Source organism: Luteibacter sp. HAY1-4A (assembly GCF_056755355.1).
Genome location: NZ_JBNDHZ010000005.1, coordinates 1 through 57671, shown reverse-complemented (window position 1 = coordinate 57671; position 57671 = coordinate 1). Strand labels below are relative to the sequence as shown.

Below are 57671 nucleotides of genomic sequence, written 5' to 3'. Positions count from 1 at the left end.
CACCGTCGAACACACCCTGATCCAGCCCACCTTCATCACCGATCATCCGGTGGAAGTCTCGCCGCTGGCGCGCGAGAGCGACACCGACAAGGGCATCACCGATCGCTTCGAGCTCTTCATCAACGGCAAGGAAATCGCCAACGGCTTCTCGGAGCTCAACGATTCCGAAGACCAGGCGGCCCGCTTCCAGGCCCAGGTGGACGCGAAGGATGCCGGCGACGACGAGGCCATGCACTACGACGCGGACTACATCCGTGCGCTCGAAGTCGGCCTGCCGCCCACTGGCGGTCTCGGGGTGGGCATCGACCGCCTCGTGATGCTGCTCACCGGCTCGTCGTCCATTCGCGACGTGCTGCTGTTCCCGACCATGCGTCCCGAGGCCTGAGCCTCGTCATTCCGGAGTCCGTCCCATGTGGTATGCCATCGTCGCCCTCGATCATCCGAACTCGCTCGAAAAGCGCATGGCTGCGCGCCCGGCGCACGTAGCCCGCCTGAAGGCGCTGCTCGAAGAAGGCCGGCTGAAGCTGGCCGGGCCGTTTCCGGCCATCGACTCGGAAGACCCGGGCGAGGCGGGCTTCGACGGCAGCATGATCGTCGCCCAGTTCGCCGATCTCGCCACGGCCAAGGCCTGGGCCGATGCCGATCCTTATGTGGAAGCCGGGGTGTACCGCGAGGTGTCGGTCCGTCCGTTCCGGGTGACCCTGCCGTGACCGTCGAGAAGGTCGAGCGCATCCGGTACCTGCTGACGCAGGCGCTGGCTCCGCTCGAACTCGACGTGATCGACGAAGGGCACAAGCACGTGGGCCATACGGGGCAGGGCAAGGGCCATTTCTTCGCCCGGATCGTGAGCCCCGCCTTTGCCGGCAAGAACCCCATCCAGCGCCATCGCATGGTGTACGAGGCCTTGGCTGAGATGATGCCGGACGGCATCCACGCCCTGTCGATCGAGGCGAAGGCGCCCGGCGAGTAGGAACGCGCCTTGCGCGTTCATGCCCGTGTCGGGCGCGGCATCTTTTGAGGTTCTTTGATTTGGCTTGCCCTGTGGGAGCCGCTTCAGCGGCGATACGTGGTCGCGAGAGCGCCCGCTGCCGCGGGATCGCCGGCGTAGCCGGCTCCCATAAAGGTCTAATTCGTGATTTCAATAGGTTACAGTAGGTTTCTCGTGTAACCTCGCGTATTGCGCACCCCGCCCCCCTTTGGCAAAGTGGTCGATCAGCCGAGGGGAGGCTCCCGAACGGGGCCCACGGCCGCGTCCCAACGGAAAACATAATGCGTCTGACCACGATCAAGCTGGCGGGATTCAAGTCCTTCGTCGATCCCACCACGCTGCACCTGCCCACCAACATGACCGGCGTCGTCGGCCCGAATGGCTGCGGCAAGTCGAACATCATCGACGCCATCCGCTGGGTCATGGGTGAGTCCGCCGCCAGCCGTCTGCGCGGCGACTCCCTCACCGACGTCATCTTCTCCGGCTCCAGCGCGCGCAAGCCCGTGGGCCAGGCGGCGGTTGAACTCATCTTCGACAACAGCGACGGCACCATCCAGGGCGAATACGCCAGCTTCGCCGAGATCTCCGTGAAGCGCGTGGTCAGCCGCGACGGCCAGTCGGCTTATTTTCTCAATGGCGGGCGCTGCCGCCGCCGCGACATCACGGACCTGTTCCTCGGCACGGGCCTGGGCCCGCGCTCCTACTCGATCATCGAGCAGGGCATGATCAGCCAGATCATCGAGGCGGCGCCGGAAGAATTGCGCATGCACCTGGAGGAGGCCGCCGGCATCTCCAAGTACAAGGAGCGGCGCAAGGAAACCGAGAGCCGCATCAAGTCCACGCGCGAAAACCTCGACCGCGTGCGCGACGTGCGCGACGAGGTGGAAAAACAGCTCGACCACCTGAATCGCCAGGCCCGCGCGGCCGAGCGCTGGAAGGCCTTCAAGGAAGAGCACACGCGGCGCGAGGCGGAACTGCGCGCGCTCGAATACAGGAGCCTGCATCGCCAGCATGAAGGCGAGGGTTCCGGCCTGCGCGAAGCGGAACTCGAGATCGAAAAACACCTCGCGGCCCAGCGGCAGGTCGAGGCGCAGCTGGAAAGCGTGCGCGAGCGTCACCACGGCGCCAGCGAACACCTCAACCAGGTACAGGCCGACGTATACAAGGTCGGTGCCGAGATCGCGCGCGTGGAGCAGCAGGTGCGGCACAACCGCGACCTGAGCGAACGCCTGACCCGTTCGCGTGCCGACGCCGAGCGCGAGCACGAGGAATTGCAGGGCCACATCGCGGCCGACCGCGAACAGATCGAAACGCTGCGCATGGCGCTTGCCGAAGGCGAGCCGAAGCTCGAAGCCTTGCAGCAGATCCAGGAAGAAACCGGCGAGGCACAGCGTGCCACCGAAGCCCGGCTGGCCGACTGGCAGCAGCGCTGGGATGCGCACACCCGCGGCGCTTCCGAGTCCAGCCGTGCCGCTGAAGTGGAGCGCACGAAGCTTGCCTATCTCGACCGCCAGGCCGTCGACCTGTCGCGCCGCCGTGAGGCCCTCGAAGCCGAGCAGCGTGCCACCGACGTCGCTGCGCTCGATGCCGCCGCGGAGCAGCTCGACACCGAGCACGAAACCCAGCGCGAACGCGTGGAGCAGCTGGGCGGCGTACTCGACCAACACAAGGCGGCTTACGAGGGTGCCCTCGAGGAAGAACGCCAGGTCCAGTCGGCGCTGAACGACGCGCGCCAGCAATTGCAGACCGCTCGTGGACGCCAGGCCTCCTTGGAGGCGCTGCAAACGGCGGCGCTGGGCCAGGAAGAGTCCGCCGCCACCGGCTGGCTCGCACGCCTCGGCCTGGATCGGTCGCGCCGCCTCGGCGAATCGCTGCAGGTGGATGCCGGTTACGAATCGGCCGTGGAAACAGTGCTCGCCGGCGTGCTCGACGGCGTACTGGTCGAGTCGCCGGATGCGCTCGCCGGGGAATTCGCCTCGCTGGGCGAAGCCGATGTGGCCTTGTTCGCGGGAGCCCAGGGCGGTCCCGGCAGCGCCGGCACATTGGCCGCGCACGTTCGCGGGCCGCTCGCGGCCGTGAACATGCTCGGCAACATCTTCGTGGTGGACACGGTGGAGGACGCCGCGGCCCGCGTGGGGTCGCTGGCGGCACACCAGTCGGTGATTACGCGTGACGGCGCCTGGATGGGGCCGGGCTGGGTGCGCATACGTCGCGCCTCGGGCAACCAGGTGGGCGTGCTGGCGCGTGAGCGCGACCTCCGCCAGCTCAACGAGCAGATCGAAACCCTCGAAGCCACCATCGAGGAGCGCACCGAACAACTGGAAGGGCTGCGCACGCGCAAGTTCGAAACCGAGCGCCAGCGCGACGACGCGCAACGCGACCTTTACGCCGCGCACCGTCGCCTGTCGGAGCTCGCGGGGCAGTTGCAGAGCCACCGCGGCAAGATGGAAACGGCGCGTGCGCGCGCCGAAAAGGTCGGCGGCGAAATCTCCACGATCGTCGACCAGCTCGACGAACTGGAAGGCCAGACCCGTGAAGCGCGCGCGCGGCTCGACGAGGCCGTGGGCCACATGGGCGACCGCGAGGACGAGCGCCGCGGGCTCGAGAACGAGCGTCGCGAGTTGCTCGAAGCCCGCGAGGAAGCCCGCATCAACGCGCGCGAAGCCGCCGACCAGGCGCACCAGCTCGCCCTGGGCATGGAATCCAAGCGCTCCGCGCTGACCTCGCTGGAGCAGGCGCTGGCACGCCTGGACACGCAGTTGCGCCAGGTGGTGGCGCGCCGCGACGAGATCGACCAGCAACTCGCGGCGGGCTCCGACCCGATCGCGGAACTGGAAGCCGAACGACAGACCTACCTCGACCAGCGCCTGCTGGTCGACCGCCAGCTCGTGGAGGCGCGCCGTGCGCTCGAAGACTGCGACGCGGAATTCCGCAAGCTGGAGCAGGACCGCCAGCGCACCGAGCACCTGCTGAACCAGGTGCGCGAAAGCGTCTCCGAGAAGCGCCTCGCCGCGCAGGCGCTGCAATTGCGCGCGGAGCAGCTTGCGCAGGCCATCGTCGCTTCGGGCCTGGAGCTCGAAGCTCTGTTGTCCGAACTGGCCGAAGATGCCGAGCCGCAACACTGGCAGCAGCAGCTGGTGGACCTCTCGCAGAAGATCGCCCGCCTGGAACCGGTGAACCTCGCCGCCATCCAGGAGCACGCCGAGCAGTCGCAGCGCAAGGAATACCTCGACGCGCAGCTCACCGACCTCGCCGGTGCGCTGGAAACCCTGGAAGGCGCAATCAAGAAGATCGACCGCGAGACCCGGCAGCGTTTCAAGGAAACCTTCGACCGCGTGAACGCCGGCGTGCAGGAACTGTTCCCGCGCCTGTTCGGCGGCGGTCACGCCTACCTGGAACTCACCGGCGAAGACCTGCTCGACACGGGCGTGGCGATCATGGCCCGTCCACCCGGCAAGCGCGTATCCAACATCACGCTGCTGTCCGGCGGTGAGAAGGCGCTCACGGCCGTGTCGCTCGTGTTCGCCATCTTCGGCCTCAATCCGGCGCCGTTCTGCCTGCTCGACGAGGTGGACGCCCCGCTGGACGAGGCCAACGTCGGCCGCTTCTCGGCGATGGTGCGCGAGATGAGCGAGAAGGTGCAGTTCATCTTCGTGAGCCACAACAAGGCCACGATGGAAGCCGCACACCAGCTCTGCGGCGTTACCATGCGTGAGCCGGGCGTCTCGCGTCTCGTCCAGGTCGATCTGGCCGAGGCGTCCAAGCTCGTCGGCGTCGCCTGAGCACTACCTGAGGAATCGAACCCATGAATCCCGCCATCGGCCTCGCCTGGAATCCCGCGGTAGGCATCCCGATGCTGTTCGTCGGCATCGTCGTGCTCGTGCTGCTCTGGCTGTTCGGGCAGCCGCGCAAGGAGCAGGGCCGGCGCAAGCCCGTGCAGGAACAGCCGGAGCGCGCCCGCGAGCGCCGTGAGCCGGTGTTCGGCGACGAAGCCGAGCAGGATGCCGACGAGGACGGACTCACGTCGTTCCGGGCGCGCGAGGACGACGACGCCAACGACCCGCTGTTCAATCCCAAGCCCGCGCAGGGCGAACTCGACGTCGACCTCCGCGCCGAACTCGAGCGCCTGGGCGCCTCGCTGGCCGGCGAACGCACCGCCTCGGCGGCACCCGTGCTGCCGGACGAGCCCGCGCGCGCGGGTCGCGTCGATCCCCGCCTGGACCTCCCGTTCGAGGTCGACGAGCCGGTGGCCGCCGCGCCGATTCCCGCTCCGGCTCCCGCCCCAGCGCCTGCACCGCCGCCGAGGACGCCGCCCCGGTCCGACCTCGGCCGCCGCCCGACCAACGCGCCCGTCGAGCGCATCGTCAGCCTCTATGTCGTCGCCCGCGAGGGCAGCAAATTCAACGGCGCCGACCTCGTCGTCGCGGCCGAGAAGGCTGGCCTCGAATTCGGCGACATGGGCATCTACCACCGGCTGGTGGACGGCCATCCGGAGCAGGGACCGATCTTCAGCGTGGCCAACCTGGTGAAGCCGGGCAATTTCGACATGGCCCGCATCGCCACCTTGCAGACGCCGGGACTGTCTTTCTTCATGGCGTTGCCGGGGCCGGCCCCCGCGCTCGACGCCTGGGACGCCATGCTGCCGACCGCGCAGCGCCTGGCCGAACTGCTGGATGGCCTCGTCCTTGACGAAGAGCGCAATGCGCTCGGCCGCCAGCGCATCGCGCATATTCGCGACGAGCTTCGCGGCTGGGACCGCGGGCACGAAGGCGAAGAGATCAAGTTCGGGCAATAAGGCATGTATACGCCGAGGGATTTCGTCGAGGCACGCGTCCCCGTCCTGCACGAGGCCATCCGCGCGAACGCCTTCGGCACGCTGGTGACCGCGGGCGCCGGCGGCATCGAGGCCACGCACCTTCCGTTCGTGCTCGCTCGCGACGAAGGCCCCCTGGGCACCCTGTACGCGCATGTGGCCCGCGGCAACGACCACATCGCGCGCCATTCCGGCGAAGTCCTTTCGATCTTCACCGGACCGCACGCATACATCTCGCCGAACGGCTATCCCGGCAAGGCCACGCACCATCGCGAAGTGCCCACCTGGAATTACATCGCGGTGCATGCGTACGGCGTGCCGGAAACATTCACCGACCCGGATCGCCTCCTCGACCTCCTGTCGCGCCTGACCGACCAGTCCGAGCACGACAGCGGCCAGGCCCAACCGTGGAAGCTGAGCGACGCGCCGGCGGACTACGTGGCACCGATGCTGCGAGGCATCGTCGGCATTCGCCTGCCCATCGCCCGCATCGAAGGCAAATGGAAGCTCGGCCAGAACCGCCCGGCCGAAGACCGCGAGGGCGCGGCACAACTGCTGAGCCAAAACCCCGGCGACAACGCACAGGCCATCGCCAAGGTCATGCGCTCGATCTAGGGCACGTCAGGACCGGATGCCCTCGACTCCAGACATCGCGGCGAGTGTGGGAAGCGCGCTGGCGCGCGAACAATCTCGCCACACCGTCGCGAGCACCCGTTCGCGCGCTAGCGCGCTTCCCACACTTGCCACAGGGTCCTGTCTATCTTGCAAGGTTCTCGCGAGCTTTCCTCGCCGCCATGGCGGCTCCCCCCGCCCGGACGCCCGGGTCCGCCGGGGCGCAAGCCATAAGACACTGCCGCGCAGCGGCCTCCTTTCCCAAGGAACGACGTAAGTCTTCGCGGCGAGGGGGCGGCTGCCGGTTTCCAGGCCACGGCACAGGCGCCGATGCGAGGCCGCCAGGCGAGCCCACCCTACGAAGCGAAACACGCGCAACAAGAAAGCGGCGGCGAAGCCATACAAGCCGCGAGCCGCACGAGTAGCCGACCCTACGCAGCGGCCAGCGGCGTCGGATCGAGAGAAAACACCATGGCACGTTCACACTACCGCAACGCCCGGATGCGTCACTGTCGCAGCCTTCGCGTGCCCGGGTCATTGGCACGATGCATACATCCGGCCCGGCATGCTTGTGTCCATTCCCCAGGAACGCGAGTCACATGCAGGCCAGCCATAGTGCGCCCTTTCGAATCTATTACCTGCATCCCCTCCTTGCGGGGCCGTTGACCGCGTGGAACGCGTGGATCGAGCACGCGGCCGGACTCGGATTCCGCCAGCTGCTGGTCGCGCCCCCTTTTGAAACCTCACCTTGCGGCGACGTCTTCGTCACGAGGGATTTCGATCGCATGAATCCGGCGCTTGGCGACGGCGACGCGACCACGCGGCTGGCGCAGATCGCGAAGGCGTGCCGGGCGCACGATCTTGAATTGTGGCTGGACCTGCCGCTCGACGAACTGTCGTCCGATGCGCCGTTGCGCGCTCAGCACCCGGAATGGTTCCGCGCGGTGGCGGCCCAGCATGGCACGCCCGATCCGCGCTGGACGCCGAGCGAGAGCGACAGCGCGCGTTGGCGCCTCAACGATCCCGACGTGGCCCGGGCAGCTGGTGCGTGGTGGGTGGAGCGTCTGCGCACGTGGATTGCGGCGGGCGTGACCGGCTTCCGTGTGATTCATCCGCAGCGTCTTCGTTCGAACGTGTGGAAGACGCTGACCGACGCCGCCCGCGCCAACGCACCGCGCGTGTCGTTCCTGGCGTGGACTCCGGGCCTCACGCCCGACGAACTGGCTGCGCTCGAGGGCGCCGGTTTCGACGCGGTGGTGTCTTCCGCCAACTGGTGGGATTTCCGCGCCCCTTGGTTCGCCCAGGAAGCGGAACGGCTTGCCACGGTGGCGCCCGCGCTGGCGTGCACGGAAGAGCCGTTCGCCAGGCGGCTTGGCGACGAACTCGGCGAAGAGAACCAGCTCGAGCACGCCTATGGCCGTGCGATCGCGTTCAGCGCGACGTCTTCAGCCGGCTGGATGATGCCGATGGGGTTCGAATTCGCGGTACATGATGCGCTCGATCCGCGGCGCGGCAACGCGCTCACGCCGTCCGCGCTCGCGAAGGACGGTGTCCTCGATCTTTCCGGGGTCGTGAGGGCAGCCAATGCCGGGGTGGGTGACCATGTGGCCACTCGTCCGCAGGTGGTGGTCGGCCACGGTGTCGCGGCCTTCCTCACCCTGGACTCGGCGGATCCACGCACGTCGACGGGCGCGACGCTGACTCTGGTGAATGCGTCGCTGGACCGCGAGGTCGCGGTGCAGGCGGCGGACGCCTTGATCGGTGCCGCATCGCACTTTGCGCCGTGGACGACCGCCGATGGGCGAAAGATTTTCGAGCAGGGCGAGGCGATCACCCTCGCGCCCGGCGATGTGCTCACTCTGCGCGGCACCCCGTCCGCGCCCATCAAGCGCAAGCTCGGCACCAGTGCGCAGAAGGAGTTCCTGCAAGCCGCGACACGCGCTCCCAGGGTCATGATCGAAGCGGTGCAGCCGACCGTCGACGACGGCCGTTTTCCCGCCAAGCGCATCGTAGGCCAACCGGTGACGGTTACGGCCGACGTGTTCATGGACGGCCACGATGTGCTCGCCGCCCGCCTGCGTTATCGGTCTGCCGACGAGAAGGCATGGCGAGAGACGCCGATGGTGCTCGTGAACAACGATATCCATACGGCGACGTTCACGCCGATGCGTATCGGTCGTTACGAATTCCAGGTCGAGGCGTGGCGGGATCCGTTCGCCACGTACCGGCACGAGATCGAATTGAAGCACGCCGCGAACGTGCCCCTCTCGCTGGAACTGGAAGAGGGCAGGTTGCTGGTCGAGAAACGAGCCGCCGGTGTATCCGGTCCGAAAGCCAAGGCCTTGCGCAGCCTGGCCGCGGCCGTGGCGAAGAGCGAAGGGGATGAGAGGCTCGAGCTATTGCTGGCCGAAAGTACGCTCGCCCTGATGACGGCGACCGATCCCCGCGAGCAATCCAGCATCACCGATGCATTTCCCCTGGAAGTGGATCGTCGCGAAGCCAGCTTCGCCAGCTGGTACGAACTGTTCCCTCGGTCCATGACGGCATCGAAGGCCGAACACGGCACGTTCCGGAACACGATCGCTCGCCTGCCGGCCATCCGCGACATGGGCTTCGACGTGCTGTATTTCCCGCCGATCCATCCGATCGGCAAGGCCTTCCGGAAGGGCCCGAACAATTCGCTCACGCCCGGTCCGGACGACCCCGGCAGCCCTTACGCCATCGGTTCGCCGGACGGCGGGCACACGGCCATCCATCCGCAGCTCGGTACGCTGGAGGACTTCCGCGCGCTGCGCGACGCCGCGCACGAGCAGGGACTGGAACTGGCCCTCGATTTCGCCATCCAGTGCTCGCCCGACCATCCGTGGCTCAAGGAGCATCCGGAATGGTTCGACTGGCGCCCCGACGGCAGCATCAAGTACGCCGAGAATCCACCGAAGAAGTACCAGGACATCGTCAACGTCGACTTCTACGCCGACGGTGCCGTGCCGTCGCTCTGGCAGGCGCTGTGCGACGTGGTGCTCTTCTGGGCGGCCGAGGGCGTGCGCACCTTCCGCGTCGACAATCCGCACACCAAGCCGTTCCCGTTCTGGGAATGGATGATCGCGCGGGTGCGCGCCAAGTACCCGGACGCGCTTTTCCTCTCGGAGGCGTTCACCCGGCCGAAGCCGATGTACCGCCTCGCGAAGGTAGGTTTCAGCCAGTCGTATACCTATTTCACCTGGCGCAATTCGAAGCAGGAGTTCATCGACTACCTCACGGAGTTGACCACGACGGCGCCGAAGGACTTCTTCCGGCCGAACTTCTTCGTCAACACGCCCGACATCAATCCGTACTTCCTGCAGACCTCCGGCCGGCCGGGCTTCCTCATCCGGGCCGCGCTGGCCACCACCCTCTCCGGATTGTGGGGCATGTACTCCGGTTTCGAGATCTGCGAATCCGCACCCGTACCCGGGAAGGAGGAATACCTGGATTCGGAGAAGTACGAGATCCGCATCCGCGACTTCGACGCGCCGGGAAATATCGTGGCCGAGATTACCCGGCTGAACCACATCCGCAGGGCGCATCCCGCCTTGCAGACGCACCTCGGCGTGCGGTTCCTGCCGGCAAACAACGACCAGGTCCTGTTCTTCGAGAAACGCGCGGGTGACGACCTCGTCCTCGTGGCGATCAGCATGGACCCGCACAACGCGCAAGCGGCCGACCTGTCGCTGCCTCTCGGCGACTGGGGACTTTCGGCCGATGCGGCCCTCGACGTCCAGGATCTCCTGCACGACCAATCCTTAAGCTGGCGCGGCACGACGCAGCACGTATGGCTTGGCCTCGGCCAACCGTATGCGGTGTGGCAGGTGCGGCTTCCCGGAGCCTGATCCATGGCAACCCATACCAAAAGAAAGAAGAAAGCGGTCGCCCCCGACTTCTCGAACGATCCCCTCTGGTACAAGGACGCGATCATCTACCAGGTGCACGTGAAGTCGTACTTCGACGCGAACGACGACGGCGTCGGCGACTTCCAGGGATTGATCGACAAGCTCGACTACATCGCGGAACTCGGCGTCAACACACTGTGGCTGTTGCCGTTCTATCCCAGCCCCCGCCGCGACGACGGCTACGACATCGCCGAGTACAAGGCGGTGCACCCGGATTACGGCAAGCTGTCCGATGCGCGGCGTTTCATCGCCGAGGCGCATGCGCGCGGATTGCGCGTGATCACCGAGCTGGTCATCAACCACACGTCGGACCAGCACCCGTGGTTCCAGCGTGCGCGGCACGCGAAGAAGGGGTCCGCGGCCCGCAACTTCTACGTCTGGTCCGATACCGACCAGGCCTACGACGGCACGCGCATCATCTTCCTGGATACCGAGAAGTCCAACTGGACGTGGGACCCTGTGGCCGGCCAGTACTTCTGGCATCGGTTCTTCTCGCACCAGCCCGACCTCAACTTCGACAACCCGGCGGTGCTGAAAGCGGTACTGGACGTGATGCGCTTCTGGCTCGACATGGGCGTGGACGGCCTGCGCCTGGATGCCGTGCCTTACCTCATCGAGCGCGAAGGCACCAACAACGAGAACCTGCCGGAGACGCACGCGATCCTGAAGCTCATACGCGCGGAGATCGACCAGCATTATCCCGACCGCATGCTGCTGGCCGAGGCCAACCAATGGCCGGAAGACACGCAGGACTACTTCGGCAACGGCGACGAATGTCACATGGCGTTCCACTTTCCGCTGATGCCGCGCATGTACATGGCGATCGCGCGCGAAGACCGTTTCCCCATCACCGACATCATGCGGCAGACCCCGGCCATTCCGGAGAACTGCCAGTGGGCGATTTTCCTGCGCAACCATGACGAGTTGACGCTGGAAATGGTGACCGACAACGAGCGCGATTACCTGTGGCAGACCTATGCGGCCGATCGCCGCGCCCGCATCAACCTGGGCATTCGCCGCCGCCTCGCGCCGCTGCTCGAGCGCGACCGTCGCCGCATCGAGCTGATGAACGCGCTGTTGCTGTCGATGCCGGGCACGCCGGTGCTGTACTACGGCGATGAAATCGGCATGGGCGACAATATCCACCTGGGCGACCGCGACGGCGTGCGTACCCCCATGCAGTGGTCGGTGGACCGCAACGGCGGTTTCTCGCGCGCCGATCCGGCCAGCCTGGTGCTGCCGCCGATCATGGATCCGCTCTACGGGTTCCAGGCGATCAACGTGGAAGCGCAGTCGCGCGATCCGCACTCGTTGTTGAACTGGACGCGGCGCATGCTCGCCGTGCGCAAGCGCTACAAGGCGTTTGGCCGCGGCACGCTGAAGTTCCTCTATCCGGGTAATCGCAAGGTACTTGCCTACCTGCGCGAGTACGAAGGCGAACATGTGCTGTGCGTGGCGAACATGTCGCGTGCGCTGCAGGCGGTGGAACTCGACCTGGGGGCTTTCGACGGCCAGGTGCCCATCGAGATCATGGGTGGCTCGTCGTTCCCGCCGATCGGCCAGTTGCCGTATCTACTGACGGTGCCGCCGTACGGCTTCTATGCCTTCCAGATCTGTCCGAACGCGCAGATGCCGTCGTGGCACGAGGTGCCTGCCGAGCCCATGCCGGACTACGAAACGCTGGTGCTGCGCGGCGCCCTGGTGGAAGGCCCGGTGATGGCGCACCACCGCGAGGTCATCGAGAAGCAGGTATTGCCCGGCTACCTCGGCGTGCGCCGCTGGTTCGCGGCGAAGGACCGGGGTATCGAATCGGTGCGCATCGTCTACGCGGTGCCCTGGCCGGACCGTGGCGACGACCTGATCCTCACGGAAGTGGAAGCCACGCTCTCCGATGGCGGGAAGGAGCGCTACAGCTTGCCGGTGGGCATCGTCTGGGAAGACGAGAGCCCTGCCGCACGCGCACAGCAACTGGCCCTGGCCCGGGTACGCCGCGGCCGGCGCGTCGGGTTGCTCACCGATGGCTTCGCCCTCGACGCCTTCGCGAGCGGGCTGCTGATCGGCCTGCGCCAGAACGCGGAACTGCCCATGCATGGCGGCGCCGTTCGCTTCGAAACGACGGCGGCTTTCTCCGGCGTGGTGTTCGATCACGACATCGAGAATCGCTGGCTCACCGGCGAACAGTCGAACAGTTCCATGATCCTGCACGACGCGGGCGTGCTGAAGCTGTTCCGCCGCACGTCGGCCGGCGTGAATCCCGAAGTGGAGATGGGCCGGTTCCTCACCGAGAACGGCTATGCGAACACGGCACCGCTGCTCGGCGAAGTGGTGCGCGTAGGCGAACACGGCGAGCGCACCACGCTCGCCGTGCTGCAGGGCTTCCTGCGCAACCAGGGCGATGCGTGGGGCTGGACGCTCGATTTCCTGCGCCGTAGCTACGACGAGTACAGCCATTCCGGAGACGAAGACCGGAAGGCGGAACTGGAGGGCGGTTACGACGCGTTCGCCGCCGCCGTCGGCAGGCGCCTGGGTGAACTGCATGCCTTGCTCGCGAAGCCGAGCGACCTGCCGGCGTTCTCGCCGGAGACCGCCGACGCCGGCACGGCGGACGCATGGCGCGACGCCATTCGAGAGCAGGTCGGCAGGGCACTGATGTCCGTGGACTCGACGACGGACATGCCGGAAGCGCTTGCCGCCCCTGCGGACGAGTTGCGCCGGCTGGCCGGTACGCTCGACGAGCGCATCGCACGGTTGGCCACGGCGGGCCGCGGAGCGCTCATCACGCGTACGCACGGCGACTTCCACCTGGGCCAGGTGCTGGTGGTGCAGGACGATGCGTACATCATCGATTTCGAAGGCGAGCCCGCCAGGTCGCTGGAGGAGCGCCGCAGCAAGACGTCGCCCTTGCGTGACGTGGCCGGTTTCCTGCGTTCGCTCGATTACGCCGCCGCCATGGCGCGCCGTGGCGAGGACGGCCTGGCACCCGTGGAGGACGAGGGCTTCGGTGTCTTCCTCACTCGCTTCCGCGTCCGTTCGTCACGGGTGTTCCTCGACGCGTACCGGGCAGTGCTTGCCCAGGCCCGGGTGCCCTGGATCGGCGCCGATGCCCTGGACGCGGTGCTCGAGCTTTTCGTGATCGAGAAGGCAGCCTACGAAATCGTCTACGAGGCTGCCAATCGTCCCGGCTGGCTCGACGTTCCCGTGCGCGGCCTGCTGCGGATCGCGCGCGGTGAGTCGCCGACGGAAGGGGAGGAGGCCTCGTGATCGATCCACGCACCTACGGACTGCACGACGAGGCCGCGGTCGATGCCCTGGTCGAGGGACGCCACGGCGATCCGTTCGCGCTGCTTGGCCCGCATACCGTCGAAGGTCGCCGCGTCGTGCGCACGTTGCAGCCCGGCGCCCGCGGCGTCGAACTCATCGACGCGCAAGGGCGCGTCATCGGCGAACTGCAGCGCGTGCACACTGGCGGCCTGTTCGCCGGCTTCCTCGATGGCGACGCGGGATACCGTCTGCGCGTGCACTGGCCCATGGCAGCGCACGACACGCACGACGCCTACGCGTTCGGCACGTTGCTTGGGGACGACGATCTGCGGCTGCTTTCGGAAGGAACGCATATCGAACTCTTCCGCTGCCTCGGCGCGCACCCCGTCACGGTCGACGGCGTGCACGGCGTGCGCTTCGCTGTGTGGGCTCCGAATGCCAAGCGGGTGAGTGTTGTCGGCGACTTCGACAGCTGGGACGGCCGCCGTCATCCCATGCGCAAGCGGGTGCCCGCCGGCGTATGGGAGCTGTTCGTTCCCGGCCTGTTACCTGGCGCACGGTACAAGTACGAAATCTGGGGTGCCGATGGTTCGCTCACGCAGAGGGCGGACCCGGTGGCACTGGCCGCGGAGTTGCCGCCGGCCACGGCGTCGATCGTCGCGGACCCCGCGGCATTCCACTGGACGGACGACGAATGGCTGCGCCGCCGCGGCGCGCTGCATCATGCGGGCTCGCCGATCTCCATCTACGAACTGCATGCCGGCTCGTGGCTGCGTGGAAAGGACGGGGGCGAACTGCACTGGGACGAACTGGGCGAGCGCCTGATCCCTTATGTCGCCGGCATGGGCTTCAGTCACATCGAGTTGCTGCCCATCTCGGAACACCCGTTCGGTGGCTCGTGGGGCTACCAGCCACTGGGCCAGTTCGCACCGACGTCGCGGTTCGGCACGCCCGATGCGTTCGCACGTTTCGTCGACCGCTGCCACGAGGCGGGTATCGGCGTAATCGTGGACTGGGTGCCGGCCCATTTCCCTACCGATATCCATGGCCTCGCGCACTTCGACGGCACCCCGCTTTACGAGCACGCCGACCCCCGCGAAGGGTTCCACCAGGACTGGAACACGCTGATCTTCAACCTCGGCCGCAACGAGGTGTCGGCGTACCTTATCGCCAGCGCACTGGCGTGGCTGGAACGCTTCCATGTGGACGGGCTGCGTGTCGACGCCGTGGCGTCCATGCTGTACCGCGACTACTCGCGCAAGCATGGTGAGTGGGTGCCGAACAAATACGGCGGCCGTGAGAACCTCGAATCCATCGCCTTCCTGCGCCGCGTGAACCAGCTGGTGGCCGAGCGCCACCCGGACTGCATGACCATCGCCGAGGAATCCACGGCATGGCCCGGCGTGACCCAGCCGGTGGAGCAGGGCGGCCTGGGCTTCACCTTCAAGTGGAACATGGGCTGGATGCACGACTCGCTGGAATACATGTCGCGCGATCCCATCCATCGCCGCTGGCACCATGGCGAAATGACCTTCAGCATGGTCTATGCGTACTCGGAGAAGTTCGTGCTGCCCCTATCGCACGACGAGGTGGTGCACGGCAAGCGTTCCCTCCTGGGCCGCATGCCCGGCGATGAGTGGCAACGCTTCGCGAACCTCCGCGCGTATTACGGTTTCATGTGGGGGCACCCGGGCAAGAAGCTGCTGTTCACGGGCGGCGAGATCGCGCAACCGCACGAGTGGAACCACGACGCACAGATCGCGTGGGACCTGCTCGATCATCCATGGCACCTGGGTGTGCAGAAGCTGGTGCGCGACCTCAACAAGGTCTATGCCGCCGCGCCGGCCCTGCACGCCTGGGACGCCGACCCGCGGGGTTTCCGTTGGGTCATCGGTGACGACGCCGCGCAGAGCGTGTTCGCCTGGCTGCGCTTCGCCGACGGCCACCGCCCGGTGCTGGTGGTCAGCAACATGACGCCGGCCGTGCGCCACGGCTTCCGCATCGGCGTGCCCGAAGGGGGGCGCTGGCGCGAGGCGATCAACTCCGACGCCACGGAATACGGCGGCTCCGGCGTCGGCAACGAGGGCGAGCGGCACGCGCAGGACGTTCCATCCCATGGCTTCGAGCGGTCGCTGGTCGTCAGCCTGCCGCCGCTCGCCACCCTCATCTTCGTTGCCGATTGACCAGGAGTACGAATGCCCGCCTTACCCGAACGCATGCAGCCCGGCTCGCCGTATCCGCTAGGCGCAACCTGCGACGGCATGGGAACCAACTTCGCCGTGTTCTCCGCCCATGCGGAGCGCATGGAACTCTGCCTGTTCGACCCCTCCGGCAAACGGGAGATCGCGCGTTACGACCTTCCCGAGTGCACGGACGAGGTCTGGCACGGCTACCTGCCACGGGTACGCGGCGGCGCGCTGTACGGGTTCCGCGCGCACGGCCCGTATGCACCGGAGGAAGGCCACCGGTTCAATCCGAACAAGCTGCTTCTGGACCCTTATGCGCGGCTGTTGCACGGTCAGGTCCGCTGGTCCGACGCCCTGCACGGTTATCGCGTTTCGTCGCCCCGCGCCGATCTTTCGTTCGATCGCCGCGACAGCGCCGCCGCCATGCCGAAGGCGGTGGTGGTGGACGAGCCCATGCACTGGACGCACGGCAACCGTCCGCACACGCCATGGAGCGAGACGGTCATCTACGAGACGCACGTGAAGGGTTTCACGCGCACCTTGAAGCGCATCCGCCAGCACGAGCGCGGCACCTTCATCGCGCTGGCCGACCCTTATGTCATCGACCACCTGGTGAAGCTCGGCGTGACGGCGGTGGAACTGCTGCCCGTGCACGCCTTCGTGCAGGACCGGCGGCTCACCGAGATGAAGCTGCGCAACTATTGGGGCTACAACACGCTGGCGTTCTTCGCGCCCGAGCCGGCCTACCTCGCCGAAGGGGCACTCAACGAGATCCGCGCGGCTGTGCAGGCACTGCATGCGGCCGGCATCGAAGTGATCCTGGACGTGGTGTACAACCATACGTGCGAGGGCAGCGAACTCGGCACCACCATGTCGTTCCGCGGCCTGGACAACAAGAGCTACTACCGGCTGTTGCCGGACAATCCGCGCTACTGCATCAACGATACCGGCACGGGCAACACGGTGAACACCGCGCATCCGCGCGTGCTGCAACTGGTAATGGATTCGCTGCGCTACTGGGTGCAGACCTTCCACGTGGACGGCTTCCGCTTCGACCTCGGCGTAAGCCTGGGCCGCGAGGAGCAGGGCTTCGACCCGAATTGCGGACTGTTCGACGCGATGCGCCAGGACCCGGTGCTGGCCAACGTGAAGCTGATTTCCGAACCGTGGGACATCGGTCCGGGTGGGTATCAGCTCGGCAACCACCCGCCGGGCTTCGGCGAGTGGAACGGCAAGTTTCGCGACGACGTGCGGAAATTCTGGAAGGGTGAGTCCGGCATGCGGGGTGCCCTTGCCGGCCGCCTTCAGGCGTCGGGCGAGCTGTTCGACCATCATCGACGCCGGCCATGGGCCTCGGTGAACTTCATCACGGCGCACGACGGCTTCACGCTCGAGGATCTCGTCAGCTACAACGACAAGCACAACGAGGCCAACGGCGAGGACAACAAGGACGGCGGCAACGACAACGAAAGCTACAACCACGGCGTCGAAGGCCCTACCGATGACGAGGCCATCCGCACGGCCCGAGATCGCGCCAAGCGGTCGATGCTGGCCACGATGTACTTCTCCCACGGTACGCCCATGCTGCTCGGCGGCGACGAGTTCGGGCGTACGCAGCAGGGCAACAACAACGCCTACTGCCAGGACAACGAGATTTCCTGGTACGACTGGAAGCTGGCGACGTCCGACCGCGGAAGGGAACTCACCGAGTTCGTGGCGCGCCTGGCCCAGCTCAGGGAGCAACACCCGACCCTGCGTGCCGCGCATTTCCTTCGCGGCGACACCGAGGTGGTGCCGGGCATGCGCGAGGTGATGTGGTTCGACGAGAGCGGTACGGAGATGACCCAGGAAACCTGGGACTACACCGAAGGCCGCCTGCTCACGTTGCGACGCGCGCAAGCCCAGGGCGAAAAGCGTGCCGACGTCACGCTCTTGATGATCAACGGCACACCGGAAACGCACGTGTTCCACCTGCCGCAACCGGCGGCAAGCTGGCGGCTTCGCTGCAACACGGCGGCGCCGGCGGCGCCGGAGGTTGCCTGGAGCGAGCCCACGATCGAAGTGGAAGGCCGCAGCGTGGTGCTGTTCGCCGCGACAGTGAGGACCGAACCGGCATGAGTGGCTATGTCCACCCGATGCCCTACGGGTTCAAGGTGCTGGGCGACGGTCGCACGCGGTTCCGCCTGTGGGCTCCCGACCGCGAGTCCGTTTCCATCGAATGCGACGACGGGCACGTCGCTCCCATGCGGGCGCTCGACGATGGGTGGTTCGAATGCGTGTGTCCGGTGGACGTGGACACGGGATACCGGTTCCGCCTGGACGAGGATCTGACGGTTCCCGATCCGGCCTCCCGCCGTCAAGTGGACGGCGACGTGCACGGCTACAGCATGGTCACCGATCCGTTGGCGTACCGGTGGCGACATCCCGACTGGAAAGGACGTCCGTGGCACGAGGCGGTCATCTACGAACTGCATGTGGGTGCGCTCGGCGGCTTCCATGGCGTGGAAATGGTTCTGCCGCACCTCGCATCGCTGGGGATCACGGCCGTGGAACTCATGCCCATCGCCGAGTTCCCGGGCGAGCGCAACTGGGGCTATGACGGTGTGCTCCCGTTTGCGCCCGCGGCTGCTTACGGCTCGCCGGACGACCTGAAATCGCTGGTGGATACCGCCCACGAGCTTGGCCTGATGATTTTCCTCGACGTGGTCTACAACCACTTCGGGCCGGACGGCAATTATCTGGGCGCCTACGCTTCGCCGTTCTTCGACGAGAGCGCGCATACGCCTTGGGGTGCCGCGATCGGTGTCGCCACGCCGCAGGTGGGCGACTACTTCGTGCACAACGCGCTTTACTGGCTGGACGAGTTTCGCTTCGACGGCCTGCGCTTCGATGCCGTGCACGCCATCGGCAACCCCGGTTGGCTGGCGGCCCTGGCCGGCCGGGTTCGCGCCGCCGCGGGCCCCGATCGTCAGGTACACCTCGTGCTCGAGAACGAAGCGAACCAGGCCCACCTGTTGGGAAACGGTCGATTCGATGCGCAGTGGAACGACGACTTCCACAACGCGCTGCATGTGTTGCTCACGGGCGAGGACGAGGGTTACTACGCGCACTATCACCCGCCGATGGAGAAACTGCTTCGCAGCCTTGGCGAAGGTTTCGCGTTCCAGGGCGAGCCGATGGGAGGGCGCCGCCGCGGTGAACCGAGCGGCCACCTGCCACCCTCGCGCTTCGTCAACTTCCTGCAGAACCACGACCAGGTCGGCAACCGGGCGTTCGGCGACCGGTTGAGCACGCTGGTGGCGCCGGAAACGATGGAGGCCGCGCTGGCGCTGCTGTTGCTGGCACCCTTCGTGCCCATGCTGTTCATGGGCGAAGAGTGGGCGAGCCGCACACCGTTCCTCTTCTTCACCGATTTTCCCGACGAGGATCTGCGCAAGGCCGTTCGCGATGGCCGGCGAAAGGAATTCGAGGCGTTTGCGGGCTTCGCGGGCGAAGAAATTCCCGATCCCAATGAGTACGACACATTCACCGCGTCCATTCCCGTCCGCGACGAGGCCTTGGGCCAGAAGCGCCGTGCCCTGATACGCGAGCTGATCGCATTGCGGCGCAAGCATGTAGCGCCGTACATCGAGGACGCACGAGGCCTCGGCACGCGCGCCCTGGGTGCACAGGCCTTCTTTGCCTCGTGGTCGCTGGGCGGTGCCTCGCTCACCCTGTTCGTCAATCTGGGCGACACCGACGTCGTCGTGGACCGACCGCCGTCTCCATCGGCGGCCTGGCTTCACGGCGATGCCGCCGACGTCGCTTCCGTTTCACGCGGCCTGCTTCCGGCACGCCGTACCGTTGCCTGCCTGGAGTCCTGACGCTGTGAACGCACCCCTCGACGATCGCCTCGCACTGCTGGCCGAACGCGCCGGCGTCGATGTGCACTGGCGTGACGCGCTCGATCGGCCGCAGACGACGCCTGCGGATACCTTGCGCGCGGTGCTTCGCGCGCTGGGCTTGCCGGCCGATCATGCGGACGAGGTGGAGGACAGCCTGCGGCGGCTGGACGAAGAAGGGCGCGGCGCGCGTCTTCCGCGCATGCTCACCGCCGACGCGGGCGCGCGAATCGACGTGGCGCCGGGTGCCGGCTCTCGTTCGTGGAAGATCGTGGCCGGCGATGACACCCAGGTGAGCGAGGGCACCCTCCCGGCGGGCGATGGCGGCATCGACGCACCTTCGCTCCCCGGCTACTACACGCTGTGGCTCGGCGACGAGCAAACCACGCTGGCCGTGGCACCGCATCGCAGCTTCGGCATAGGCGACGTAGCCACGGCGTGCCGGCGTCCCTGGGGCATGGCGGTGCAGGTGTCGGGGCTGCGGCGGCCCGGCGACGGTGGCATCGGTGATTTCACCGCGCTGGAGATCTGCGCGAAAGCGGCGGCGGAGAAGGGCGCCGACGCACTCGCGATCAGCCCGCTGCATGCGTTGTTCGCCGCGGCACCCGAACGCTACAGCCCCTACGCGCCGTCGAGCCGCCTGTTCCTCAACGGCCTGTACATCGACCCTGCGCGGACCAGCGGCGAACAGACCGTGCGGGCCATTGTCGATTCGCACAACCTGCGCCAGGAACTCGCCGAACTGGAATGGCTCGAGCTCATCGATTGGCCACGTGCCGCACGAGCGCGCATGACCATCCTCCGCTCGATCTTCGAAGGCGCGTCCGCGGACCTGGCACACTCCGATCGCTTCATGGCCTTCCGCCGCGAACAGGGCGAGCCGCTCGAACGGCATGCGCGTTTCGAAGCCTTGCATGCCGACTTCACCGCGCACGGGCGACCTGGCGGCTGGCAGGGCTGGCCGACAGAGTTCCACGATCCGGAAGGTGCCGGCGTGCGCGCCTTCGCGCGCGAGCATTCGCGTGAAGTGGCGTTCCACGCATGGCTGCAATGGCTCGCCAGGCAAGGGCTCGAAGGGGCGCAGAAAGCGGCCCGCGACGCGGGCATGGCGATCGGGCTCATCGCCGACCTGGCCGTCGGTGCCGACTCCGGTGGCAGCCACGCCTGGGCGCACCAGGCCGAGATGTTGACCGGGCTTTCCGTCGGCGCGCCGCCCGATGCCTTGAACCGGCTGGGCCAGGACTGGGGTCTCACTACGTTCTCGCCGCGCGGGCTGCGGGAAAGCGGCTTCCAGGGATTCATCGGCATGCTGCGCGCGGCGCTTGCGCATGCGGGCGGCGTGCGCATCGACCATGTCCTGGGGTTGAAGCGGCTGTGGATGGTTCCGCATGGCGCGGGTGCCACCGAGGGTGCCTACGTGCGCTACCCGTTGACCGACCTACTGCGCCTGATCGCGCTGGAGTCGCACCTGCAACGGGCGATCGTCATCGGCGAGGACCTGGGCACGGTGCCTTCCGACTTCCGCGACACCATCGCGGACAAGGGCGTGCTCGGCATTCGCGTGCTGTGGTTCGAGCGGGCGGCGGATGGCGGCTTCATCGCACCCGACGCGTGGTCGGACAAGGCGATGGCGACGACGAGCACGCACGACGTGCCGACCGTGGCAGGCTGGTGGAGCGGGCGCGACGTGGAGTGGCGCAAACGCACCGGACTCGACGATCCCGCGGTGGACGAAGCGGCGCAGCGACAGCGCGAGCGCACGCAGCTCTGGCATGCGCTGTTCGCTTCCGGCTCCGCCTGGAACGAGGATTCCCCGCCCGCGCCGGACGACATCTCGCCGGTGGTGTGGGCCGCGGCGCATCATGTCTCGCTGGCGCCGGCACCGCTTGCGATCTTCCCCGTCGAAGACGTGCTCGGTCTGCACGAGCAGCCGAACCTTCCCGGGCCCACCGATGCGGTGCATCCCAACTGGCGACGGCGCATGCCGGATACGTCGTCGCGCCTTTTCGACGGTCCGATCGCGCATGCCGTCTGCGCCACGATCGACCAGACGCGGAATCGTTCATGAGTCCACCTCGGGCACTCGCACGCCTGCAATTCCATGCGGGGTTCACCCTCGACGACGCCGTTGGCGTAGTGGGTTACTACGCGCGGCTCGGTGTCAGCCATCTCTACGCCTCGCCCATCCTGCGCGCGCGCAGCGGATCCACGCACGGCTATGACGTGGTCGACTGCCATGAAGTGAATCCCGAACTGGGCGGCGAGGATGCGCTGCGGCGCCTGGTGGCTGCGCTCCGCGAACATGGCATGGGCCTGGTGCTGGACATCGTGCCGAACCACATGGGCGTGGGGGTCGAGAACGCCTGGTGGATGGACGTGCTGCGCCGCGGGCGGGAAAGCCGTTATGCCGGTTACTTCGACATCGACTGGCAGGCTCCCGATCCCCTGCTGCGGGGACGACTGCTGCTTCCCATCCTCGGCGCCGGCTACGACGCCACGCTGCGCGAAGGCCACGTGCGTGTCGCGCGGCGACGCGGCCAGTGGATGCTGCGGGTCTACGACGATTATCTGCCGTTGTCGCCGGCGTCGGCGGAGGCGTTGGCCGACGATGCCGAGGCGACGCACGATCCGGCCACCGACGAGGGCAGGGCGGCGCTGCATGAGCTTATCGAACGCCAGCACTACCGGCTGGCCTTCTGGAAGCTGGCCAGCGACATGGTCAACTACCGGCGCTTCTTCGACATCAACGAGCTCGCGGGACTGCGCATCGAGCGCACAGCCGTGTTCGAAGACACGCACAAGACGATCTTCCGTCTCTATGCCGAAGGATTGATCGACGGCGTGCGTTGCGACCACGTGGACGGACTGGCCGATCCCCGCCGCTATTGCCGCCAGCTGCGCCATCGCCTCGAGCGCCTGCGTCCGCAGCGTCCGGCGGACGCGCCGCGCGATGGTGCGTACCTCGTGGTGGAGAAGATCCTCGCCAACGACGAATCGCTGCGCCTCGACTGGCGTACCGACGGCACCACGGGCTACGAGTTCATGGACCAGGTGTCGGCCGTGCTGCACGACGACGCAGGCGAAGCGCCGCTGACCGAGTTGTGGCGGAAGCTCACCGGAGAGGGCGCCGACTTCGCGACCCAGGCGGTACGCGCCCGTCGCCAGATTCTCGTGGACAGTTTCGAGGCGGAGCTGGACCGCACCGCGCGTGCATTGTTCGCCTCGGCACGTGCCGACATCGCCACGCGCGACGTCTCGCTGGCCGGCATCCGCCGTGTGCTGGTGGAATTGCTGGTGCATTTTCCCGTCTACCGCACCTATGCGGGAGGCGCGGGTCGCGACGCCTTCGACGAGGCCGTGTTCGCGCGCGCCGTGGAGGGCGCCTTGCGCACGATTCGGCTGGAGGACGTGGAACTCCTGCACCTGGTCGCGGGATGGCTCGGGGGCGAGGCGCCCCGTGCCCTGCCGCCGGGACCGGTGCGGCGTGCCCGTGAGCGCGCGCTGGCGATCTTCCAGCAGGCGACTTCTCCCGTCGCGGCGAAAGCCGTGGAAGACACCGCCGGGTACCGCTACGGACGCCTTCTCTCGCGCAACGAGGTGGGCGTGGACGCCGCGCGGCTGGCGATATCCCCCGAGGAATTCCATCGGCGTTGCGCGGAGCGCGCCGACGCCCTGCCGCACAACCTGCTGGCGACCGCCACGCACGATCACAAGCGCGGTGAAGACCTGCGGGCACGCCTCGCGGTGCTGTCGGAAGTGGCCGGCCGTTGGGTGGTGACGGTGGACCGATGGCGCATGCGCCACGCCGGCTTCCGCAAACGCACCGAGGATGGGCGGATGGCGCCCTCCGCGGCGGACGAACTGATGCTGTACCAGATGCTGGTGGGCGCATGGCCGCTGGGCCTCGCGCCGGACGACGAAGAGGGCGTGGAGCGTTTCGCCTCGCGGATCGCGGCATGGCAGCGCAAGGCGCTTCGGGAAGCCAAGCGCTGGACGCGCTGGACCTCGCCGAACGAGCCTTACGAGGACGCCTGCGAGGATTTCCTCCGCAGTCTCCTGTCCAGCGACTGTGCCGAGGAACTCGCCGCGTTCGCCGCCTACATCGCGGTGCCCGGCGCCGCGAACGGGCTGGCCCAGACCGTGCTGCGCCTCACCACGCCCGGCGTGCCCGATCTCTACCAGGGAACGGACTACTGGGACTTCAGCCTCGTCGACCCGGACAACCGCCGGGCCGTGGACTTCCTCGCCCGGGCGGCTTCCCTGGAACGGGACGCGGCTCCCGCCGAAGCGCTGGCGAACTGGCGCGATGGGGCGATCAAGCAGGCGGTCATCGCGCGTCTGCTTCGGCTGCGCCGGGAGCACCCGGAGCTGTTCTCCCGCGGCACGTACCGGCCGCTGGCGGCGACCGGTCCAGCCGCGGAGCACGTGCTGGCGTTCATCCGCGAACACCGCGGGCAGAAGCTGGTGGTGGCCGTGGCGCGGCATACGGCAGAGTGGCTGGCGGGAGCGGATATCCCCGCGATACCGGCCGCGCGCTGGTCGAATACCTCGCTCACACTACTGAAGGCCCACTGGCAGGACGTCCTCGGCACTGGCCGCTCGCGCGGCGGCGAGGGCGAACTGGCCGACCTGATGAGTGATTTGCCCATGGCGGTCTGGTTCAGCAGCAAGACGTAGCTATTTGCAGGGAGCCTATGTTCTCCGGCGAGCACCGGGCTTTGTGTGGGAGCCGCTTTAGCGGCGATGGGTGCTCGCCGCGAGCCTGCCCGCTGCCGCGGGATCGCCGGCACAGCCGGCTCCCACAACCTGCTTCAGCCGCCCAGCGATCTGACCAACGCAATGTAATCGCGCATCGCCACCTCGGGCGGGGTGCCTTTCAGCGTGGCCCAAGCCTCGTACTTGGCGGTGCCCACGAAATCGAAGAAGCCGGGCTTTTCCCCGTGGATGTCACCCTCGGAGCCCTGCTTGTAGAGGGCGTAGATGCGCAGCAGGGTGTCGTTGTCCGGCCGGTGTCCCAGACGGCCCAGGTCCAGGTAAGCCTGCTCGAACTGGCTCCGGAGGTCGTCGGACATGGAACGCTTCAACCGTGGCGCATGGAAGGTTGGGGGCTTGTAGCACGGGGCCCTGGGGCTGTCCATCGGACGGCACGGGCCTCCGACGCGATATCATGCCGGTTTCGTGAACGAGGTTGATCCCATGGCCCATCCGGCAGCCGTCCCCGTCCTGACCATCGACGGCCCCTCCGGCTCCGGCAAGGGAACGATCAGCCGCCTGGTGGCGGATCGCCTGGGCTGGCGCATGCTCGATTCCGGCGCCCTCTACCGGGCCGTGGGCTATGCGGCGGGCGAGGAGGGCATCGACCTGTCCGACGCCGAGGCGGTCACCCGCTGCGCCCGGACGGTGAAGATCCGCTTCCAGCCCAGCGCCGACGGCGGGGAGACCCGGGTGCTGGTCAACGGCCACGACGCCACCGACGAACTACGCACGGAAACGGCAGGAGCGGCCGCCTCGGCCATCGCCGTGATCCCCTCCGTCCGGGAGGCCCTGGTGGACCTCCAGCACTCCTTCCGCAAGGCCCCGGGGCTCGTGGCGGACGGGCGGGACATGGGGACGGTGATTTTCCCGGAGGCCGCCCATAAGTTCTTCCTCACCGCCAGTGCGGCCGAGCGTGCGAAAAGGCGCTATAAGCAGTTGAAGGATAAGGGGCTGAGCGTTACACTTGCAGTTCTTCAGCGAGAGATCGAGGCGCGCGACGAGCGGGACGCGTCGCGGCCGGTCGCCCCGTTGAAGCCCGCCGAAGGCGCCGTGGTCATCGATACCACCGGCATGCCCATCGACGAAGTGGTGGCGAAAGTTTTCGCCGTGGTGCGTCCGTAAGGCGCGTCGCGGCATCGGTGTCCGCGCAGTGCGCGCGGGCTCTTGGCAACGGTGCAGGGGCTCCCATCCGGGTACCTCCGAGCACCCTCTACCGGCGGGTCCCCCGTTCGTCTGCGATCACGAAGGTACGCAGGCCCGGGTACGACCTTTCATAACCCTGGAATCAACATGACTGAAAGTTTTGCCGAACTGTTTGAACAGAGCCAGCAGGCCATTTCCAAGCTGAAGCCCGGCTCCATCGTCACCGGTATCGTTGTGGAAATCCGCAACGACGTGGTGGTGATCAACGCCGGCCTGAAGAGCGAAGGCATCGTCCCCATCGAGCAGTTCAAGGACGAGTCCGGCGCGCTGGAAGTGGAAGTGGGCGACGAGGTAAAGGTCGCGCTCGACGCGCTCGAAGACGGCTTCGGCGAGACCAAGCTCTCCCGTGAGAAGGCCAAGCGTTCGATGGTGTGGGACGACCTCGAGCAGGCGTTCGACAAGGAAGAGACCATCACCGGCAAGATCTCCGGCAAGGTCAAGGGCGGTTTCACCGTCGACATCAAGGACGTCCGCGCGTTCCTGCCGGGCTCCCTGGTCGACGTGCGTCCGGTCCGCGACCCGGTCTACCTCGAGGGCAAGGACCTCGAGTTCAAGATCATCAAGCTCGACCGCAAGCGCAACAACGTCGTCGTCAGCCGCCGCGCGGTCGTCGAGACGGAGTTCTCGGAAGAGCGCGAGAAGCTGCTCGAGCGCCTGACCGAAGGCGCGGTCGTGAAGGGTGTGGTCAAGAACCTCACCGATTACGGCGCGTTCGTCGACCTCGGCGGCATCGACGGCCTGCTGCACATCACCGACATGGCGTGGAAGCGCGTGCGTCACCCGTCCGAAGTCGTCAACGTCGGCGACGAGCTGGACGTCCGCGTGCTCAAGTACGACCGCGAGCGCAACCGCGTGTCGCTCGGCCTGAAGCAGCTCGGCGACGACCCGTGGGTCGCCATCGCCCGCCGCTACCCGGTCGGCAGCCGCCTGTTCGGCAAGGTCTCCAACGTCACCGATTACGGCTGCTTCGTCGAGATCGAGCCGGGCGTCGAAGGCCTGGTGCACGTGTCCGAAATGGACTGGACCAACAAGAACGTCAACCCGGCCAAGGTCGTGCAGGTCGGCGACGAGACCGAAGTCATGGTCCTCGACGTGGACGAAGAGCGTCGTCGTATCTCCCTCGGTATCAAGCAGACCCGCTCGAACCCGTGGGAAGCCTTCGCCGCCATGCACAAGAAGGGCGACAAGGTGTCGGGCCAGATCAAGTCGATCACCGACTTCGGCATCTTCATCGGCCTGGAAGGCGGCATCGACGGTCTCGTCCACCTGTCCGACATCTCGTGGCAGGCCTCGGGTGAAGACCTCGTCCGCAACTTCAAGAAGGGCGACGAAGTCGAGGCCGTGGTCCTGGCCGTCGATCCGGAGCGCGAGCGCATCTCCCTCGGCATCAAGCAGATGGAGCAGGATCCGTTCGGCCAGTTCATGGCCACGAATCCGCGTGGCACGGTCCTGACCGGCACGGTCCGCGAAGTCGACGCCAAGGGTGCGACCATCGACCTCGGCGAAGGCGTCGAAGGCTACATCCGTGCGAACGACATCGCCAAGGAACGCGTCGACGACGCCACCCAGTACCTGAAGGTGGGCGATGCCGTCGAGGCGAAGTTCACCGGCATGGATCGCAAGGGCCGTCAGCTCCAGCTGTCGATCCGCGCGAAGGACGAGGAAGATCTGGCCGACACCATGGCCGACTACCAGTCCGCCGCTGGTGGCACGACCAAGCTTGGCGCGCTCCTCAAGGAGCAGATGAACAAGGCCGACTAACCGTCGGGCGAGGGGCGGCAAACCCGCCCCTCGCTGTTGTTTGACCGATCCATTGCGTCAGCTTCGAGAACCACCAGGGGACCCATGACAAAGTCGGAATTGATCGAGGCGCTGGCGCGGCGCCAGACCCATCTTGCCTTCAGCGACGTGGAACTTGCCGTCAAAAGTGTGCTGGAACAGATGAGCCACGCCCTCTCCACGGGCGAGCGCATCGAGATCCGCGGCTTCGGCAGTTTCGCGCTGCACTTCCGTCCGCCGCGCATGGGCCGCAACCCCAAGACCGGCGAGGCGGTAGCGCTCCCGGGCAAGCACGTCCCGCATTTCAAACCCGGTAAGGAATTACGCGAACGCGTGAACCTCATCGAGGGAACCGACGCCGCGCAATAACGCGGCGTTTTTTTTTACTGTGGGAGCCGCTATAGCGGCGAGAAGCCCACGGAGCGAATGAAGCCGCAAGGCAGGTTCCCCTCGCCGCTATAGCGGCTCCTACAGCAACCAGGGTCACCTTTCGGGGCACTTACCTCGTGAATCGCCCGGCGAAGCTGTATGAAAAGCGAACCGCGAAGCACCACGCCATTCAGGATTCGGGTACAGTCGCCGGATGCGTTTGATTGCCATCATTTTCCTATTGCTGTTCATCGCCGCCGGCATCGTTTTCGGCGCATTGAACGCCGACCTGGCGTCGTTCGACCTGGGCTTCGCGCAGCTTTCCCTTCCCAAGGGCGGGGCCATGCTCTCGGCGGTACTGCTGGGCTGGATCCTCGGCGGCGTGACCGCCTGGCTCGGAACCTCGCTGGGCCATCGCCGGCGGCGCCGGCGCGAGCGCAAGGTAGAGAACACGACCACCGCATGAATCCGATCTGGTTGCTGGCGCTCGTTCCACCGCTTGCTTTCGCCTGTGGCTGGTGGCTCGCACGGCGAAGCCACGTGAAGCGCTCGGGCGAACGCGTGAACGAGCTGTCATCCGACTACTTCCGGGGCCTCAACTACCTCCTCAACGAGGAACAGGACAAGGCGCTGGAGGTTTTCCTGCGCCTGGCGGAATACAACCGCGACACGGTGGAGACCCACCTTGCGCTGGGCAACCTGTTCCGCAAGCGCGGTGAGGTGGATCGCGCCATTCGCCTGCACCAGCACCTCGTGTCGCGCCAGGGTCTTTCCGACGAGATGAAGACCGTGGCCCTGCTCGAGCTGGGCGAGGACTATATGCGGGCAGGACTGCTCGACCGCGCGGAAACCCTGTTCTCCGATCTGGTGGCCATGGACGCGCTGGCGCCCTCGGCGCTGCGGCACCTCATCGCGATCTACCAGCACGAGCGCGAGTGGCATAAGGCCATCGACCACGCACGCCGCCTGGAGGCCATGACGAGCGAAGACGAGTCGGCCATGATCGCCCAGTTCTATTGCGAACTTGCCGAGCAGTCGCGCCAGCATGGGGCGCGCAAGGAGGCACGCGACTATATCCGCGACGCGTTCGCCTGCCAGGAAGACTGCGTGCGTGCGCATATGATCGCCGGCCGGCTGTCTTCCGAAGACGGGGATCTCGAACCGGCGATCGCGTCCTACGAGGCCGCCATCGCGGCGGACATCGCCTTCGTTCCGGAGATCCTGCCGCCGCTGCTCAACTGCTATGCACGCTCGCAGCAGATGGATCGTGCCGAAACGTTCCTGCGCGAGATCATGGAGCGCTACCACGGCATTTCGCCGGTGCTTGCGCTCACGCGGCTTTACGAAGGCAGGGACGGCGAGCGCACGGCCATCGACTTCCTTACCGGTCAGTTGCGCAAGCGTCCTTCGGTGCGCGGCCTCATGGCCTTGATCGACGCCACGATGGACAAGGTGTCCGGCGAGGCGCGCGAGAATTACCTCATCCTGCGCGACCTCACCCGCAAGCTCCTCGAGGGCCAGGCCATGTATCGCTGCAGCCGTTGCGGCTTCGGTGCCAAGGCGCACCACTGGCAGTGCCCGAGTTGCAAGAGCTGGGGCACGGTGCGCCCCATCCACGGCGTCGCGAACGAATGACACCTTTCTCCACCGACGTCGCGTCGCTGTCGATCGGCTGTGTCGTGGCGGCTTTCGTCGTTTCTTTCGCCAGCGTGCGCGTGGCCATTGCCTATGCCCATCGGCGCGGCATGCTCGACACGCCCGGCCGCCGGCGTTCGCACACCTTGCCCACCCCGCGTGGCGGCGGCATCGGCATTGTCCTCGGCGCCCTCGTCGGCATGCCGGCGTGCCTGCTGCTCCTGCCCGGGTCGCCCGGAGCGGGCACGGTGGGTGCCTTCACCGTCGCCACCATGGCCGTGGCCGCCATCGGCTGGCTGGACGATCACGGCTCGCTGCCGATCCGGCCCCGCCTGCTGATTCAGCTGGCGGCCACGCTGCTGCTGTGCGTCGCCATCGCCTCGGGCACGTCGACCCTGTGGTGGGCCGTCCCGCTCCTCTTGGCCGGCGTATGGTCGATCAACCTGCACAACTTCATGGACGGCATCGACGGTCTCGCCGCCCAGCAGGCCATGTTCTTCGGGGCGTGCGCCGCGGCGCTCGCCTGGGCGGCCGGCAATCCCGCCATGGCGTTCGCCGGGCTGGCCATGGCCGCGGCGGCCCTCGGCTTCTGGTGGTTCAACCGTTCCCCGGCGCGCATCTTCATGGGTGACGTGGGCAGCGGCACGCTGGGGCTCCTAGTGTTCGCTCTTTCCGCGATGTTGTGGGCATTTCGCACGAACTTGCTCTGGCCGGCGCTGATTTTCTCGTCCGCGTTCGTCATCGACGCGACCTTGACGCTGCTCGTGCGAATGCTGCGCGGTGCGCGCTGGTACACTCCGCACCGCGAACACCTTTATCAGTGGCTCGTGAGACGGGGCGCGCCACATCGGAGAGTAGCCACGGGCTACCTCGCCTGGAACGTTCTCGTCTGTGTTCCCGTCGCATGGATCGCGTTCCGCTCGCCAGCGGCGGCGCCAGCCTGTTTCGGGGCGGTGTACGTGTTGGGGGCAGCGGTTTGGCGTACTGGCAAGCGTTACGGCTTGCGTCGAAGGGAGCGACATGTTTCTGCGTAAGTTCATCGGCATCATTCATCCGCGCACGGCGGTCGTCGCACACGACCTGGCCATGTCCGCGCTCGCGTGGTGGATCGCCAAGGCATTGCGTTACGCGTTGATGCCGGACCTCGCTCCGGTGACCTACCTGCCGATGGAGTTCCCCATCGTGCTCCTGGTCCAGGGCGCGGTCTTCAACTGGACCGGGCTGTACAAGGGGGTGTGGCGTTTCGCGAGCCTCCCCGATCTCTGGAACATCATCCGCGCCACCGTCATCGGCGCGCTGATCATCGGCCTTGCCATGGTCATGTATGCGCGCCTCGATGGCGTGCCGCGCTCGGTGCTGCTGGTATATCCGGTGGTACTGGTGGTGCTCCTCGGGCTTCCGCGGCTCAGCTACCGGTTCTGGAAGGATAGCCGCATCGACCTGTTCCAGTCGGTGCCCACCAAGCGCGTGCTCATCGTCGGTGCCGACCGTGCCGGCGAGGCGCTCTCGCGAGACCTGCGCCGTGACAGCCGCTACAGCGTCATCGGTTTCGTCGACGACAACCTCGCCCTGCGCGGCGCGCAGATCGGCGGCATTCCGGTGCTGGGTACCGTCGACCAGCTGGCCGAGTTGTCGAAGGCCGTGGCGGTGCAGATGCTGCTGATTGCCGTGCCCGGTGCCACGACGGCGCAGATGCGCCGCATCGTTGCGTTCTGCGAAAGCACCGGCCTGCCGTTCCGGACGGTGCCCCGTCTCGAAGACGTGGTCGCCGGCCGCGCGCAGTTCAACGAGATCAAGGAAGTGGCCATCGAAGACCTGCTCGGCCGCGACGCGGTGGAGCTGGACTGGACGGCCATTCGCGAGAACATCAGCGGCCGCCGCGTGCTCGTCACGGGCGGCGGCGGCTCGATCGGCTCGGAACTCTGCCGGCAGGTGGCACGCCTGGGCGCCAGTTCGCTCACGGTGGTGGAGATCTCCGAATACAACCTCTACCGCATCGGCCAGGAACTGACCTCGGCCTATCCGGAGCTCATCTTCAACGGGGTGCTGACCGACGCCCGCGACGCGATGGCGGTGAACCGGCTCTTCGAGGAAACCCAGCCGCAGATCGTCTTCCACGCCGCGGCATACAAGCATGTGCCCATGCTCCAGAGCCAGTTGCGCGAAGCGTTCCGCAACAACGTCCTCGGCACGCGCGTCGTGGCCGATGCCGCAGTGCGCTGCCGCGCGGAGTCGTTCGTCCTCATTTCCACCGACAAGGCCGTGAACCCCACCTCGGTGATGGGCGCCTGCAAGCGCATGGCCGAAATCTGGTGCCAGAATCTCGCAGCGCATACTTCGACACGTTTCATCACGGTGCGATTCGGTAACGTGCTGGACTCCGCCGGTTCGGTGGTCCCGCTGTTCCGCCGGCAGATCCGGCAGGGCGGCCCGGTGACCATCACCCATCCGGAGATCTCGCGCTACTTCATGACCATTCCCGAGGCCTGCCAGCTGATCCTCCAGGCGGCCAGTCTCGGCAAGGGTGGCGAGATCTTCGCGCTCGACATGGGCGATCCGGTGAAAATCCGCGACCTCGCCGAGCAGATGATCCGCCTGGCGGGCAAGCGGCCGGGCTCGGACATCCAGATCGTGTACACGGGGCTGCGCTCCGGCGAGAAGTTGTTCGAGGAACTGTTCCATCCGCTGGAGAACTACACGAGCACCACCCACGCGAAGATCTTCCAGGCACAGCATCGCCAGGTGTCCTGGGAACTGCTGCAGACGCAGCTGGCACGCGCCGAGGAGGCCGTGTCGGCGTTCGACGAAGAAACCCTGCGCCGGTGCGTGTCGCAATTGCTGCCGTCCTTCCGTTGGAGCGAGCCGCAGACCGACAACGTGCTGCCGCTACGCCGTAACGAAAGTGGAGACATTGCATGACCCAACCCCTGCGCAAGGTCGTATTTCCCGTAGCCGGCCTCGGTACGCGATTCCTTCCCGCGACGAAGGTGGTGGCCAAGGAAATGCTGCCGGTGCTGGACCGTCCGCTGATCCAATATGCGGTGGACGAGGCCGTGGATGCGGGCGCCGATACGCTGGTGTTCGTCACCAACCGCTACAAGCACGCGATCGCCGACTATTTCGACAAGGCGTACGAACTCGAGGAAAAGCTCGCCGAGAAGAACAAGGAAGAGCTGCTCGCCATCCTTCGCGGCATCCTTCCGCGCCACGTACGTTGCGTGTTCGTTACACAGCCTGAGGCCCTCGGCCTCGGTGATGCGGTGCTCCGCGCCGCTCCCGTGGTTGGCAACGAGCGCTTCGGCATCATGCTCCCCGACGACCTGATCTGGAACAAGGGCAAGGGTGCGCTGCGCCAGATGGCCGAGGTGGCGGATGCCTACCAGGCCGGCGTCATCGCCGTGGAGGAAGTGCCCGAGAAGGACACGGACAAGTACGGCATCGTGGATGCGAAGGAACAGCTCAGCGACCGCGCCAACGTCATCACGCACATGGTGGAGAAACCGAAACCGGCGGATGCGCCGTCGAACCTCGCCGTGGTGGGCCGCTACGTGCTGCCGTCCGAGATCTTCGACTACCTCAAGAACACGAAGGAAGGCGCGGGTGGCGAGATCCAGCTCACCGACGCCATCGAGAACCTGCTGAAGGACAAGGGCAGGGTGCTGGCGTACCGTTTCGAAGGTACCCGGTTCGACTGCGGTAACAAGGCAGGCCTCGTGCGCGCCACGATGGCGATGGCCCTGGAAGATCCGAAGCTCGCGCCGATCGTGCGGGAGTTCGCGAACAAGAGCGCCGTTCCGGCCTGATCGGCCGCCGGAGCGCGCTTGTGAACCACCCCTGGAAGTTGGACGCTCGTCCGCCTTCCACGGGTAGTTTCACAAGCGCGCTCCTGCCGTTTCCAGGTTTAGCGAAGCAATGAATCCTAAAGCTCCCACGGGGCTTGACTGGCGCTATCGTTAAGAGGCAGCGACGGTACGAATTTCGGCCGGTTGAACGCTCCACGCCCGCTTTCGATCGCGCTCCCGATGGAAATGAGGTTGGGCTCACTCCACTTCGTTCCGAACAGGAAGACGCCGATAGGCACATCTTCGACAAGGCCGGTAGAGACGGTCATCACGGGATAACCTGCGACCGAAGGCATCACCATCGACGATTGCGTGGCTATCACAGCATCGAGATCGTGCTCCGCCAGCACGGCGTCGATGCCTTCCGGCCCGGCCTTCCTCGTTGCCCGAATGCGCCTCTCGAAATAGCTTGGATCGTCCACTGACAGAGCCCCCCGCGCCGCGAGAAAGACCTCCTGCCCGAAGTGCGCGAGCTCCCTTGTCGCCTCGCGCTCGTTGAACGCGATCAGGTCGTCCAGGGTCCGAAGTGGTTGCTCGATGCGCGTGGACAGGTAAGCCGCGATATCGTGCTTGAATTCGGCAAGAAGGACGGCCTCCTGGTCTTCGAGGAGCCCGTCCATGGACGGGATATCCACGTTCTCGATAATGGTGGCGCCTCGGTCTGCGAGGGCACGGGTGGCCTGTTGTATGGCGAGAACCGTAAGTACGTTTTCATCCGCGGGGAGCCGCAGCACACCTATCCGTTTACCGCGGACCAGGGCGGGATCCGCGAAACGCGTGTAGTTCGTCACATGCCGGTCGGCATTCGCGGTCAGCGGGTCCCCCGGATCGCTTCCTGCAATCACGTTCAATAACGCGGCTGCGTCCGCCACACTGCGTGCGATGGGTCCGGGCGAGTCCTGTGCGTACGAGACCGGCACGATACCAGCCCTGCTCACCAGCCCGACGGTTGGCTTGAGGCCCACCAGCCCCATGGCCTGGGCCGGGCCCACGATGGAACCATAGGTTTCCGTTCCGATGGCCACCGTGGCGAGCCCTGCGGCCACGCCGGCGGCCGAGCCTGAACTGGACCCCCTCGGAGACCAGTTGAGGACGAAAGGATTTTTCGTGAGTCCGCCACGCGCCGACCATCCATGCAGGGCCGAAGACCCCCGGAAGCCGGACCATTCCGAAAGGTTCGCCTTGCCGAGGATGATGGCGCCGGCCTCGCGAAGTTTCGCGACGATGGTGGCGTCCTTTCGCGATGGCTGATCGAATGCCAGTGAACCCGCAGTGGTTCGCATGCGACCGCCTGTCTCGACGTTGTCCTTGATGAGGACGGGAATGCCGGTCAACGCTTGCTGTAGTCCCGTCCGATAGGTGCTTCCGGCGACATGGGCAGCCGGAGCGGCATCGGGATTCGTTTCCAGGACCGCGCGGATGGCGGGACCGGTCTTGTCGATGGACTCGATGCGCTGTTGGAACAACAGGGTCATGTCCAGCGGCGTGAGTTCGCCCGTGGCGAAGGCCTGGCGAAGGCTTTCGATGGACCGATAGGCGTCGTCTGCCGTCGGGGTGCGGCGGGGCGATGGCTCTACGTTCTGCGCGGGCGCGGCGGTTGCGGTCAGCACCAACGCCAAGGCCAAGGTGGCGTTACGCCGGGCGCCGGATCCTGCAAGGAATTGCATTTGGGTATCTCCTGTGGAAGCGCCGGTGGAATTCACCGGTACCCCCACAGTGCCGCGCGCCGGCCGGGTCTTGGAGCGGCGTCAGCGGACGGGTAACGTCGGCAGGTACTCAGGCCGGCGAAAGGCTTTCGTCTTCTGCTCCACGCCATACGCGATGGCAATGAGCGTCGGCTCGCTCCACTTCGCGCCGAAGAACACCACGCCGATCGGCAGTTCGTGCGCGAATTCCACGGGCAAGGTGATCGACGGATAGCCCGCGATGGCCGCCGGCGCGGAAACCCCGCCAACGGTCGGATCGCCACTCACCACATGGTCGCCAAGCACCAGGTCGTTGACGAACGCCGGGCCCCAGCTCGGTGCGAGCAACGCGTCCAGCTTGTCTTTCCTGAGCGCGGCGTCGATACCTTCCGGGCCCGCAAGCCGCTTGTTCTTGTCGCGCATCTCGATGTATTTCGGGTCGTCCAGCTCGCCCTTGGCCTGCGCGGCGAGGAACAGTTCCTGTCCGAACCACGGCATTTCCCTGGCTGCCTCGCGCGTGTTGAACGCGATGAGGTCGGAGAGCGTCTTCATCGGCTGGTCGGGGCGCGTGGCGAGGTATGCGCCGATGTCGTGCTTGAATTCATAGAGGAGCACGTCGATCTCGTGTTCGCTCAATTCCTTCAGGTGCGGGAGCTCCACATTGTCGACCACGGTCGCACCCTGTGCCCTGAGCAGCGCGATGGTGTGTTCGAGCGCGCGATCCGCATTCGGCTCGATGCCGGCCAACGCACGCACCACGCCGATGCGCTTGCCGCGCAGTGCGTTCGGGTCGAGGAATTTCGTGTAATCGGTGGCGTGCTTGTCCGCCTCGGCAGTGGCGGGGTCGCGGGTATCGGAGCCGGCGATGGCACTCAGCACCGCCGCCGCGTCCACGACACTGCGCGCCATCGGCCCGGCGGTGTCCTGGCTATGCGAGATGGGCACGATGCCCGTGCGGCTGACCAGGCCCACCGTAGGCTTGATGCCGACGAGGCCGGTCATCGATGCAGGGCAGATGATCGAGCCGTCCGTCTCGCTGCCGATGGCCGCCGTGGCCAGGCCGGCGGCAATCGCGGCGCCGGAGCCCGCGCTTGAACCGCAGGCGTTGCGATCGAGCACGTATGGATTCACGGTGAGGCCGCCGCGCCCCGTCCAGCCACTGGTGGCGTGGTTGGAGCGCATGTTCGCCCACTCGCTGAGGTTGGTCTTGCCGAGGATGATCGCCCCCGCTTTCCGCAGCCGGGCGGCCACCTCCGAATCGCGCGGCGCCGGCTTCATCGCGAGGGCAAGCGAGCCGGCGCTGGTCATCATGCGGTCGCCGGTGTCGATGTTGTCTTTCAGCAGGATGGGAATGCCGGCGAGCGAACCCTTGCTTCCCGCCTTGCGCGCGATCTGCAGCGCATCGGGGTTCGTTTCCAGCACGGCGTTCACCCGGGGGCCGGCCTTGTCGATTTTCGCGATCCGGTCGAGGAAGAGGCGTGTCAGGCCTTCCGGCGTAAGTGCACCCGAGGCATAAGCGGCCTGCACGGTGGCGATGGAGGCGAAAGCGTCGTCCTCTCCCGCGTCACGGGCCCGGGCCGCGGAAGCCATGTGCAACGACAGCCCCACGACGGCGGCGAGGGCCAAAGGCCTGGTCCAGTGATGCTGCATCGTTATCCCCCTGCGATTGGACGAAGCGTCGCACCTATCTTAACCGGATGCCTCGGGGCATATACTGGCCCAAAGCCATGCCCGCACCGTAGCCATTCGCGGGCCCGCCAACGTTACGCCAGGGAGTGCCACATGCGTCGTCTCCTTCGCCGGCTGCTCGTCGCGGCCGTCGTGTTCTGTGCCGTTCCGGCACCGGTCGCCGATGCGCGGACCGTGCCCGATACCCTGGCCCAGCGCATCGCCGCCTGCACCAGCTGTCATGGCGAGCATGGCGAAGGCGGGGACAACGGCTTCAATCCACGCCTGGCCGGCAAGCCCGCCGGCTACCTGCACCGGCAGATGCAGGACTTCCAGCGTGGACTCCGTCATTACGAGATCATGGAATACATGGTCGCCCCGCTTACCGATGCTTACATGCGGGAGATCGCCGAGTACTTCGCGGCGCAGGACGTGCCCTATGCGCAGCATCCCGTGCCTCCTACCACTCCCGCCGCGATGGCTCGTGGCGAAGAACTCGCGACACGCGGCGACCCCGCCCGTGGCGTGCCCGCGTGCATGGCTTGCCATGGTCCCAACTTGACGGGAGTGCAGCCCGACATTCCGGGCCTCGTCGGATTGCCCTACGACTACATCAGCGCGCAGATCGGTGCGTGGCGCACGGATACGCGCAGCACGGTGGCACCGGACTGCATGGCTACGATCGCGGGCCGCCTGAGCGATGCCGACATCAGCGCCGTGGCCGCGTGGCTGGCCCAGCGTCCGGTGCCTGTCGACGCGCATGCGGAACCGGCGGGCAGCGTCAAGCCGCCGCTCCATTGCGGCGTTCTGGGAGGCTGAGCCATGAAGATATACAGCCGTCTGTTCACCTGCTTCGCGCTGATGTTCGCCGCCACCGCAGCATGCGCCACCGCCGACGTGCAGCGAGGTCAGTACCTGGCCACGCTGGGCGATTGTGCCGCCTGCCATACATCGCGCAACGGGAAACCGTTCGCGGGCGGCGTCGTCGTACCCACGCCGTTCGGTGCGATACCCTCGCCGAACCTCACGCCGGATCGCGAGACGGGCCTCGGCGACTGGACCCCCGACGATTTCTATCGCGCCATGCATTCCGGCATCGCCCACGATGGCACGTCGCTCTATCCGGCCTTTCCGTTCACTTCGTACACCAAGGTGACGCGTGCGGACACGGACGCCATCTTCGCGTACCTGCGCAGCCTTCCGGCGGTGAAAAGCGCTGAGACGCCCAACACGCTGCGTTGGCCGTATCGCGTGCGCTCCCTCATGGGCGCGTGGCGAACTCTCTATTTCGACGACGGCGAATACACGCCCGATCCGAAGCGATCGGCGGCGTGGAACCGCGGGGCTTACCTCGTGGAAGGGCTGGGCCACTGCAACGAGTGCCACGCACGCCGCAACAGTTTCGGCGCCATGGTGACGGAGCCCTTCCTCGCGGGCGGCGTCGTGCCCGTGCAGAACTGGTACGCGCCCGATCTCTCGATGGGACCGCATGGCGGCCTCGCCGGATGGACCGAGGCCGACGTGATCGCCCTGCTGAAAACCGGCCATTCGGCAAAGGGAACGGCCGCGGGACCGATGGCCGAGGTGGTGATGCGCAGCACCCAGCATCTCGACGACGGCGATCTGGCGGCCATGGCGACCTACCTGAAGTCCTTGCCGGACCGCGGTCCGCAACAGCAGCGCGAGTCGGCGGTCGGCGCACGTGAGTTGGCGCTGCAGGGCCAGAAGGTCTACGCGCAGCAGTGCGCCACCTGCCATGCGGACGACGGACGCGGGAAGGGCGAGGCGTATCCGGCGTTGGCCGGCAATGGCACGGTCACGGAGCCCACCGGCATCAATGCCATTCGCATCGTGTTGTCAGGCGGCTTCGCTCCCGCCACCAACGACAATCCTCGCCCGTACTCGATGCCGCCCTTCACGCAGAAACTGACCGACCAGGACGTGGCGGCCGTGGTGACCTATATCCGGCAGGCCTGGTCGAACAAGGCAACCGCGGTATCTCCCGCCGACGTTCGCGCCTATCGCTCCACACCGGGAGGCTGAGCCGTCACGAAGTCCGCCAGGGATTGCCATGCGCGCAGGTCCCACGATCTTCGCGCCTGGCCGGAAGGCGAGGGAAGCACGAAAGCGCGCGCGCCGCCGAACCGCTTTTCCTGCAGGCCATAGGCGATGCCTTTACCCAGAGCGGCCGTGCCGCCGTGCTTGCTGGTAAACGCGACGACATCGGGAGCGAAGTGTTCGATCTTGTCGCGCAATGCGGCGACGTCGAATGCGTCGATGGGCAGTTCGGCGTCGTTGCCGTAATGGAACTTCGACAGGTCCGTGAGGCCGATGCCGAAACCCGGTAGCAACGGGTACTCGGCCGGCGCGAGTTGCCGCGGTGTCAGTCCCACCGCAAACAATGTGCGCCAGAACATGTTGCCTGGGTGGGCGTAATACGCCCCTTCGCGCGCCGAGCGTGTCCCGGCCGCCGTACCGCAGAACACCACTCGCAGCCCGTGTTGCAGCATGTCGGGAAGGATGAAGCGTTCAGTGGTCAGGTGTGTCGCCATACAAGAATTTTACAGTACCGACAAAACGTGGACATCCGCACCTTTAGGCTAGGGTTCCATGAACTTTCCCGACTGGATGCTGGACTTCGCGCATCCGTGGACGCGCTTTGCGCTGATCGTCGTGGTCGCGCTGGCTGCCGCGGGTATCTTCCGGAGGCTGACGCAGGTGCTGCTGCGTCGCTTTGCCCTCCGTCATCCCATGGGCGCCTCGATCGTCGCGCGGGCGAACGCCCCGTTGGAGGCGATCCTTCCCCTGGCGATGCTGCTCCTCGCATTCCGCGCCGCGCCCGACGAGCCCGCGCGCCTGGTCGACGGACTCGAGCATGTGCTCGCCGTCGCCCTGATCGCTGTCTGCACGTGGTTCGCTGTGCGCTGCGTGGGCGCCCTCGAAGCCACCGTGTCGCGCTTCAACCCCATCGATCTCGCGGACAACCTGCGCGCGCGGCGCCTGCAGACGCAGGTGCGCGTTCTTAGCCGCACGGCGATGGTGGTTGCGGTGGTGCTCGGTATCGGCGTGGCCTTGATGACATTTCCTGCAGTGCGCCAATTCGGGGCTAGCCTTCTCGCGTCCGCCGGCCTTGCCGGTCTCGCCGTCGGCCTCGCCGCCAAACCCGTGCTCGGAAACCTCATCGCCGGCATCCAGATCGCGCTCACGCAGCCCATTCGCATCGACGACGTGGTGATCGTGGAAGGTGAATGGGGCAAGGTGGAGGAAATCACCAGCACGTACGTCGTCGTGCGCATATGGGACGAACGGCGGATGATCGTGCCGCTGCAATATTTCATCGAGAACCCGTTCCAGAACTGGACCCGCACCAGTTCGCAGATCCTCGGCTCGGTCATGTTGTGGTTCGACTACGGGCTGCCGCTCGATCCACTGCGCGCGGAACTGGAGCGGCTCTGCAAGGCCGCGCCGGAGTGGGACGGGCGTGTGTGTGTGCTTCAGGTGGTCGATAGCAACGAGAGGGCAATGCAGTTGCGCGCCCTGGTAAGCTCGGCCGATTCCGGCAAGTCGTGGGACCTGCGCTGCAAGGTGCGCGAAGGCCTTATCGCCTTCGTCCGGCGCGAGTGTCCTCACTACCTCCCGCGATTCCGCGGGGAAATGGAGAGCGAATTGCGCACGGCCGACGCGGCCGCGCCGCCTTTCGCAAGCCGAACCGCTTCGTCCCGCCGCTGAATCTTTCGTTCTTCGTGACAAGGGCCCACAAGGCCGACGAAAGCGGATCGTGGTAGCGTGCGCGGCATCCCACCTTCCCTGGAGAATCTGCCGTGAAAACCAGCGACCAACGCACGGACCAAGCGGCGCGCCAGTGGTTCGCCAAGGGCATCGACGAGCTGGGCCACGCCGAACGGCGAGTCCTGGAAAAGCTGGCCCAACGCAAGATCGTGTCGGAAGACGTCAATGCCGAGTTCCATTCGGACCTGACCTTCGGCCAGCGACTGGCGGATAACGTGTCGCGCTTCGGCGGTTCGTGGACCTTCATCCTCCTGTTCGCGGCCTTGCTCCTGTTGTGGACCGGGCTGAACTCGTACGTGCTGCACAGGCCGTTCGATCCGTATCCTTACATCTTCCTAAACCTGCTTCTTTCGATGCTCGCGGCTGTGCAGGCACCGGTGATCATGATGAGCCAGAACCGGCAGGCTGCCATGGATCGCCTCGATGCCGCGAACGACTACAAGGTGAACCTGAAGGCCGAGATCGAAATCACTGCCTTGCAGGAGCAGCTCGACTTCATCTGCAATGAGCAGTTGGTGGCGATTCTGGCGAGGCAACAGGAACAGATCGATATGTTGGTGAAGCTGGTGGCGGACAAGCAGCGATGATGTCCGAGGCGTGAACCATTCAACTCTTGCTTAGTATCGTCCTCAGGCGTGTTCGAATGCTTTCATTCCCGGACCGGTCGCCCGGCACGCTTCGCTCACTGCGATTCGCTTCTGTCGGTGGATCGACATCGCAGGTCGAGAAACGCTTCCGGGGAAGCGTGCCTTCGAGCAGGTAACGGGCGACAACCCGATCGATACAGCTATTAACGGACATTCCGGATAGGCCGTGTTCCGTCGCTGCGCGCGCGACCACCATATAGGCCCTCGGCGTAGCAATGAATGCCTTCCTTGCCAACGCCAGTGGCGTAGTCGCATCGAACTCCGCCTGTACCATCAACAGCGGCGTTGCACCTGCCAGTGCCTCCAAAGAGGCGCGCCGCGCTGCCGGCGCAGGCAGGTTACGGCAAAGCAGGCCAAGCGTGACGTTCATGGATGGCGAAGCCGGATATAAGGCCGCATGGCTGAGAGCCGCTGACCTTATGTAACCCAGGTGCCGGTGCCACGGCGTGTCGCCGCAAGTGGTGCCCATATAGGTAGCGCTCCCTGTTCGGGTCTGCCGCCTGAGCATGCCAGCCAGGTGTTCCGCGGCCGTACGGATGTCAGCGTCGAGATCCTCTGCGGTGCTGAAGGTGTGGTTCTTGATGAGTGCCTCAAGTCGCGTTCGAGTCATGGAATCGTCGGCACGGATCCATTCCGACATGACCAGTGCAGCCACGAGCGACTCGGGAGTACCGATTGCGCCGGCCCAGTCGTAAATCGTCTGCTCTGGCATCTGCCTGAATCGTTCGAGGATGGCCTCCGCATCGCTGCCAAGGCCATAGCGCTCGTCGGATGCCGCCGGGTGTAGCACCAGCCGATGGAAAAGGACTTGTTGTTCCCATTTTTCGTCATGCAATTGATCCTCGATGGTCGCGGCGTAATTCATCGACGAATCGAGCACCATTCGGCCGGCGAATTGCGGGAAAGTCGCGGCATAGGCGGCGCCCACCCACGCGCCGTACGAGTATCCAAGGAAGTGCAGGGCGGGTTCGCCGAGGGCTCGCCGCGCCTGCTCCATGTCACCCACATGGTTCTGGGTTCCGATAAATGGCATCAGCCAATGCTGGCAGCCGTCGATGGCGTTCTTGTGGCTTTCCACAGTGCGCATCCACTGCTCGTCATTTTCGGCATCTGAGACAGGATCGGACGTGGCGGATTCATGGCACGGAACCTGTGTGCCGCCTGGCAAGCCCCGTGGAATAACGCCCACGAAGTCATAACGGTCCGTCAGCCGTCCCATCTCGTCGACGGAGGCGCCGGTGCTGCGCATCGAGGCCTGGTATACCAACATCGGCACTCCTTCGAGTGGGCTTTCGCCAGGACCGCCGAAGTTGACGAAAACAGTGCCCTGCCGTTCGCGCGGATTTCCCGCCTTTACCCGCACGAGCCCCACAACGATGGACGGCGAATGCGTCGCCAGTCCAGGCGCCGCGTTATTGGCCGGCGAGATCATCGATCCGCACTCCAGTCGATCGCCAAGGAATGCCTCCACGGCATCGGGGATCGTTTCGCAGCGGCGCCACGTTATGGTTGAAGCCGCATCGGTCGACGCTGCGGCGTTCGTTAGCGCGTAGATAGTCAGGCACGCGGCGATGAGCCGGCGGAAGGGGTGGCATTTCAAGTGGTGCGCTTCCTTGCTGGGAATGAACCGGCGGAGCCGTCCGCGATGTTTTTCGATGGCGGGACATCAACTCCGCCGGAGAATCTCCCTGAGACGACGGCGTTCCTCTTCCTTGTCCGGAGGACCAACGTCTTTCGCCCTGGGGGTTACAGACCCCGTGCGGATCACCTGCCTGTCCGGCAACTCGCCCTGCAGCAGATAACTGGCGGCAATGTAATCTGTGGAGGGCGACTCGGAAACGCCGAAGAGGCCATGGCCGTAGGCGCCTCCCACGACAACCATGAATGCGCCTGGTGAAGCCGCGAATGCTTTGTCTACAGACCTCGCGGAAGTGACAGGATCGTATTCGGCCTGGAGGATCAGGATCGGCGGGTGCCTGCGCCGTTGCGCGAGCGCCGGTGGCTGCCCTGACGACCATTCAGCGTGGGGCGGCCAAAGGCTGCAGATCAAGCCCGTGAAGATATGGTGGGTCGCGGCAGGGTGGAGTGCCGTATGGCTCACGCTGGCCGCGCGCAGCCGGTCGGTACCGCTTGCCCATGGCGAGTCGCCACATAGTGTCCGGTAGTAGACGAACCGATTGATGCCAGCCGGTGGGCCAAAAGGTGTTGCCGAAATAGACGGGGCCAGGCGCAGCGCCGCCGCACGAACGGCCAGGTTCAGCGACCAGTCCTGGTCGAACCGGTGCTTGCGGATCAGGTTGACCAATTTTTCGGAATCGATGGAGGCGTCTTCGGCGACCCATGGGGCCATCGCCAGAACCGCCAGCAGGTCCTCGCGCGTGTCGATGAGAGAGCCCCATGCTTTCCTGGCACGTGGTGGCATTTCCTGAAGTCGGGCCAGGACGTTGCTGGCCTCAGCAGCACCGGTCGAACCCGGCAACAGTACGCGTCGGGCAAAGAGGGCCTGAAAGTTTCCGGGCTCTTCGTCCAGGTGTTCCTGCAGCGTCGCTGTCCAGTTCACAGGAGAATCGAGCACGACACGTCCCGTGCTTTCGGGATAAGCCGCCGCATAGGCGATGCCAGCCCACGCGCCGTAGGAGTAGCCGACGAAATCCAGTTTCCTCTCTCCGAGCGCTACGCGGGCGCGCTCCATGTCCTCGACGTGTTGCCGAAGGCCCATCTGCTCGACTATCCGGTTTCCGTTGCATCTGCGGGCGGCCGCCTCCGCGGCGCGCACTACGTTTGCCCAGTCGGGTTCGTCAAGATCCAGGATCGACGTATGCGGTTCCTCTATCGAGTCGCATGGCGACGCGGACAGTCCCCGTGGAACAACGGCGACAAGATCGAATTGCAGGGCAAGCGTCGTCAGCCTCGACGTCGTGTTGTCTTCCAGTACATAGGCCAGATTAGGGAGGATCCGCCGCGGATCCCTGCCGGGGCCTCCGAAGTGGAAGAAAATGGTTCCTTTCGGATGCAGCTTCAGCCGTTTCGGCCTCGTTGCCTTCACCCGCACCATGTCGATACCGATGTATCCCTGTGTGTGGTCATCGTCAGCGACCGGCGACCACATGACGCCGCATTCGAGCCGCTCCTTCAGGACGGCGATCCATTTTTCGTCTACCTCGAACGTGCTGCAGGCACGCCACGCGAGGGGCGCCCGAACGGTCGAGAAGGCCACATGCGAGTGCAAAAGACCCAGCAGGACCGACAGGAATACGGCAAGTTGAAGACGACGAGTGCGTTGCATGGGCAGTTCCTCGGGGAACGCGCCACGCTAACGTCTTCGGTAAGGTAAGAAAGTCGGCCTAACATCATCCTGCGAGTAGGCCGGCGGCGAAAAAAAGGCCCGGCATGAGCCGGGCCTCTTCGTATGTGCAACGGGCGTTGGATCAACCCTGGCCGCGCGAGGCCTTCTTGCGGTCGGCTTCCGTCAGGTGCTTCTTGCGCATGCGGATTTCCTTCGGCGTGACTTCGACCAGCTCGTCGTCGTCGATGAAGTCCAGTGCCTGCTCCAGCGTGAACTTGGTCGCCGGGGTCAGCTGGATCGCGTCGTCCTTACCGGAGGCGCGCATGTTGGTGAGCGGCTTCGGCTTGATGGCGTTGACGGTGAGGTCGTTGTCCTTGGCGTGAATGCCGATCAGCTGGCCCTCGTACACCGAGTCGCCTTCGGCGGCGAACAGCTTGCCGCGCTCCTGCAGCGGCCCGAGCGAGTAGGCCGGGGTGGTGCCGCCTGCGTTGGCGATCATCACGCCGTTCTGGCGCTTGGCGATCGGTGCCGGCGTGTACGGGCCGTAGTGCTTGAACACGTGGAACAGCAGGCCCGAACCCTGGGTCAGAGTCTTGAACTGGTTCTGGAAGCCGATCAGGCCGCGCGCCGGGATTTCGTACTCGAGGCGGACGCGACCGTTACCATCGGACACCATGTTCTTGAGTTCGCCCTTGCGGATGCCCAGGCGCTCCATGACGCCGCCCTGGTGGACTTCCTCGACGTCGATCACGAGCTCTTCGATCGGCTCCATCTTCTGGCCGTCGATTTCCTTGATGATGACTTCCGGACGCGACACGGCCAGCTCGTAACCTTCGCGACGCATGTTCTCGATCAGCACCGAGAGGTGAAGTTCGCCACGGCCCGAGACCAGGAACTTGTCGGCGTCGGAACCGTCTTCGACGCGAAGCGCCACGTTGTGGACCTTCTCGCGATCGAGGCGCTCGCGCAGCTGGCGGCTGGTGAGGAACTTGCCGCCCGAGAGATCCTTGTTGCCGACGAACGGCGAATTGTTGACCTGGAAGGTCATGCTGATCATCGGTTCGTCGACGCTCAGCGGCGGCAGCGCTTCCGGGACTTCCAGGGCGGTGACGGTGTCGGAAATGGTCAGGTCCGGGATACCGGAAATGGCGACGATGTCGCCCGCTTCGGCGGAATCCTGCTCGATGCGCTCGAGGCCGAGGAAGCCGAGCACCTGCACGACCTTGCCCTGGCGCTTCTTGCCTTCACGATCGATCACGGCGACCGGCATGCCCTTCTTCAGGGTGCCGCGCTGGATGCGGCCGATGCCGATGACACCGACGAAATTGTTGTAGTCGAGCTGGCTGATGCGCATCTGGAACGCGCCGTTCGGATCGACGTCGGGCTTCGGGGCGTGCTGCATGATCGCTTCGTAGAGCGGGGTCATGTCGCCTTCGCGGGCGTTCTCGTCGAGCGAGGCATAGCCGTTCAGCGCCGAGGCGTAGACGATCGGGAAGTCCATCTGCTCGTCGGTGGCGCCGAGCTTGGCGAAGAGGTCCCACACCTGTTCGACGACCCACTCAGGACGCGCGCCCGGGCGATCGACCTTGTTGACGACGACGATCGGCTTGAAGCCCATCGCGAACGCCTTCTGCGTGACGAAGCGCGTCTGCGGCATCGGGCCGTCCATCGCGTCGACCAGGATGAGCACGGTGTCGACCATCGACAGCACGCGCTCGACCTCGCCGCCGAAGTCGGCATGTCCCGGGGTGTCGACGATGTTGATGCGATTCTTGACACCCTTCTTCTTGTCTTCCCACGTAATGGCCGTGTTCTTGGCAAGAATGGTGATGCCGCGTTCCTTTTCCTGGTCGTTCGAATCCATCACGCGCTCGGCAAGCACGGTGCGCTCGTTGAGCGTGCCGGACTGCTTGAGGAGCTGATCGACGAGGGTGGTCTTGCCGTGGTCGACGTGAGCCACGATGGCGATATTGCGCAGGTTTTCGATCGACATGCGTCATGCGCCGGCCTTCAGCCGGTGCACCTCTTTGGTGTGGGAAGCCGCCAATTATAAAGGAAATTGGCGACGTCCGCATGACGGGCCGGGGCAGGGCCGGCCCGCGCCCCGGCCCGCCGGGCCTACGGCTCCAGGGGCTCGTCGCGGCAGCTCGCCGGCAGGTACTTCTCGTCGATGCCCTCGCCCGAGCAGCCCCAGGCAATGGAATGGCCCTGCACGCGCGGGGTCAGCACGAGGGTGCCCCCATCCAGCCAGGCATCGGCCTTGTGCGGCGGCGTCGCGTCGAGGGTGACCACGATCTCGCCGCCCGGACCGACCTGCACCGAGCCGGCGACGTCGTTGCCGAGGCTGGCGGGGTCGCCCAGCCCGGCGGCGGCGTTGCTCGCGGGGAACTTGCCTGTGCCCTGGCGCTTCCCGGCGACGGCGGTCTTGGCCGCGTCGGCGGCGGCCAGGGCCGTGGCGACCTGGCTGCGCAGCTTATAGCTCTGGTACTGCGGCACGGCGATGGCGGCAACGATGGCGGCGCCGGCGACCGCGCCCATGCCGCCTACCTCGCCCACGAGCTCCACCGGGCTCTGTTCGTAGGTGAAGGAGACGCCCAGCGTATCCGGGTCCACTTCGAACGCGGCGCCGATCACCCCTTTTTCCGGAAGATGCAACGTGTGCGCCGAAGGCAGGGTGCTGATGTCGACGTCGGTGCCGGCCGCATTGCCGAGGATCTGGAGGATCTGGATGTACGAGTAGTAGGCCTCACGCTGTGCGTCGCGGGTGGTGGCGGTGAAGCCGACGAGCGTACGCGTGCCGGGGTAAGCGCGGGCCTTGAACCAGTCGGCCAGCGAGGTGTCCGGCTTACCGGCGGCCCGGTCGGCCAGGGCTTGCGGCACCTTGGCCATCACGACCCAGTCGCCGTCCTCGGCCCAGTACGAACGGCCGCCGAGACGCGATATGAAGGTCGCCAGCGGTTTGAACGACTCCGGCGTGTTCGGGGGAAGATCGGCGGACCCAGGGCCCGGCATCGACAACCAATGTACTTCGGTGCCGTCGACCTTCACCACGCCGGTTTTCCAGCCCTTCGCCGCCATGCTCTCGATGCGTGCATACCAGTCCTTGCGGTCGGGCGTATGCAGCGCGTAGAACAAGCCGGCATCGTCGGAGAACACCACCATTTCCGGGCCAAACCAGCGGAACCAGTCAGCCGGGCTGGCGCCGAAGCGCTCCTGCATCTTTTGCACGCCGGCGCGATATTTCTGCGCGGCTTCCGGTCCGAAATCGAGGTTGAGGTTGCCCTCGAACGTGCTGTAGGTCTTCGCGTCGGGAAGCGACAAGGTCAGTGCCCATCGCGGTTCGCCCACGCTCTTCAGCGTCGGCGAGAAAGCGGAGGGCGCCAGGTACTGCAGGACGCGTGCCCCGGGCGCGTGGGCGATCACACGGAACTGCGCCCGGCCGTCCACCGTGCCGCCGCCGAAGGCGATGGCATCGGTCTTGGAGGCGAGGTCCGCCGGGAGCTTGCCGAACGGAGCATCGCCGGCCTGCGCGGCGGCGATGCCACCCATGCCGCGCACGCTCACCCAGCCGAACAGGCCTTCGCCGGAGGTGTCGATGCGCGGCTCCAGGGCCGTCAGGGTCGCGGGTGCCGCGGTGGCAGCGGATTTGGAGAACGAGGCGACGATCTCATCCAGCGTCGCCGTGTCGCTCGGCGCTTGCGCCGCCTGCGTGATCCAGAGCCGGCGCTCGGTGGCGACATAGCGAACGGCACCGCCGCTGGCGAGCCGGCCGTTGCCCTGCGCGTCGAGCGGCGCGGCGAGTAGCGGAGTCGACGTGTCGAGGCTGGCGATACGGGCGTTGAATGCGTCGACGGACGGATAATCGAACACCGCCGTGAGCACGAGCCGCGAGGTGGGCGCGGGGATGCCGAGCGGATCCACCAGCGCGATCTCCAGCGGCGAGCGCAGGTCGTTCAGCAGGAGGTTCACCACTCCCGCGATCTTCAGGTCCGCGAGCGCCTTGTCGCTCGCCATGCCGGCGCGGATGCGCGCGATGGCATCCAGATGGGCCTTCGACGACAACGCCGCATCGAGGGGACGGCCGTTCGGTACGCCGCCCAGCACGGCCCATGGCGAGGGAATGCGCATGTACGCGACGGTCTGCGCGGGCAGGTGCTGGCGCATCCAGGCGGGTGCGGCGATCGCTGTCTGCGCGGCCGCGACGGCCTGCGGATCGGCCGCCGCGGCTTCGTCGTTCTTGTGGCAGGCGGCGAGACCGAGGGCAGCGACGAGCGCGGCGGATATCAGGGTGGTGCGACGGGCAGTCATTGCTCTTTTTTCCCCTATCGATTCATCCGGCTCCTGCCGGGTCGCGGGAGGATAGCAGTGGCATCGGGTCCGGAAGAACGGCGCCAAGACGCTGCCGGCCGGATGTGTTACCAAACCTTCCCGATCGAAGGAGTCCCCATGTCCGAGCCCGATCACTTCGGCACGCTTCGCATCACCACGCACCGCGACGGCGAGGACCTGCTCAGCGCCGGACTTGGCCTGCGCGGTTTGGCGGGGGCACCTGCTCCGTTCGCGCGGCCGGCGGCACCGACACCCGCCGAACTGCGCCGTCGCGCCATCCAGAGCTGCTGGAAAGGCATTGCGGATCTCGGCCCGCTCGGCGGGTTCGGCACGCTCTACGGCCGCGTGTCCGATGTGCCAGGGCGGGAGTTCACCGCCTTCGCCACGTTGCCGGGGGCGCACGCTCCGCATCGCGTGCTGGTCCAGGTACCGGACGAGTTCGACCGGGCCAAGCGCTGCCTGGTCGTCACCGCATCGCCTGGAACACGTGGCGTCTATGGCTCGATCGCCGTCGCCGGCGCCTGGGGGTTGCCGCGTGGCTGCGCCGTGGCGTACACGGACAAGGGCGCCGGGAGCGGTTATTTCGACGCCATGGACGGCACGGGGGTGGCGCTGGACGGTACGCGCGCGAAAGCGGGCGATGCGCCGCTCGAGTTCGAGCCATCGAACGCCACGGCCGACGCGGGCATCGCCGTGAAGCACGCGCATTCCGAAGACAACCCCGAGGCCGACTGGGGGCGGCATGTGCTGCAGGCGGCGCGCTTCGGTCTCGCTATGCTCGACCGTGCGTTTCCGGAGGAAGCCCCGTTCACGCCAGCCAATACGAGGATCGTCGCCACCGGCCTGTCCAATGGCGGCGCCGCGGTGCTTCGTGCGGCCGGCGAGGACTCCGACGGGATCCTTGCCGCCGTCGTGGCCCTGGCACCGAACATCCACGTGCCGGGCCATCGCCCGTTCTATGACTACGCCACCGAAGCGGCGATCCTCCTGCCCGCCGCGCTGGCGGCGCCGCTGTTCGACGGCGTGCCTTTCGCCCGTGTCGCGGGCGCGCAGCCGCCGGCGTGGGCGTTGCGTGCGGCGTCGCTGCGCGCGCACGGACGCCTTTCCGGCGCACTGCCGACAGCCCAGGCGGAGGAGGCACTCGCAGCGCTGCGCGCGTCGGGATGGCGCGACGAGGCGTTGGCGGTGGGAGCATCGTCGACCTCCCTGGACCTGTGGCGCACGGTGACCGTGGCCTATGCCTCCGCCTATCTGCGGCGCCCGCTGGACCACATGCCTTGCGGCTATTCGTATCGGCCCCAGCACACCGGAGGCATGGCTGACCCGGTGGACGCCATCGTCCGCGCGGCCTGGTGGGCGGACGGCTCCGGATCGCCGCCCGGCGCCGGGATCGCGCTCGCGGGAGGCACCGATCTCTCGATGGACCCGACCCTGCCGGGCAACCTGTGCCTGCGGGATCTGTGGACGGGGCAGGGCGACGATGCGCGGCGCTTGCGCGAAGCAGTGGAGGCCACGGCCGCGGCCTTGCCGCGAGAGGGCCTGCCGGTCCTCGTGGTGCACGGGGCCCAGGACGGCCTGATTCCGGTCGCGTTCTCCTCGGAGCCGTACGTTGCATGGCTGCGTGCGGCCGGCCGCTCGCCCGTGTACTGGAAGGTGCCCTATGCGCAGCACTTCGATGCCTTCCTGTCGTTCCCGGATTTCGGCGATCGCCATGCGCCATTGCTTCCCTATGGCTATGCGGCCCTCGATCGGGCCTGGGCACACATCACGGAGGGCAGGGCCCTGCCGGAGGACGCGGTGGTTCGCGACACACGGCCACGCGGGCCGGGCGCGCTTACTGCCGCGGCGCTGGCGTTGCCGGGCTCCTGAACCGTCATCACGCTTTCTTGCTTGAAGTCCTGTGACGAGGACGCCATCTTCGGTAGCCTTGCAACCCCCCGGGCGGGCGCGACGACGTGCCCGCCTGCATTTCAACGAGTTACAGGAACCGCGATGACCATCAACGTCACCATGAAGACGAACAAGGGCGACATTCACCTGCGCCTGCACGACGAAAAGGCCCCGATGACGGTGGCCAACTTCGTGAACCTGGCCAAGCGCGGCTATTACGACGGCCTGTCGTTCCATCGCGTGATCGCGGACTTCATGATCCAGGGCGGTTGCCCCGAGGGTTCCGGCCGTGGCGGCCCGGGCTACAAGTTCGGCGACGAATTCGACGCCAGCCTGAAGCACGACAAGCCGGGCGTCCTGTCCATGGCCAACGCCGGCCCGGGCACGAACGGTTCGCAGTTCTTCATCACCCATGGCCCCACCCCGTGGCTGGACGGCAAGCACAGCGTGTTCGGTGAGATCCTCGGCGCGGAAGACCAGAAGGTGGTCAACGCCATCCGCCAGGACGACACCATCGAGAAGGTGGAGGTCTCCGGCGACGTGGACGCGCTGCTGGCGGCTCAGGCCGACAACGTGGCGAAGTGGAACACGGTGCTCGACGCGCGCTGATCCCCTCACTGTGGGAGCAGCTATCCGGCTTCCACGAGGCATGGGTGCTTTATGTGGGAGCCGCTTCAGCGGCGATGGTGCGTGCGGCAAGCTGGCCCGCTGCCGCGGGATCGCCGGCGTAGCCGGCTCCCACAGGTCGCATGAGTTCGCAGCCTGCGGCGGCGGGGCCGTGTTAAAATAGCGGCCTTTGCCCCATCCCCGTCGAGGAAACGATGCCGCAGCTCGCCAAGCGTATCGGTCGCGCCAAGCCCAGCGCGATCATGGTCATCGCCGAGAAGGCCAAGCGCCTGAAGGCGGAAGGCCGCGACATTGTCAGCTTCTCGATCGGCGTACCGAATTTCCTCCCCGGCGACCACGTTTATGCCGCGGCGCGCGAGGCCCTGGCGAAGGACTCCGGGCAGTACGGTAGTAACCGCGGCCCGGACGCCCTCATCGACGCCTTCCTGGCGCATATCGAGGCCCTGGGCCTCACCGGCTATACCCGCAAGCATGTCTCGACGGGCGTCGGCGCGAAGCAGGTGTTGTACAACCTGGCCGAGGCGCTCCTCGACGAAGGCGACGAAATCGCCTTCCCCGCACCGTATTGGACCAGCTACCTCGACATCGCCGAGATCGTCGGGGCGAAGATCAACATCCTGCCGTGCCCGCCGGAGCAGCATTACAAGCTCACCCCGGCGCAGCTCGACGCGGCCCTGGCGCGCAAGCCACGCGTGTTCCTGTTCAACAATCCTTCCAATCCCACCGGCATGGTCTACACGCGCGAGGAAATTTCCGCGCTGGCCGACGTGATCGCGAAGTACCCGGACACCTGGGTCATCACCGACGACATCTACAACACGATGGTGTTCGACGGTGTGGGCTACCACAACTTCGTGCACGCCCGCCCGGAACTGAAGGACCGCGTGATCTTCGTCGATTCCCTGTCGAAGACCTACGGCATGCCGGGCTGGCGCGTGGGCTTCATCGCCGCGCCGGAAGCCGTGGCGCTCGCCGTCACCACGCTCAATTCCAACCACATCACCAGCCTGCCCGAAGTCGTGACCGCCGCGGCATTGGCTGCGCTGTCCGGCCCGCAGGACGTCCCGCTCGCGAAGCGCGACGAGTTCGCCGTGAAGCGCGACCGCGTATACAACGCGCTGGTGTCCATCCCCGGCGTGGTCTGCCCGCGTCCGCAGGGCGCCTTCTATGCGTTCCCCGATATCTCCGTGGCCTTCGGCAAGAAGCACAACGGCGTGGCCATCGACTCCGACGTCGACTTCTGCGCCGTGCTGCTCGAAGCCAAGGGCGTGGCCTGCGTGCCCGGCTCCGCCTTCGGCGAGCCCCGCGCTCTGCGCATTTCCTATTCCTGCTCCGACGAGGCGCTCGACAAGGGCATGGCCCGTATCGTCGAGTTCTTCGCCGAGCTCACCTGATCGTCAGTCCCCAGCGGTATTCCAAGGAGTCGAAAGATGAAAGCACCCGTTCGCGTTGCCGTCACCGGCGCAGCCGGCCAGATCGGTTATGCCCTCCTGTTCCGTATCGCCGCCGGCGACATGCTCGGTCCCGACCAGCCGGTGATCCTGCACCTGCTCGAGATCACCCCGGCGCTGCCGGCGTTGCAGGGCGTGGTCATGGAACTCAACGACTGTGCGTTCCCCACCCTGGCCGGCGTGGTCGCCACCGATGACGTGAACGTCGCCTTCAAGGACGTCGACTATGCGCTGCTCGTTGGCGCGCGTCCGCGCGGTCCGGGCATGGAGCGCAAGGACCTGCTCGAGGCCAACGGCGCCATCTTCGGTCCGCAGGGTAAGGCCCTGAACGACCACGCCAAGCGCGACGTGCGCGTGCTGGTGGTCGGCAACCCGGCGAACACCAATGCGCTCATCGCCCAGCAGAACGCTCCGGACCTCGATCCGAAGTGCTTCACCGCGATGGTCCGCCTCGATCACAACCGCGCGCTGTCGCAGTTGGCGGAGAAGACCGGCGCGCACACCACCGAGATCAAGAAGGTCACCATCTGGGGCAACCACAGCTCCACCCAGTACCCGGATCTCCACGAGACCACCGTGAAGGGCAAGGCGGCGCTGGATCAGGTCGACCAGTCCTGGTACGCCGACACCTTCATTCCCACCGTGCAGCAGCGCGGCGCGGCCATCATCAAGGCCCGCGGTGCCTCGTCGGCCGCTTCGGCCGCCTCGGCCGCCATCGACCACATGCGCGACTGGGCGCTGGGCACGGCCGAGGGCGACTGGACCTCGATGGGCATCCCCTCCGACGGTTCCTACGGCATCGAGCCGGGCGTGATCTTCGGCTACCCGGTGACGGTGAAGAACGGCAAGTACGCCATCGTGCAGGGCCTCAAGATCAACGAGTTCTCGCAGGCCCGCATCGATGCGACCAACAAGGAACTGCGCGAGGAACGCGCGGGCGTGGAGCACCTGTTCGCGAAGTGATCGCGGCAGGATCCTGCAAATGAAAAGGCCGCGCTGCAAGGCGCGGCCTTTTCTTTTCGTGCCTGCTCGTATTGACCTGCTCGTATTGACCTGCCCGTTACATGTGCCCGGAGAGGATGCGATCCATGGCCCACAGCCCCAAGCTAGTCGTCTACGCCGCCCTCGCCGCGAATGTGGGTATCGCGGTGGCGAAGTTCGTGGCCGCGGCCATTACCGGCAGTTCGGCGATGCTCTCCGAGGGCGTGCACTCGCTCGTGGACAGCGTCAACGAGGTGCTGCTCCTGTACGGCCTGCGCCGCTCGCAGATACCGCCGAACCGGCAGAACCCGTTGGGCTACGGGCGGGAACTGTACTTCTGGAGCTTCATCGTCGCGTTGCTGGTGTTGGCGCTCGGTGCCGGCTTCTCCCTCTATGAAGGGGTGAACCACATCCTTGCGCCGGAACCGCTGCACGATCCGACCATGAACTACGTGGTGCTCGGGGTGGGCGTGCTGTTCGAGGGAGCCTCATGGTGGCTGTCGCTGAAGAGCGTGCAGCGCAAGAAGGGGCGCCTCGGCTACTTCGAGGCCTTCCGCACCACGAAGGACCCGACCACATTCTCGGTGCTGTTCGAAGACAGCGCGGCGCTGCTCGGATTGGCGATCGCCGGTGCGGGCATCTATCTGTCGCACGCGCTGGGCGATCCGCGCATCGACGGCTGGGCGTCGATAGGCATCGCCGTGGTGCTCGCGCTGGCGTCCGCGCTGCTGGCGCGCGAAAGCAAAGCCCTGCTCATCGGCGAACCCGCGCACCCGAACCTTCTCGCGAAGGTCTGCGGCATCGCCGGCAAGGTGCGCGGCGTGGAAGCGGTGAACGGGGTGCTCACTATGCAGTTGGGGCCGGACCACGTGCTGGTCGCCGTCTCGGCCGCTTTCGACGACCACCTGACCACGGTGCAGATCGAAGAAGTGGTACGCATCATCGAGGCGCGTACCAAGGAAGCCGGACTGCCCATCGTGGCGTTGTTCATCAAGCCCCAAACGCCGGAACGCTGGCGCGACCGGCTGCGCGAACTCGACGGAGACAGCTGATCCGTGTAGGAGCCGCTGTAGCGGCGAGGAGAATCTCGCGACAGTTCGCCAGCTTGCCTCGCCGCTATAGCGGCTCCTACGCGGGCGCAGGATCAGGAGTGCTCGCCTTCCTTCGGCGGCTTGCCGCGGCCTTCGATATGTCCGCCGAAGCCCATGCGCATCGCGGAGAGCAGGCGCTCGGCGTACGTGTGGTCCTGGCGCGAGCGGAATCGGGCGAAGAGGGCGGAGGTGAGTACCTCGGCCGGTACGGCCTGTTCGATGGCGGCGTTGACCGTCCAGCGGCCTTCGCCGGAGTCGTCGACGTAACCCGAGTAATTGTCGAGTTCCGGACCCTTCGCCAGTGCGCTGGCGGTGAGATCGAGCAGCCACGAGGACACCACGCTGCCGCGGCGCCAGACTTCGGCGATGTCGGCCATGTCCAGCTCATAGCGTTCGCGTTCCGGCAGGTGCGCGGCGTTGCGGTTCTTCAGGATGTCGAAGCCTTCCGCGAACGACTGCATCATGCCGTACTCGATGCCGTTGTGGATCATCTTCACGAAGTGGCCCGCGCCCGCCGGACCGGCGTGCATGTAGCCATTCTCCACCCGCGGATCGCGGCCTTCGCGGCCCTCGGTGCGCGGAATGTCGCCGGAGCCCGGAGCCAGGGTCTTGAAGATCGGGTCGAGGTAGTCGACCGTCGGCTTGTCGCCGCCGATCATCATGCAGTAGCCACGCTCCAGGCCCCACACGCCGCCGGAAGTGCCCACGTCGACATAGTGCTGGCCTTTCGCGGCGAGCGTTTCGGCCCGGCGGGCGTCGTCCTTGTAGAACGTGTTGCCACCGTCGATGACGATGTCGTCCTTGCCGAGCAGGTCGCTGAGCTTCGCAATCGTGGTCTCGGTGATCTCACCGGCCGGAAGCATGACCCATACCACGCGCGGGGTGGGCAGCGCCTGCACCAGGGCCTCAAGCGAGTCGACCGCCTGGCCGCCGTCCTTTGCCAGCGCTTCGCGGGCCGCGGGGTTGTTGTCGTAGACCACGGTCTGATGACCGTCCCTCATCAAGCGGCGAGCGATATTGCCGCCCATGCGGCCCAGTCCGATCAAACCGATTTTCATGCGTGGGGTCCTCGATGTATGAACGTGGGGAATATGCGGATACCCAGGCCATATGCAAGGTATACGTTGGGATGCAGTCCGCCTAATAGTGCGTTCTGGCGCGCGCGAAGTCGACCTTTGGCACACCGATGTCACTCGGGCGAGCGGACCCGGGACCTGACTTCCGGCATGGTGGAGTCGGGATTCGATTGCCGGTTACGCTGAGGGGTCGTCCCCTGAGAACAGCCGATGAAAAACCTCGCCCGTGTTTGTCTGGCCGCGGTCGCCCTCGCCGGCACCTGCGCCGCCATGGCCGCCAGCTTCGATCCGCGCGAGACGTTCGCGCCATTCTCGTACCCCCAGCCCGTAAACGCGTATCGTTCCGGCAGCGGGATGCCCGGACCGATGTTCTGGCAGAACCGTGCGGACTACACGTTGGCCGCCACGCTCGATCCGGCGAGGAATACGTTGAGCGGCACGGCCACCATCCGTTACACGAACAACAGCCCCGACGCGCTGGACGTGCTCTGGCTGCAACTGGACGAGAACCGTTTCACTGCCGATGCGCGCGGCAACTTCACCTCGGACAAGACGGAGAAGAGGCACACCGACGGCTACCGCATCGCTTCGGTAACGGTCGACGGCCACAAGGCCGACTACGTGGTGAGCGACACACGGATGCAGGTGCGCCTGCCCGAGCCGCTGGCGGGGAAGGGCGGCAAGATCTCACTGACGATCGTCTATTCTTACGACTTGCCGGGCGACTTCGGCGGCCGTACGGGTTTCGCGCCTTCGAAGAACGGCAACATCTACGAGATGGCGCAGTGGTATCCGCGCATGTGCGTGTACGACGACCTGCGCGGCTGGGACACCGCCCCGTATCTCAACAGCGAGTTCTACCTCGAATACGGCGATTTCGACTATGCCGTTACCGTCCCGTCCGACATGATCGTCGCCGGTTCCGGTGAACTGGTGAACCCCGAGGACGTGCTGACGGCCACGCAACGCGAGCGCCTGGCGAAGGCGAGGCAGAGCGACAGGACGGTGATGATCCGCACCGCGGCCGAGGTCACCGATCCGGGCAGCCGCCCCAAACAGGGCGGCACGCTCACCTGGAAGTTCCGCATGAAGAACACGCGCGACGTCGCCTTCGGCGCGTCCACCGCCTACGTGTGGGACGCCGCGCGCATCAATCTGCCCGAGGGCAAGACGGCGCTCGCGATGTCGGTCTATCCGGTGGAGAGCGTCGGGCAGGACCGCTGGGGCCGTTCGACCGAATACCTGAAGGCTGCCGTGGAGCACTTCTCCACGAAGTGGTATCCGTACCCGTATCCTGTGGCCATCAACGAAGCGGGCACGGCGGCAAGCGGCATGGAATACCCGGGGATCGTCTTCGATCCCATGCAGGCGCCGGCGAAACCGCTGCACATGGTCACCGCGCACGAGATCGGCCATACCTGGTTCCCGATGATCGTCGGCAGCGACGAGCGCCGCAATGCATGGATGGACGAGGGCTTCAACACCTTCATCGACGTGTATGAAGCCGATGCCTTCAACCATGGCGAGTTCGCGCCCAAGCGCGACGGCGAATACGCGCCGAAGGGCGGCAATCCGGTCGATGAGATCCTTCCGCTCCTGGCCGACCGCGACGCACCCCCGCTGCTGATGGGCGCGGACATGGTCAAGGAGAAATACCGCCATCCCGCCACGTACTTCAAGGCCGCACTGGGCCTCGTACTGCTGCGCGAGCAGATCGTCGGACCGGAGCGTTTCGACCCCGCGTTCCGCAAATACATCGCCACCTGGGCCTTCAGGCATCCCTCGCCGTCGGACTTCTTCCGCCTGATGGAAAGCGAGTCTGGCGAGGACCTGTCCTGGTTCTGGCGCGGCTGGTTCGAGCACAACTGGCAGCTGGACATGGCCGTAGAGAAGGTGAA

General features: G+C 66.3%; 40 protein-coding genes (1 of these 40 running past the window's edge). 31 read left to right on the top strand and 9 right to left on the bottom strand.

Annotated elements, in window-relative coordinates; all coding sequences use genetic code 11:
• From lysS to treY, 13 genes are all read left to right on the top strand, one after another.
• Nucleotides 1-385: the 3' end of a lysine--tRNA ligase gene (lysS, locus tag ACPYOD_RS02625; protein WP_481300174.1), read on the top strand. The gene continues 1148 nt to the left of window position 1, outside the view; only the last 385 of its 1533 coding nucleotides appear in the window; its start codon lies off the left edge, out of view; the stop codon is at nt 383-385.
• A gap of 25 nt (nt 386-410) precedes the next feature.
• The gene (locus ACPYOD_RS02620; protein WP_481300173.1) at nt 411-710 is read left to right on the top strand and encodes a YciI family protein; all 300 of its coding nucleotides are present in this window, start codon (nt 411-413) and stop codon (nt 708-710) included.
• The gene (locus tag ACPYOD_RS02615; protein ID WP_481300172.1) at nt 707-970 is read left to right on the top strand and encodes a BolA family protein; all 264 of its coding nucleotides are present in this window, start codon (nt 707-709) and stop codon (nt 968-970) included. Before ACPYOD_RS02620 ends, ACPYOD_RS02615 begins: the two co-directional genes overlap by 4 nt.
• Nucleotides 971-1269: 299 nt before the next feature.
• Nucleotides 1270-4770 (top strand): chromosome segregation protein SMC, encoded by a 3501-nt coding sequence (gene smc / locus ACPYOD_RS02610; RefSeq protein WP_481300171.1) that lies wholly within the window; start codon nt 1270-1272, stop codon nt 4768-4770.
• Between the two features lie 23 nt (nt 4771-4793).
• Nucleotides 4794-5783 (top strand): cell division protein ZipA, encoded by a 990-nt coding sequence (zipA, locus tag ACPYOD_RS02605; RefSeq protein ID WP_481300170.1) that lies wholly within the window; start codon nt 4794-4796, stop codon nt 5781-5783.
• 3 nt (nt 5784-5786) lie between these two features.
• Entirely contained in the window at nt 5787-6416 is a 630-nt protein-coding gene (locus ACPYOD_RS02600; protein ID WP_481300169.1) for an FMN-binding negative transcriptional regulator, read from the top strand.
• Between the two features lie 596 nt (nt 6417-7012).
• A complete protein-coding gene (locus ACPYOD_RS02595; RefSeq protein ID WP_481300168.1) occupies nt 7013-10282 on the top strand; it encodes a maltotransferase domain-containing protein in 3270 nt (1089 codons plus the stop codon).
• 3 nt (nt 10283-10285) lie between these two features.
• The gene (treS, locus tag ACPYOD_RS02590; RefSeq protein ID WP_481300167.1) at nt 10286-13603 is read left to right on the top strand and encodes a maltose alpha-D-glucosyltransferase; all 3318 of its coding nucleotides are present in this window, start codon (nt 10286-10288) and stop codon (nt 13601-13603) included.
• Nucleotides 13600-15786 (top strand): 1,4-alpha-glucan branching protein GlgB, encoded by a 2187-nt coding sequence (gene glgB, locus ACPYOD_RS02585; RefSeq protein WP_481300166.1) that lies wholly within the window; start codon nt 13600-13602, stop codon nt 15784-15786. The genes treS and glgB overlap by 4 nt, the downstream gene beginning before the upstream one ends.
• 12 nt (nt 15787-15798) lie before the next feature.
• A complete protein-coding gene (gene glgX, locus ACPYOD_RS02580) occupies nt 15799-17907 on the top strand; it encodes a glycogen debranching protein GlgX (protein WP_481300165.1) in 2109 nt (702 codons plus the stop codon).
• Complete coding sequence (treZ, locus tag ACPYOD_RS02575) at nt 17904-19652, top strand: malto-oligosyltrehalose trehalohydrolase (RefSeq protein WP_481300164.1); 1749 nt, start codon at nt 17904-17906, stop codon at nt 19650-19652. Before glgX ends, treZ begins: the two co-directional genes overlap by 4 nt.
• Nucleotides 19653-19656: 4 nt before the next feature.
• On the top strand, nt 19657-21738 hold the full coding sequence (gene malQ / locus ACPYOD_RS02570; protein WP_481300163.1) for a 4-alpha-glucanotransferase: 2082 nt from the start codon (nt 19657-19659) through the stop codon (nt 21736-21738).
• Nucleotides 21735-24347 carry a malto-oligosyltrehalose synthase gene (gene treY / locus ACPYOD_RS02565; RefSeq protein WP_481300162.1) on the top strand — a complete coding sequence of 871 codons (2613 nt, stop codon included), beginning with the start codon at nt 21735-21737 and terminating at the stop codon, nt 24345-24347. Before malQ ends, treY begins: the two co-directional genes overlap by 4 nt.
• Nucleotides 24348-24481: 134 nt before the next feature.
• Here treY and ACPYOD_RS02560 read toward each other — a convergent pair whose 3' ends face one another.
• The gene (locus ACPYOD_RS02560) at nt 24482-24742 is read right to left on the bottom strand and encodes an acyl-CoA-binding protein (RefSeq protein ID WP_481300161.1); all 261 of its coding nucleotides are present in this window, start codon (nt 24740-24742) and stop codon (nt 24482-24484) included.
• 124 nt (nt 24743-24866) lie between these two features.
• On the opposite strand from ACPYOD_RS02560, the gene cmk reads away from it, so the two are divergent.
• From cmk to galU, 8 genes are all read left to right on the top strand, one after another.
• The gene (gene cmk, locus ACPYOD_RS02555; protein ID WP_481300160.1) at nt 24867-25547 is read left to right on the top strand and encodes a (d)CMP kinase; all 681 of its coding nucleotides are present in this window, start codon (nt 24867-24869) and stop codon (nt 25545-25547) included.
• Nucleotides 25548-25715: 168 nt separating this feature from the next.
• A complete protein-coding gene (gene rpsA / locus ACPYOD_RS02550) occupies nt 25716-27389 on the top strand; it encodes a 30S ribosomal protein S1 (RefSeq protein ID WP_481300159.1) in 1674 nt (557 codons plus the stop codon).
• Between the two features lie 84 nt (nt 27390-27473).
• Nucleotides 27474-27776 carry an integration host factor subunit beta gene (locus ACPYOD_RS02545; protein ID WP_166697931.1) on the top strand — a complete coding sequence of 101 codons (303 nt, stop codon included), beginning with the start codon at nt 27474-27476 and terminating at the stop codon, nt 27774-27776.
• 214 nt (nt 27777-27990) lie between these two features.
• Nucleotides 27991-28242, top strand: a complete 252-nt coding sequence (locus tag ACPYOD_RS02540; RefSeq protein ID WP_481300158.1) for a lipopolysaccharide assembly protein LapA domain-containing protein — start codon at nt 27991-27993, stop codon at nt 28240-28242.
• The gene (gene lapB, locus ACPYOD_RS02535) at nt 28239-29411 is read left to right on the top strand and encodes a lipopolysaccharide assembly protein LapB (RefSeq protein WP_481300157.1); all 1173 of its coding nucleotides are present in this window, start codon (nt 28239-28241) and stop codon (nt 29409-29411) included. The genes ACPYOD_RS02540 and lapB overlap by 4 nt, the downstream gene beginning before the upstream one ends.
• Nucleotides 29408-30445, top strand: a complete 1038-nt coding sequence (locus tag ACPYOD_RS02530) for an MraY family glycosyltransferase (RefSeq protein ID WP_481300156.1) — start codon at nt 29408-29410, stop codon at nt 30443-30445. The genes lapB and ACPYOD_RS02530 overlap by 4 nt, the downstream gene beginning before the upstream one ends.
• The gene (locus ACPYOD_RS02525) at nt 30432-32330 is read left to right on the top strand and encodes a polysaccharide biosynthesis protein (RefSeq protein WP_481300155.1); all 1899 of its coding nucleotides are present in this window, start codon (nt 30432-30434) and stop codon (nt 32328-32330) included. The genes ACPYOD_RS02530 and ACPYOD_RS02525 overlap by 14 nt, the downstream gene beginning before the upstream one ends.
• Complete coding sequence (gene galU, locus ACPYOD_RS02520; RefSeq protein WP_481300154.1) at nt 32327-33214, top strand: UTP--glucose-1-phosphate uridylyltransferase GalU; 888 nt, start codon at nt 32327-32329, stop codon at nt 33212-33214. Before ACPYOD_RS02525 ends, galU begins: the two co-directional genes overlap by 4 nt.
• A gap of 116 nt (nt 33215-33330) precedes the next feature.
• Here the strand turns inward: galU and ACPYOD_RS02515 are convergent, their stop codons facing one another.
• Together ACPYOD_RS02515 and ACPYOD_RS02510 are read right to left on the bottom strand one after the other, a co-directional pair.
• Nucleotides 33331-34920 (bottom strand): amidase family protein, encoded by a 1590-nt coding sequence (locus ACPYOD_RS02515; protein WP_481300153.1) that lies wholly within the window; start codon nt 34918-34920, stop codon nt 33331-33333.
• A gap of 81 nt (nt 34921-35001) precedes the next feature.
• Nucleotides 35002-36588, bottom strand: a complete 1587-nt coding sequence (locus ACPYOD_RS02510; RefSeq protein ID WP_481300152.1) for an amidase — start codon at nt 36586-36588, stop codon at nt 35002-35004.
• Nucleotides 36589-36720: 132 nt separating this feature from the next.
• Here ACPYOD_RS02510 and ACPYOD_RS02505 point away from each other — a divergent pair, with 132 nt between their 5' ends.
• The gene (locus tag ACPYOD_RS02505; RefSeq protein ID WP_481300151.1) at nt 36721-37425 is read left to right on the top strand and encodes a c-type cytochrome; all 705 of its coding nucleotides are present in this window, start codon (nt 36721-36723) and stop codon (nt 37423-37425) included.
• Nucleotides 37426-37428: 3 nt separating this feature from the next.
• Nucleotides 37429-38649, top strand: coding sequence for a c-type cytochrome (locus tag ACPYOD_RS02500; protein ID WP_481300150.1), 1221 nt, complete (start codon nt 37429-37431; stop codon nt 38647-38649).
• On the opposite strand, the gene ACPYOD_RS02495 is transcribed toward ACPYOD_RS02500, so the two are convergent.
• Nucleotides 38625-39158, bottom strand: coding sequence for a mismatch-specific DNA-glycosylase (locus tag ACPYOD_RS02495; RefSeq protein ID WP_481300149.1), 534 nt, complete (start codon nt 39156-39158; stop codon nt 38625-38627). The two genes, ACPYOD_RS02500 and ACPYOD_RS02495, sit on opposite strands and share 25 nt — an antisense overlap.
• Before the next feature lie 58 nt (nt 39159-39216).
• Here ACPYOD_RS02495 and ACPYOD_RS02490 point away from each other — a divergent pair, with 58 nt between their 5' ends.
• Both ACPYOD_RS02490 and ACPYOD_RS02485 read left to right on the top strand, forming a co-directional pair.
• On the top strand, nt 39217-40335 hold the full coding sequence (locus ACPYOD_RS02490; protein WP_481300148.1) for a mechanosensitive ion channel family protein: 1119 nt from the start codon (nt 39217-39219) through the stop codon (nt 40333-40335).
• 92 nt (nt 40336-40427) lie between these two features.
• Nucleotides 40428-40982: a DUF1003 domain-containing protein gene (locus ACPYOD_RS02485; protein ID WP_481300147.1), complete on the top strand. Its 555-nt coding sequence runs from the start codon at nt 40428-40430 to the stop codon at nt 40980-40982.
• 19 nt (nt 40983-41001) lie between these two features.
• On the opposite strand, the gene ACPYOD_RS02480 is transcribed toward ACPYOD_RS02485, so the two are convergent.
• The 4 genes from ACPYOD_RS02480 to ACPYOD_RS02465 all read right to left on the bottom strand — a co-directional run bounded on the left by ACPYOD_RS02480 (nt 41002) and on the right by ACPYOD_RS02465 (nt 48636).
• Nucleotides 41002-42642, bottom strand: coding sequence for an alpha/beta hydrolase (locus ACPYOD_RS02480; RefSeq protein ID WP_481300146.1), 1641 nt, complete (start codon nt 42640-42642; stop codon nt 41002-41004).
• A gap of 66 nt (nt 42643-42708) precedes the next feature.
• Nucleotides 42709-44328: an alpha/beta fold hydrolase gene (locus ACPYOD_RS02475; protein ID WP_481300145.1), complete on the bottom strand. Its 1620-nt coding sequence runs from the start codon at nt 44326-44328 to the stop codon at nt 42709-42711.
• Nucleotides 44329-44470: 142 nt separating this feature from the next.
• A complete protein-coding gene (typA, locus tag ACPYOD_RS02470) occupies nt 44471-46321 on the bottom strand; it encodes a translational GTPase TypA (RefSeq protein ID WP_481300144.1) in 1851 nt (616 codons plus the stop codon).
• 125 nt (nt 46322-46446) lie between these two features.
• Nucleotides 46447-48636 carry a pilin gene (locus ACPYOD_RS02465; protein WP_481300143.1) on the bottom strand — a complete coding sequence of 730 codons (2190 nt, stop codon included), beginning with the start codon at nt 48634-48636 and terminating at the stop codon, nt 46447-46449.
• Nucleotides 48637-48774: 138 nt separating this feature from the next.
• Between ACPYOD_RS02465 and ACPYOD_RS02460 the strand changes: the two genes are divergently transcribed.
• The 5 genes from ACPYOD_RS02460 to ACPYOD_RS02440 all read left to right on the top strand — a co-directional run bounded on the left by ACPYOD_RS02460 (nt 48775) and on the right by ACPYOD_RS02440 (nt 54658).
• On the top strand, nt 48775-50526 hold the full coding sequence (locus ACPYOD_RS02460) for a 3-hydroxybutyrate oligomer hydrolase family protein (RefSeq protein ID WP_481300142.1): 1752 nt from the start codon (nt 48775-48777) through the stop codon (nt 50524-50526).
• A 123-nt stretch (nt 50527-50649) separates the two neighbouring features.
• Nucleotides 50650-51156, top strand: a complete 507-nt coding sequence (locus ACPYOD_RS02455; RefSeq protein ID WP_481300141.1) for a peptidylprolyl isomerase — start codon at nt 50650-50652, stop codon at nt 51154-51156.
• 212 nt (nt 51157-51368) lie between these two features.
• Complete coding sequence (locus ACPYOD_RS02450) at nt 51369-52568, top strand: aminotransferase class I/II-fold pyridoxal phosphate-dependent enzyme (RefSeq protein WP_481300140.1); 1200 nt, start codon at nt 51369-51371, stop codon at nt 52566-52568.
• Between the two features lie 36 nt (nt 52569-52604).
• Nucleotides 52605-53588, top strand: coding sequence for a malate dehydrogenase (locus ACPYOD_RS02445; protein ID WP_481300139.1), 984 nt, complete (start codon nt 52605-52607; stop codon nt 53586-53588).
• 125 nt (nt 53589-53713) lie between these two features.
• Nucleotides 53714-54658, top strand: a complete 945-nt coding sequence (locus tag ACPYOD_RS02440) for a cation diffusion facilitator family transporter (protein WP_481300138.1) — start codon at nt 53714-53716, stop codon at nt 54656-54658.
• A 92-nt stretch (nt 54659-54750) separates the two neighbouring features.
• Here ACPYOD_RS02440 and gnd read toward each other — a convergent pair whose 3' ends face one another.
• Nucleotides 54751-55788: a phosphogluconate dehydrogenase (NAD(+)-dependent, decarboxylating) gene (gene gnd / locus ACPYOD_RS02435; protein WP_481300216.1), complete on the bottom strand. Its 1038-nt coding sequence runs from the start codon at nt 55786-55788 to the stop codon at nt 54751-54753.
• Between the two features lie 195 nt (nt 55789-55983).
• Between gnd and ACPYOD_RS02430 the strand changes: the two genes are divergently transcribed.
• Nucleotides 55984-57671, top strand: a 1688-nt coding sequence (locus ACPYOD_RS02430; RefSeq protein WP_481300137.1) for a M1 family metallopeptidase, incomplete at its 3' end; no start/stop codon positions are given.

Coding starts and splice junctions, on each gene's coding strand:
- ACPYOD_RS02620 (WP_481300173.1), top strand. CDS start 411: ATGTGGTATGCCATCGTCGCCCTCGATCATCCGAACTCGCTCGAAAAG.
- smc (WP_481300171.1), top strand. CDS start 1,270: ATGCGTCTGACCACGATCAAGCTGGCGGGATTCAAGTCCTTCGTCGAT.
- zipA (WP_481300170.1), top strand. CDS start 4,794: ATGAATCCCGCCATCGGCCTCGCCTGGAATCCCGCGGTAGGCATCCCG.
- ACPYOD_RS02600 (WP_481300169.1), top strand. CDS start 5,787: ATGTATACGCCGAGGGATTTCGTCGAGGCACGCGTCCCCGTCCTGCAC.
- ACPYOD_RS02595 (WP_481300168.1), top strand. CDS start 7,013: ATGCAGGCCAGCCATAGTGCGCCCTTTCGAATCTATTACCTGCATCCC.
- treS (WP_481300167.1), top strand. CDS start 10,286: ATGGCAACCCATACCAAAAGAAAGAAGAAAGCGGTCGCCCCCGACTTC.
- glgX (WP_481300165.1), top strand. CDS start 15,799: ATGCCCGCCTTACCCGAACGCATGCAGCCCGGCTCGCCGTATCCGCTA.
- treZ (WP_481300164.1), top strand. CDS start 17,904: ATGAGTGGCTATGTCCACCCGATGCCCTACGGGTTCAAGGTGCTGGGC.
- treY (WP_481300162.1), top strand. CDS start 21,735: ATGAGTCCACCTCGGGCACTCGCACGCCTGCAATTCCATGCGGGGTTC.
- ACPYOD_RS02560 (WP_481300161.1), bottom strand. CDS start 24,742: ATGTCCGACGACCTCCGGAGCCAGTTCGAGCAGGCTTACCTGGACCTG.
- cmk (WP_481300160.1), top strand. CDS start 24,867: ATGGCCCATCCGGCAGCCGTCCCCGTCCTGACCATCGACGGCCCCTCC.
- rpsA (WP_481300159.1), top strand. CDS start 25,716: ATGACTGAAAGTTTTGCCGAACTGTTTGAACAGAGCCAGCAGGCCATT.
- ACPYOD_RS02545 (WP_166697931.1), top strand. CDS start 27,474: ATGACAAAGTCGGAATTGATCGAGGCGCTGGCGCGGCGCCAGACCCAT.
- ACPYOD_RS02540 (WP_481300158.1), top strand. CDS start 27,991: ATGCGTTTGATTGCCATCATTTTCCTATTGCTGTTCATCGCCGCCGGC.
- lapB (WP_481300157.1), top strand. CDS start 28,239: ATGAATCCGATCTGGTTGCTGGCGCTCGTTCCACCGCTTGCTTTCGCC.
- ACPYOD_RS02530 (WP_481300156.1), top strand. CDS start 29,408: ATGACACCTTTCTCCACCGACGTCGCGTCGCTGTCGATCGGCTGTGTC.
- ACPYOD_RS02525 (WP_481300155.1), top strand. CDS start 30,432: ATGTTTCTGCGTAAGTTCATCGGCATCATTCATCCGCGCACGGCGGTC.
- galU (WP_481300154.1), top strand. CDS start 32,327: ATGACCCAACCCCTGCGCAAGGTCGTATTTCCCGTAGCCGGCCTCGGT.
- ACPYOD_RS02515 (WP_481300153.1), bottom strand. CDS start 34,920: ATGCAATTCCTTGCAGGATCCGGCGCCCGGCGTAACGCCACCTTGGCC.
- ACPYOD_RS02510 (WP_481300152.1), bottom strand. CDS start 36,588: ATGCAGCATCACTGGACCAGGCCTTTGGCCCTCGCCGCCGTCGTGGGG.
- ACPYOD_RS02505 (WP_481300151.1), top strand. CDS start 36,721: ATGCGTCGTCTCCTTCGCCGGCTGCTCGTCGCGGCCGTCGTGTTCTGT.
- ACPYOD_RS02500 (WP_481300150.1), top strand. CDS start 37,429: ATGAAGATATACAGCCGTCTGTTCACCTGCTTCGCGCTGATGTTCGCC.
- ACPYOD_RS02495 (WP_481300149.1), bottom strand. CDS start 39,158: ATGGCGACACACCTGACCACTGAACGCTTCATCCTTCCCGACATGCTG.
- ACPYOD_RS02490 (WP_481300148.1), top strand. CDS start 39,217: ATGAACTTTCCCGACTGGATGCTGGACTTCGCGCATCCGTGGACGCGC.
- ACPYOD_RS02475 (WP_481300145.1), bottom strand. CDS start 44,328: ATGCAACGCACTCGTCGTCTTCAACTTGCCGTATTCCTGTCGGTCCTG.
- typA (WP_481300144.1), bottom strand. CDS start 46,321: ATGTCGATCGAAAACCTGCGCAATATCGCCATCGTGGCTCACGTCGAC.
- ACPYOD_RS02465 (WP_481300143.1), bottom strand. CDS start 48,636: ATGACTGCCCGTCGCACCACCCTGATATCCGCCGCGCTCGTCGCTGCC.
- ACPYOD_RS02460 (WP_481300142.1), top strand. CDS start 48,775: ATGTCCGAGCCCGATCACTTCGGCACGCTTCGCATCACCACGCACCGC.
- ACPYOD_RS02455 (WP_481300141.1), top strand. CDS start 50,650: ATGACCATCAACGTCACCATGAAGACGAACAAGGGCGACATTCACCTG.
- ACPYOD_RS02450 (WP_481300140.1), top strand. CDS start 51,369: ATGCCGCAGCTCGCCAAGCGTATCGGTCGCGCCAAGCCCAGCGCGATC.
- ACPYOD_RS02445 (WP_481300139.1), top strand. CDS start 52,605: ATGAAAGCACCCGTTCGCGTTGCCGTCACCGGCGCAGCCGGCCAGATC.
- ACPYOD_RS02440 (WP_481300138.1), top strand. CDS start 53,714: ATGGCCCACAGCCCCAAGCTAGTCGTCTACGCCGCCCTCGCCGCGAAT.